Below are 55444 nucleotides of genomic sequence, written 5' to 3' on the forward strand. Positions count from 1 at the left end.
CACCTCCCCCTCCAAGAGGGGGAGAGTAGCAAGGCTTATTTCTTCTTGCCCCAGAAATGGGTGTTGAGCCATTTCGGCCTTGGCTTATGCAGCGGGTCTTCCTTCGGCACCGGCGGCACAATGACCGAAGAGGCGTGCGGATTAGAGGCGAATCTGGCCTCGGCCCGCGCCTTCAGGGCCTCGCCGAAAGCGGCAAAGCCCGTGCGGATATGCTCGCGGTAGGCCTTGCCTTCACGCTCCGACAGGAAGCCCGTGAACAGGGCTCCGATCGAGAAGCTGCTGCCGTATTCCGACAGGGCATCGAACTCGAAATAACGGATCAGGCTGCCGGCATAGAAGGGCTTCGGCACGGTGATATGGATATGCGACAGGGGCGTCCAGTCGGCGATGATGCCATCGGTTTCCCAGGTGCCGAGACCCTCGAAATATTCTTCCAGATGCACCGGAGCGCCGAAATGCAGTTCGCCTTCGGCCTTTTTGTGGATGGGGCTCCATTCCGGCCAGGCATTGATATCGGCGATGACCTCATAAACATCGTCAATCGGCGCGGCAATGCCGACGCGTTTTTCAATCTTGAGCGCCATTATGCCTTGCCTTTCAGTTTCCAGGTCGCGCCCTGCGGGCCGTCCATGACCTCGACATTGAGCGCATTGAGCGCATCGCGGATGCGGTCCGATTCCGGCCAGTTCTTCGCGGCGCGGGCGGCGGCGCGCTCAGCCAGCAGAGCCTCGACCTGAGCGGTCAGATCGTCGGAGGCCCCCTGCTTGAACCAGACTTCGGGGTCTTGCTGGAGGATGCCAAGGACGTTAGCCAAAGCCATAAAAGATGTCTTCACTCGCGCAGGATCGTTACGCTCCACCATACTGTCGAGTGCAGGAGCAATCTCATAAAGTCGAGCAACGGCTCCGGGAGTATTTAAGTCATCAAGCAATGGTCCGAAGATCACATCGTCTGGCCAGACTTCCTGAAGCGGAATGTCTTTAGCACGCAACAGTATGCCGTAAAGGCGGTCCAATGATTTTCGACTTTGCTCCAGCAACTCCGGCGTCCAATTGAGTGGCGAACGATAATGTCCGCTCAGCAAGGCCCAGCGGATCACTTCGCCCGGATAGTCCTTGATAAGGTCATGGACCAGCACGACATTGCCCAGTGACTTCGACATCTTCTCGCCGGAGAAATCGAGGAAGCCATTGTGCATCCAGTATTTCGCATAGGCGGCAGGATCGGAATGACCATGCGCGGCGCAGGATTGCGCTATCTCATTGGTATGGTGCGGGAAGATCAAATCCTGGCCGCCACCATGAATATCGATTGGCAGGCCAAGCTTCGCCTCGCTCATGGCCGAGCATTCGATATGCCAGCCCGGACGCCCTGGCAAACCTTTGGGCCCCGGCCACTCCGGCTCGCCCGGCTTTGACGGTTTCCACAGCACGAAATCGGCGGCATTGTCCTTGTTTTCGGCCACCTCAACCCGCGCACCGGCGATCATGTCATCCAAAGACCGCTTGGCCAGCTTGCCATAGCGGCCTGAGCCACCATCATAATCCGCCACTCGGAACAGGACTTCACCGTCGTCAGTGACATAGGCTGCACCCCGCGCAATCAGGTCTTCTATCATCGCCACCATGTCGGGCATGTGCTCTGTGGCGCGCGGCTGATAGGTCGGCGGCAGGGCATTCAGCGCCGCCATATCGGCATTATAGATATCGGCGAATTTGTTGGTGATGACGGAGATGTCAACGCCTTCGTCGATCGCCTTCTTGTTGATCTTGTCGTCCACGTCGGTGATGTTGCGAGCGTAAACGACCTTGTCCTCGCCATAGAGATGGCGCAGCAGACGGAACAGCACATCGAACACCACGACTGGCCGCGCATTGCCGATATGGGCATAGTTATAAACGGTCGGCCCACAGACATACATCGTCACGCGATCGGGATTTGTCGGTTCAAACGGCACCTTCTGGCCGCTCAGCGTGTCGTGTATGTACAGTGTCATAGGCGCTTTTTGGAGATTTTCGGTTGTAATCAAAGGGCTCCCTCCCATATAGACACCGGCGAACCTTTGCACCACGGAAAATCTCGGCCGGAATGATCCAATTTCGGCCTATGTGTAGTATAAGGGACTGTCTGCTGCGTGTTTCGGCTGCTGCCATCGTCTGGTGAAAGCGTCAAGCATAAGGCCAAATGAGGGATGTCACGCGTCATTCCGGAACCGTCGTTCCGGCGCCACTCGGCCCTCGGGGAACTGTATTTATAATGGATAGCCTTGATCCTGTGTCGAACCTGACCTCCGCTGAAAACAGCCTGCTCAACACCTCCAAGCCCAAGAGCGTCGTCACCTTCACCAACCGCCCGTCGCGCGAGGAAGCCATGAAGGCCGTGAAGACCCTGCTCGCCTGGGCGGGTGATGATCCCGAACGTGAGGGCCTGATCGATACGCCCAAGCGCGTGGTCGATGCCTATGAGGAATGGTTCCAGGGCTATCAGGCCGATCCGAAAAAGGAGCTGTCGCGCACCTTCGAGGACGTTCAGGGCTATGACGATATGGTCATGCTGCGCGAGATCGATGTCGAATCGCACTGCGAACACCATATGGCGCCCTTCCTTGGCAAGGCGTGGGTCGCCTATATGCCGACCTCCAAGGTGGTCGGCATCTCCAAGATCGCCCGCGTCGTCGAAATCTTCGCCAAGCGCCTGCAAACCCAGGAAACCATGACCAAGCAGGTGGCCGACGCCATCGAGGACTCGCTGGCCCCGCTCGGTGTGGCGGTGATGATCGATGCCGAGCACCAGTGCATGAGCACCCGCGGCGTCCACCACAAGAACGTCACCACGGTCACCACCCGCTTTACCGGCGTGTTCAAGACCGACATTGCGCTTCAGGAACGCTTTATGCGCCTGACGCATAAGTAAGACTCCCACCTTTCCGAAAAAGCGGCCCTGCTCCGGCAGGGCCGCTTTTTTATTGCCTGACCTTCAGCCTGCGTATTTTTCATATACCTTGCTTTACAAAATATAATGTAAGGCATAAATTATGGTCACGCAATGTGAAAAGGAGAGGCAATCATGGCTATCAAAATCGGAGCCAGCGGCAGCAGCCGCTACACCATCACGCAGAATGCCGACATCAATGTCACGCCGTTCGTGGATGTCATGCTGGTGCTGCTGATCATCTTCATGGTGTCGATTCCGGCCGCCACCGTCTCGATCAAGCTGGACCTGCCACCGGCCCAACCGCAGCCAGGCCCGAAGCGCCCCGATCCGGTTTTCATTTCGGTCATGGGACCGGACGATATCTATATCGGCGCGCAAAAAACCAGCATGACCAACCTGATCAGCGATGTGGCGACCGCCCTGCGTATTTCAGATCCGGACACGCCTTTGAGTGAGCAGCGCGTCCTGGTGCGCGGCGACAAGGACATTGCCTATGCCGACTTCGTACAGGTGATCAACCAGTTGCAGCAGAACGGTTACCTCAATATCGGCCTGATCAACGAAGACATCGAATAGCGCCTCCCATGATTTGGGATAACGCCGGCCGCTTCCTGATTTCCGGCGTTTTGGCTTCTACAGAGGCGCCGGACATGAAATATTCTTAATGATGGGTCGGTTTGAGTGCCTTTCAGGCTTTACTTTTATCCGGGAGTTGTCCTAAATCGCTTCCGACCGGCAAAAGGCGGCGCACTCGATGCGCGGTCGCTGAGCCGATGGCATAATGTTCTTCCCCTGCGGGCTGTTCGCCTGCGGTGGCACAAAGGGAGTTAGACTATGGGCGCAAAGCTCGGCGGCGGCGGCGGTAGCCGGTATACCATCGCACAGAATTCGGACATCAACGTCACGCCTTTCGTCGACGTCATGCTCGTCCTGCTCATCATCTTCATGGTGTCCATCCCGGCCGCCACGGTGTCGATCAAGCTCGACCTGCCGCCCGCGAAGGCACCCCCCACGAGTGAAAAGCGCCCTGACCCGGTGTTCATCTCGATCATGGGCCCCGATGACATCTATATCGGGCCACAAAAGACCAGCATGGACCGCCTGATCGGCGACGTGGCGGCCGCGCTGCGCGTCACCGACCCGAATACCCCGCTCAGCGAACAGCGCGTTCTGGTCCGCGGCGACAAGGACATCACCTATGCCGACTTCGTCAAGGTGATCAACGAACTGCAACAAAATGGCTATCTCAAGATCGGCCTGATCAACGAAGACATCGAATAGTCTTCGGATTGTTTGCTACAGTTATAAAAACACCGGAGACCACTGGTTTCCGGTGTTTTTGTTTTATACTTCCCCAGTTTACCGGGGAGGGGGACCGTCCGGCGCAGCCTTCAGGCGAAGGCGGATGGTGGTGGGGTTTCTTACTTTTTGACGGCCACAAGTATCCATGACCAACACGCCTGACGACATTGATGACGACGATCTCTCCCCCGATGATGAGGCCGGTGACAGCCAGATCCTGACCGCGGATATTGAAGCCGGCGAATCGGGCGAACGGCTGGATCGCGTCCTGGCGGGTCACTTCACCGACCTTTCCCGCGCCCGCCTGCAGGCCCTGATCGCCGAAGGCCGCCTGAGCATCGACGGCAAGGTGATCGCCGACGGCAAGCACAAGGCGCGCGCCGGCACCTATGTGCTCAGCATCCCCGCCCCCGTCGCCGCGAAGCCTGAGCCACAGGACATCCCGCTCGATATCCTGTTCGAGGACGAACACCTGATCGTGGTCAACAAGCCCGTCGGCATGGCGGCGCATCCGGCGCCCGGCACGCGCGACGGCACCCTGGTCAATGCCCTGCTCTACCATTGCGGCGACACTCTCTCCGGCATTGGTGGCGTGCTGCGGCCCGGCATTGTTCACAGGCTCGACAAGGACACGTCCGGCATTCTGGTCGCCGCCAAATCAGACGTGGCCCACCGCGCCTTGAGCGAACTCTTCTCGCGCCATGATATCGACCGGGAATACAAGGCGATCGTCCGCGGCGCCCCGCGCTATATGTCCGGCACGGTAACCACGCGGATCGGCCGTTCGCACCATGACCGCAAGAAAATGGCCGTGCTGCGCGCCGGCGGCCGCGAAGCCATCACCCATTACCAGCTTGAAGAGGTCTACGGCGACACCAAACCGCTGGCCGCTCTCTTGACCTGCCGGCTGGAAACCGGCCGCACCCACCAGATCCGTGTCCATATGGCCCATCTCGGCTGCCCCTGCCTCGGCGATCCGGTCTATGGTTCCGGTGCGCCGGCCAAGGAGGTCCAGGCCATTTTGAAAGAACTGGATTTCACCCGCCAGGCCCTTCACGCCGGCCTTCTGGGCTTTATCCACCCGATCACTGGCCAGAAGTTGAAATTCAAAGCCCCTCTGCCCGATGACATGCAGGAACTCGCCGACGCTCTGGCGGATATGTATTAGCCATACCGCAACGCACTCACCTAAGTGTGATCATGTAACACCGCCTGGTGTGATACCTTTCTGCAACAAATTCGCAGCTTGATGCCATTTTTTTGCGATTTCGCAGTTTATGGGTCTTTTTTTCGCCGAAAGGCTTCCTAAATCTAGGCGCAGTTGTCGGGCAGGATATCCCCTTCGTCTGTGCTCCCCCTCACTGACAAGGCGCGGGTCTCATGTCCGACACACTTCCTTTTTCTGACCGCTCGTCAGAATCCCGACCAGAAACAGAAAATTCTACAGAAAGCGACGCGCCGATGAGTTCTCTTGCCCTGACCTCCTCCTCTTCGAACCTCGCCACCCGCGACGGTGCCAGCCTGCCGGCCCTGACGCCGGACGGCGGCCTCAATCGCTATCTGTCGGAAATTCGCAAGTTCCCCATGCTGGCCAAGGATGAAGAGTTCATGCTGGCCAAACGCTGGACCGAGCATCAGGATCCCAAGGCCGCCCACAAGCTGGTCACCTCGCACCTGCGCCTCGTCGCCAAGATCGCCATGGGCTATCGCGGTTATGGCCTGCCCGTGGGCGAAGTCATTTCCGAAGGCAATGTCGGCCTGATGCAGGCGGTCAAGAAGTTCGACCCCGATCGTGGCTTCCGCCTGGCCACCTATGCCATGTGGTGGATCAAGGCGTCGATTCAGGAATACGTCCTGCGCTCCTGGTCGCTGGTCAAGATGGGCACCACCGCCGCGCAGAAGAAACTGTTCTTCAACCTGCGCAAGGTGAAGTCGGAAATTTCCGCCCTGGAAGACGGCGACCTGCGCCACGAACATGTCGAGCAGATCGCCACCAAGCTCGGCGTTTCCGAGGCCGATGTCGTCAGCATGAACCGCCGCATGTCCTCGGCCGATTCGTCGCTGAACGCGCCCCTGCGCGCTGCCGAAGGCGAGTCGGAATGGCAGGACTGGCTGGTCGATGACACCCAGCAATCGCAGGAAACCGTCCTGGCTGACAATGAGGAATATGGCCAGCGCATGGACCTACTTCAGGCCGCCATGGGCGAACTGAACGACCGTGAAAAGGAAATCCTGACCGAGCGCCGCCTTAAGGATTCACCCACGACTCTGGAAGACCTCGCCGAGCGCTTTGGCGTCTCGCGCGAACGTGTCCGCCAGATCGAGGTGCGCGCCTTTGAGAAGCTGCAAAAGGCCATGATCGCCGCCTCGCAGGCAGCGACACCGGTTCCGGCCTGAGGACTGTAACGCCAGGCTGTATACAGCCTGGCAAGGGCAAGCGCCCGCCGCGCATTTTTGCGCGTAAAGCCCCTGCGGCGATTGAGCTTAAAGCAAGATAATGCCCGCGGCCATTTATGACCGCGGGCGTTATGCCGCGTTTTCTTTTTTGGCGTCGTCGATGCGGAAGAGCTTGGCCAGGGCAGCGACCGGCGCCTTGAGCATCTCACCCGTCATTTCATTGGACTTGTAGGCGGTGAAGATTTCCGTCACGGCGGCTTTAAACTTCGGATCGGTGATCGCCTTGCACGCCGGCACCAGGACTTCAAGCTGGGCTGTAATGGCCCTTCTCGCCTGCTTGCGGTCATTATCAAACTGATCGGCGGCAGCGCGTAGGATGCGCACGCTCTGCTCCAGACGCTTCATGCCGTCCGACATGTTTTCCGGAGGTCGTGTCGTCGCGCCGCCAAAGCCGGAATTGAACCGCCGGCGGTCCGGCCCGACATACATCACCGCCTCGATCCATGGCCGCGACTTGGTGACGACGTGGTCCAGGCGTTGCAACAGGTCACCTGAAGCAAACGGCTTCTTCATGATCTCATCGCTGCCGCAATCACGTGCCTGCTTCAGGGTTTCCGGCAGGTCGTTCGGCGCCATCATGATCACCGGGATCTTGCGGCATTTCATGTCCGAACGGCGCAGACCGGTGACAAAGGACGCGCCTTCGATATTTGGTCCCTTGAGATCGCAGAAAATGACCTGCGGATCGAAATCCTGGCAGATCAGGGTGGCGCTGCGGTCGTCCGTTTCAACCTGGACCTTTTCGGCCCCCAGCACGCGCAGCATATCCATCAGGATGCGGGCATAGGCCGGATTGCCTTCCAGCACCAATACCCGCTTCAGATGCGGTTTCAGTTTGGCTTCCAGTTTGGGATCGAGCGAAAACACGAGGACACTCTGCTGATATTGTGCCGCAATCCTATGCCCGATTAGTAAAAATAGATTTTATGGCGCTGCAAAATTCAGGCGAATTTAAAAAAGCAACGCGCGTTGTCTAGTCCTGGAACGGATCACGCATGAGGATGGTGTCTTCTCGCACTTTTTCTGTTTCCGGAAGCCACCAACCTGCCGTCAGTCCTGGAATGGATCGCGCATGAGAATGGTGTCTTCTCGCTCAGGACTGGTCGACAGCAGGGCCACCGGCGCGCCGATCAGTTCCTCGATGCGGCGGACATATTTCACCGCATTGCCCGGCAAATCCTTCCACGAGCGGGCGCCTTGCGTGCTTTCGCTCCAGCCTTCGATCTCTTCATAAACAGGCTCAATGCCCTGCTGGTCCTTGAAACCGGCCGGCAGATAGTCGAGCACCTTGTCGCCGACCCTGTAGCCGACGCAGACCTTGATGGTCTCAATGCCGTCGAGGATATCGAGCTTGGTGAGCGCAATGCCGTCGATGCCGTTGATGGCGATCGACTGGCGCGCCAGCACCGCATCCAGCCAGCCGACACGGCGGGCGCGGCCAGTGACGGTGCCAAATTCATGGCCGCGCGTGGCAATGCCCTGGCCGATCTCATCGAACAACTCGGTCGGGAACGGGCCGGAACCGACGCGGGTGGTATAGGCTTTCAGGATGCCCAGCACATAGCCGACGCTCTTAGGCCCCATGCCGGAACCGGCAGCGGCCTGGCCGGCCACCGTATTGGACGAGGTGACGAACGGATAGGTGCCGTGGTCGATATCGAGCAGGGCGCCTTGTGCCCCTTCAAACAGGATGCGCTTGCCTTCCGTCTTGGCCTTATCGAGCACATACCAGGCCGGCTTGACGTGTGACAGCAGGCGCGGCGCGATGGCTTTCAGCTTTTCGGTCAGGGCGGCAACATCGACCGGCGCGAGCCCCAGACCGGCGCGCAGCGGATTGTGATGCGCCAGCAGCCGGTCGATCTTGGCGTCCAGGGCGTCAAAATCGGCCAGGTCGGCGACGCGGATAGCCCGGCGGCCCACCTTGTCTTCGTAGGCCGGGCCTATGCCGCGGCCCGTAGTGCCGATCTTTCCGGTGCCGGCAGCGGCTTCGCGCGCCAGGTCGAGTTCGGAATGGATCGGCAGGATCAGACAGGCATTGTCGGCGATCACCAGCAGGTCAGGCGTGATGCTCAAGCCTTGCGCCTCGACACGGGCGATTTCATCGAACAGCGCCCACGGATCGATGACCACGCCATTACCGACGATCGAGAGCTTGCCCTGGACTACGCCGGAGGGCAGCAGGGAGAGCTTGTAAACCTTGCCATCAACCACCAGCGTATGGCCCGCATTATGCCCGCCCTGGAAACGAACGACGACATCGGCGCGATTTGAGAGCCAGTCGACAAGCTTGCCCTTGCCCTCGTCGCCCCACTGAGCGCCAATTACGGTTACGTTTGCCAAGATGATTGCTCCGGTCACAGATAAAAGCCACGCATCTGAGCGTGCGCGGAAAAGCCGGTGGCACCCTATAGAGGATGAATCGGGGCTTGTAACCCATTATTTTAGCTCAAATGCCGCCATCCTTATTTAAGAAAAAATGGGCTCGCGCAAACATGCGCGGCGGGCGCTTGCCCTTGCCTCAGGCCAAAAGGCCTTCGGAAATTGAGGATTACGCCACTTCCAATACGGTCAGCGCCTCGGCATAGGCCCATTCCAGCCACGGCAGCAGGGAATCGATATCATCCGCCTCGACCGTGCAGCCGCACCAGATGCGCAGGCCTGGCGGGGCGGCACGATAGCCGTTGATATCAAAGGCTACGCCCTCGATCTCCAGCAGTGACGCCATTTTTGCTGCCAGCTTTGCCTGCACCTCGGCCGGCTGCGATTGCACCGCCGGATCGACAAACTTCAGGCACACCGAGGTGGTCGAACGCGTCTCCGGCACTTCGGCGACGAAATCGATCCACGAAGTGGCCCCTACCCATTCGCGCAAGACATTGAAATTGTGGTTGCAGCGATTGATCAGCCCTTCCAGCCCGCCTTCCAGCGAGGCCCAGCGCAGGGCATCGAGATAGTCCTCGATCACCAGGAAGGAATAGGTGTTGATGGCATCGCCGCCAATAATCTTCATGTCAGCGGCACCCTTGGCCTTCAGGCGCAGCACCTTGGGGATCGGGCGGCCCGACTCCCAGGTGTTCAGGCGGTCGATGGCCTTCGGCGACAGCACCAGCACGCCGAAACCCGCCTCACCGCCCAGAGCCTTCTGGAAGGAGAAGGTGGCGACATCGAGTTTTTCCCACGGCAGTTCCATGCAGAAGGCCGCTGATGTGGCATCGCACAGCACGAGTCCTTCATGGCCATCGAGAAAATCCGAATTGGGCACGCGCACGCCGGACGTGGTGCCGTTCCAGGGGAACACCAGATCGGCCTGCGGATCGATCTTCGACAGGTCCGGCAACTGGCCATAGGGCGCGCTCAGGACTTCGCAATCAAGCTTTAGGTGGCTCACCGCATCATCGGCCCACAATTGGCCAAAGCTTTCAAAGGCCAGAAGCTGTACCTTGCGCTGCCCCAGCAGGTTCCACATGGCGGCCTCAAAAGCTCCGGTATCGGAAGCCGGCATGACCAGCACCTGATAGTCCGTCGGAATTTGCAGGATCGAGCGCGTCAGGTCGATGGCCTGGTTAAGCCGCCCCACCGTAACCTTGGACCGGTTCGAGCGCCCCACCGGCGCGCCCGCAAGCGCCTGAACGCTCCAGCCAGGGCGCTTGCTTGTCGGGCCCGACGAAAACCACGGACGCTCAGGGGCGCGAGCAGGTTTGTTGGCGGAAAAAGTCGACATGCGGACCCCACTATACGGTACATTTTCCTTCGCTCTTTGCGCTTTCGGGCCTGTCAGGGCAAGCCTTTTTTCAGTCGGGGCGGCTATCCTCCCTTAACAATCCGCGTGATCGAACAAAATCGCATTTTTCCGCCTCGCGCATTAGGCTCTTTGTAGCGCCTGAAACTTATCCTCCTGATTTCGTGGATAATTTTCTTTCGCCATGAACCGAATATGAACCGCGCCGTTCAGGTCAGGCTCAGGGGTCACGTGTTTATATGGGTCCATCGCTGATGGAACAGCGAAAACACAATACGGAGAAAGACGATGAAAAAGACCCTGATCACCCTGGCTGCCGCTGCCGCCGCCCTGACCACCCTCACCGCGCCTGCCATTGCCAGCGCCCGCCCGGCACATGTCGTGGTTGTCACCGATCATCGCGGCCCTGGCTGGAACCACCGCGACGACCGCGCCTCGGCCCAGTTGAGCAACCGCATTGCTCGACTGGATGCCCGTATCGACCAGGGCCGCCGGACCGGCCAGATCAGCTACCGCGAAGGCCGCCGCCTCAATAACGAACTGAACCTGATTTCCTCGCAAAAGCGCAGCTATGAGCGTTCCGGCCGCGGCCTGAGCCTCAACGAAATCAGCCTCTTGGATAATCGCCTCGATCGCCTGCAAGGTCAGATCCGTTACGAGAAACACGATTTCGACAATCGTCGCGGCTAAACAGCCCATCACGTCTCTTATCCCTCAGGGCGCAGACCTATGGTTCTGCGCCCTTTGGCTGTCTGAACTTAAGATATTGGGTAAATTAATTATTTTTTATTTCGAGCCTCAATTGCCCACCCTGCCGAATATATCAAACCCGACATATTACCGCCTGCTCCAGCCCTTATAAATTCACGCTTCAAACGCCAGTGTCACCAATTTCGGCCAAAACCGTACCGTTACATGAATACCGGCTGAAGCGGCTTGTTCAGGCAGGCCTCAGTTTCACAGACGTAGATTGAGGTCATCGCTGGAGAGCAGCGAGAAACTCAAAAAGGAACATGACCATGAAAACAGCATTCACATCCGCCAAAGCCATGATCGCCCTGATGTTCATGAGCGCCGGCCTGGCCACGATGAGCCTGCCCGCCCAGGCGGCACCGCAAAACCATGCCCCGGCAGGGGCTGCCCACGCACAATATGGCGTCGACGCTGGCCGTAAGATCGAAGCCCGCATTCAAGACCTGAAGGGCCGTCTCGCCGACGGCAGGCGCTCCGGCCGCATCAGCCGCGCGGAAAACAGCCGCCTCACCACCTCGCTGAACAGCATCATTTCGTTGAAGCGTCAGTATGAACGGTCAGGCCGTGGCCTGAGCCAGCCGGAGATCAATACCCTGAACACCAAGCTCGACATTTTGTCAGGCAAGGTCCGCGTTCAAGGCCACGACAACAACAGGCGCTAAGCGCTCAGAGGCCTCGCAGCCTCCTCGCAAAAGCTCGGGCGGCCCTTGGCCTTGCCAAAACGCCTTGCGTTTGGGAACTCAGAGCAGCCAGTTATGGCGCAGCGGCCCGTGGCCTTCCCCCAGGCCGGGCGCCATCAGGATCGCCCCGCCAACATAATCCCTCGCCAGCCCGACCGTTTCCTCAAGCGGCCGGGCTTCGCGTGTCAGGGCCGCACAAGCGCTGGCCAGGGTGCAGCCCGTGCCATGCGTATGGCGGGTATCGATGCGCTCCGAGGTGAAGCGATGCTCGCCCTTGCGGGTGATCAGCAGATCGACCACATCCGGCGTCTCGATATGGCCGCCCTTGAGCAACACGTTTTTGGCCCCCATGGCCAGCAGGGCTTCGCCCGCCTTGCGCATATCGTCCTCGGTCTCGACCTTAAGACCGGTCAGCGCCGCGGCTTCAGGTGCATTGGGCGTGAGCAGGTCAGCCAACGGCAGCATCAGCGCCTTCATGGCGTCTACCGCATGATGGTTCATTAGGGCATGACCGCCTTTAGCCACCATCACCGGATCGATGACGGTGAAGACTTTTGCGCCTTCGATTACCAATGACACCGCCTCCATGACGGCAATATCAGCCAGCATTCCGGTCTTGATGGCGTCGGCGCCGATATCATCGAGGCAGGCCATTGCCTGGGCCGTGATAATCGATGGCGGCACGGCCATGACATCGGAAACACCCAGCGTATTCTGCACGGTCAGGGCCGTGATCGCCGTCATGGCATAACCGCCAAGGCAGGTCACCGTCTTGATATCGGCCTGGATGCCGGCGCCGCCCGATGAATCGGAGCCGGCAATGATTAAAACGCGCTGCATACTTGTCCTTAACGGCCGAATAGGCTCATAGATGGCTCAGAACCTCACATAGGAGGGGTGGATGCCCCTGACAACCTCGTTTTACAAAAGCGCCATTCCGCGCGGCACCTATCGCCATTACAAGAACAAGCTCTATCGCGTCTTCGGCACCGTTACCCATTCGGAAACTGAGGAAGACCTGGTCCTTTATGCTCCGATGGGACAGACCGGCGGCGAGGCCCGCCTGTGGGTTCGGCCGCTATCCATGTTCACCGAGACCGTCATTACAGAGACAGGCAATGTACCGCGCTTTGCCTTTGTCGAAGCCTTTCCTGATTTTACGGAAGGCGACAATTGAGCGAGTCAGATCGTTGGATAGAACTGGAACCGGAGGCCTTTGCCGATAATGGTCATCCGATCCTGCGCGCCATGCGCGGGACGCTGATCCTTGTCCGCCTGAACCAGATCGACGCCAATGACGAAATGACCAGTTATGAGATATTGGCCGGGCAACTGATCCGCGCCAATCGCTCGGAAGGTTTTGTGCTGTCGCTGGTCGGCAAGAAATCCGGTCAGGAACTGTTCCTGCCGCTGGTGCCGGCGGCATTCAACCTGCAACCGCCGGGGCAATATATGCTGAGCTGCGGCTCGGTCATCGAAAACCCGGTTTTCCTCGGTGCCTTCGATATCTACAGGCCCTCATGATCGACAAGATGCTCCACGATCCGTTTCTGCTGATCTGCGGCGCGCTGTTTATCGCCATCGCGCTGCTGATGCTGGTGCAGAAACTGCGCAACCGGTCCTAAACCTCGTCCTGGCGGATACCATCCCAGGGTTCGCGTTTGACGACATATTGCAGCGGCCAGACGTTTTCACGCGAGCGCCCGCAACGGGGGCAGTCGGTTTCGTGCGGCTCGAAGACACCATAGAAGAAGTTGCCGCGGTCGGCGCCCTTGGTATCGACATGCTTGCCGCAGCGCGGGCACAGGAAGAAGAACTGCGAGATGGCAATGCCCAGAAAGGCGAACGAAAAGGCCAGCGGCGCAGTACCGCCCAACGCACCGATCAGGCAGATCGGCAGAAGGATCAGATAGATGATGGCGCGCGTGCGATAATTCAATTCGAGCACTTTCCGAAAAGTGTCACGCACTTTTCGGATTAAAAAGTGCGTCAACAAGAATGTCCTTGGAGCGCGCTCCATACCCGCATGGCCTGCCTCATGGCAAGCACATCATGGACTCGCACCATTTTAGCGCCATTGGCAATGGCGTGCAAATGCACCGCCAGGGTGCCACCGATGCGATCCTGGGCAGCCGAGGCCACGCCTCCTTCCCGCTCTTCCAAAGCCGCGATAAAGCGCTTGCGCGAGGCCGCCATCAGCAGCGGAAAGCCATGCGAGGCCAGCCGGTCGGTGGCGCGGATCAGGGCCAGGTTGTGATCGAGCGTCTTGCCGAAACCAATGCCGGGATCGAGCCAGATACGATCAGGCGCCACGCCGGCCCGTATGGCGGCCTCGGCGCGTTGCAGCAGCCAGGTTTCCACCTCCGCCACCACATCGTCATAGTGCGGCGCGGACTGCATGGTGCGCGGCTCGCCCTGCATGTGCATCAGGATAATATCGCCCCCCAGGTCGGCGGCCACGTCGAGGCTTTCCGGCGTGTGCGAAAGCGCCGTGACATCGTTCCAAACGGTAGCGCCCGCCTGAAAGGCCGCACGGGCCACGTAAGGCTTAAGTGTATCGATGCTAATGACGCCCGGCCATTCGGCGGCAATGGCAGAGATGGCCGGCACGACACGGGCGATTTCCGCCTCGGCGCTGACGGGTTCCGCGCCAGGCCGGGTCGATTCCCCGCCGATATCGAGCACATCGGCGCCCTCATTGATCAGCCGCCGCGCCTGTTCGAGCGGGTCATAAGCCCCGCCATCGGAAAAGCTGTCGGGCGTCACATTGATAATGCCCATTATCAGCGGGGCGTTAATGGCGCGGCTGAGCAGGGTCATTTCAGACCGGCGTCCCGGCTTGCCAACAAGGACAGGCCGGTCAGGTCGAGATGGCCTTCGCCGCCTTCGACCAGGCGCCCCAATCGCGCCCGCAGCAGGTCATTGAGCGGCATGGAAACACCCAGATTGTCCGCCGCCTCGCCCGCCAGACGCATATCCTTGGCGGCCAGTACGGCGGCGAAACCCGCGGGTTCAAATTTTTCCGAGACGATCAGCGCGCCATAGTTCTTGTAGATTGGTGCGCCGAACAGGGTCGAGGTCAGGAAATCGAGCAGGTCGGCCTTTTCGACCCCGCCCTTGGCCACCAGCGCCATGGCTTCGCTTAAGGCTTCGGTGACATTGACGATCAGAAAGTTGCCGGCCAGCTTGACTAGGTTGGCGGCGGAAGGCTTGTCACCGAAGACCTGCACCTTCTGGCCAATGACCTCCAGCAGCGGCATGGCCTTGGCGATAGCCGCATCGCTGCCTGCGGCGGCAATAAATAACTTGCCTTCGGCGGCCACGGGCGGGCGACCAAACACCGGCGCCGAAACGAAGTGCTGCGCCTTGGCGGCATGGGCCTCGGTCAGTTTATCGGCCAGCGCCACGCTGATCGTGCTGAGGGATATATGGACACCACCGGCAGGCAAGCTGGCCAATATAGCTTCCGAAACGCCTTCAACCGCCGCGTCATCGGCCAGCATGCTGAAGACGGCCTCGCCCCGGCTGGCCTCGGCCGGTGTGGCGGCACGAATGGCGCCGTCGGCGACCAGCGGATCAGCCTTTTCCGGCGACCGGTTCCACACCGAAACCTCATGCCCCGCCCGGACCAGATTAGGCGCAATCGCCGCCCCCATATTGCCCAAACCGATAAACCCGACTTTCATGGCGTAACTCCCAGGCTAGAGAAAATTGGACCTTACTTCTCCTCCCTTGTGAGCCTCTTGGCGAAGCGGGGGAGGTGTCAGCGCCCAGTTCTTCGGGCGAAGCCCGCAGGGCTGGTGTCGCTGACGGAGGGGGCCAAGGCGTTTGTTATGTGATGGTTGCTCGAATACGATTGAGAAGCTTCTCTTTTAGATCAGCCACATCTTTCCAGACGATGTGATTATACTGACGAGTGTCGAAATGGACATGGCTGATAATATCCTCGTGACATGTCCAAATGACCGGTAGCCCTAGCCCTTGCGCAAAGCCAGCTTCATAATAGACGCCACCACGCGCAATAGCTTCTGAGCCATCCTTTGAAAAACCACAGGTAAAGTCCGCGATTACAAATTTGGACCGGCGAATTTCGGCGATGATCTCATCATCGATTTTATTATTGTGCTCGACCTTGCGGATGATACGCGGTTCGTAACCGGCTTCTCGGATAGCAGGTTCGATGGCATTTTCGTAACTAGCATCCAAGCTTGGATCGAACCACATGGCCACAAAGGCTTGGTTAGAATTAGAGTTAACCTCGGTTAACGCATCAATCCGCATATAACCTGATGCTGATATTGTATCATATTGAGGCGCTACGTTTGGAAAAATAGAATACTCATATATATAACCATATTCGGAAATAATATTTCGCAATCCTATAAAATCGCTCCAATTAAGGCTTTCAGTCCAAGCATATATTTCATCAGAAACTAAGCCTTTATTGGACTGACCGTCTTGGCTTTTCTTAAATTCGTATATAGCATTTCCTGGCCGAATTTTTTTGTAAAAACAAAAAAGTAAAAATCGGTCAATTCTCTGATTTGTGGTTAAAGCATGAGAATTTTTTATTTTTTCAATAACGTCATAGTCAATTACAGGCCAAACAACGCCACTCAATCGCTCATTTACAAGCCATGTTGTTAATTTTAATTTTTCTTCATAGGATAAATTACTAATTTCATTCCGCAGTCTCCATATAATTTCATAATTTCCGCCAGAGCGGGGCGAAATAAATGATATGTTATCTGAACCGCCGGCTCTGCCTTGATCAATTAGGTCAGTCCCCCAGATAGCGCATTTACCTTCCGTCATCGCTTAGCCCTTCTCTTCTGTTCGCCCCCTCCGGCCAGACTACGCTGGCCACCTCCCCCGCGTCGCCAAGAGGCTCGCAAGGGAGGAGAAAGGGTTTATGCCACCTTACCGATCCGCTTGATTTCCCAGTGCAGGTCTATGCCGAGCTTGGTCATGACATCGGCGCGGACCGCCTCGCCGAGACCTTCCAGTTCGGCCGCCGTGGCGTCGCCGGTATTGATCATGAAATTAGAATGCAGTTCCGAGAACTTGGCCGCACCGAAGAGTTTGCCGCGCCAGCCGGCTTCATCAACGCATTGCCAGGCGCTCTTGCCCTCCGGGTTCTTGAAGGTCGAGCCACCGGTCTTTTCGCGGATCGGCTGGGTCTGTTCGCGGCGGGCGGTGATGGCCTCCATGCGCTCGGTAACGGCGGCGGCATCGTCGGGCGTGCCCTGGAAAAGAGCCCCTGTGTAGATCACACCTTCCGGTTCCGAATGGCGATAGCGGAAGCCCATGTCGGCATTGGAAATCGTAATGCGTTCACCGGCGCGGGTGATGGCATAGGCTTCGACCAGCACGTCCTTGGTTTCCGAACCATAGCAGCCGGCATTCATGGTCAGGGCCCCGCCGATCGTGCCCGGCACGCCGCGATAGAATTCCAAACCAGCAATGCCATTCTGCGCCGCCACCTTGGCGACATTGGCATCTAGCGCCGCCGCCCCGGCTTCAATACGGGCATCGCCGCGCGGCGTCACATCGGCGAAATTGCGACCGAGACGGATGACGACGCCGTCAATGCCGCCATCGCGCACCAACAGGTTCGAGCCGACGCCGATGGTCAGGACGGGAATGCCGGGATCGAGCGCTTTCAGGAATTCGCTGAGATCAGCGGCATCTTCCGGCAGAAAGATGACATCGGCCGGCCCGCCGACGCGGAACCAGGTAAACGGCGCCAGGGCGGCGTTGAACATCAACTTGCCTCGAACATTAGGTAGGTCAGATTTCCAGCTCATTCACCGAACCTTTTTTTCTTCTCATTTATAAGATGCGCGTTACGCTGCTTTTGTCGTTCGGCCCATTGAGGATTGATCTGACCTAAGAGATCCTCCTGAGCCTCGTTCATTTTGATTTCGAAATCAAATAAATGGCCAGGGGGTGGCATTTGCGGTGCGGAAAGAATGTCATCGGGTCCGATAGTGCGTGTGGATATTCGCTGCCCCGCTAAATTCAAAGTCAACTGGTCAAATGCAGCTTCCAGAATAGGCTCAGCTTTTTTGCTGATCAAAAGCGTGTCTGTCAGGTCTTTTTCGCTATAGGTCAGAACGTATTTTTTCCCATCCGAGGTAAGGCCGATATGCAGGCCACCACGATTAGGCGCATTACAACTCGGCATCATAGCGGGAGGTACTGATATTATCTCCGCATATTGACGCATTTGATCGCAAAGCGCCTCTAATCCGATCATACTTTAAGGGCCTCTAACTGGCCCGGCAGGGCGTAGGCCCATTGGGTGATATCGCCGGCGCCAAGACAGACCACCAGATCACCCGGCTTGGCCTCAGCCGCCACCAGCCCGGCCAGATGCGCCGAGGTATCAAGCGCCACGGCATGGCGATGGCCGAAGCGGTGCAGCCCCTCGACCAGATGCGCTTTGTCAACGCCCTCGATCGGCTGTTCGCCGGCCGAATAAACATCGGCCACGATCACCATGTCCGCATCATGGAAGCAGGAGGAGAACTCGTTCATCAGGTCACGCAGGCGGGTATAGCGGTGCGGCTGAACCACGGCGATGACCCGACCTGTGGTGACCTGACGCGCAGCCTTGAGCACCGCGGCAATCTCGACCGGATGGTGACCGTAATCATCGATCACGCGGATGCCATCGACCACGCCCGTAGTCGTAAAGCGGCGCTTGACCCCGCCAAAGCCGGCCAAACCTTTACGGATATCATCCTCGCCTATACCCAGTTCGCGGGCAATGGCGATGGCGGCGGTGGCGTTGGAAACGTTGTGGTTGCCGGTCATGGGCAGTTTCAGTTTTTCCCACGTAAAGGCTTCCGCACCGGTCGGCTGGAAAATGACGTCGAAACACGCACCTTCCGGGCCGAATTCAATATTGGCGCAGCGCACCTCGGCCTGCGGACTGACACCATAGGGGATCAGGCGGCGGTTATCGATGCGGGCGGCCAGGGCCTGCACTTCCGGATGATCGATGCAGACGGCGGCGAAGCCATAAAAAGGGATATTCTCGATGAAGTCGCAGAAGCCCTTTTTCACGGCGTCAAAATCGCCCCAGTGATCCAAGTGCTCGGCGTCGATATTGGTGACAATGGCCAGGGTCGATTTCAGGCGCAGGAATGAGCCATCAGACTCGTCGGCCTCGACCACGATCCAGTCGCCATCGCCCACCTTGGCATTGGTGCCGTAATTATTGATGATGCCGCCATTGACCACGGTCGGATCTAAGCCGCCGGCATCGAGCAGGGCCGCCACCATCGAGGTCGTGGTCGTCTTGCCGTGGGTGCCGCCGACCGCGATGGAGAATTGCAGGCGCATCAGCTCGGCCAGCATTTCGGCGCGGCGCACCAGCGGGATGCGGCGGCGGCGCGCCTCGACCATCTCCGGGTTATCCTGTTTCACCGCCGTCGAATAGACCAGGGCGCAGACGCCTTCAGACACGTGCGCCGCCTCGTGGCCGATGAAGATCTGCGCACCGAGCTTTTCCAGACGCTCGGTATTTGCGGAAGCCTTAGCGTCCGAGCCCTGCACCTTGTAGCCGATCTTGATCATGATCTCAGCGATACCGCTCATACCAATGCCGCCGATGCCGACAAAATGGACGGGGCCGAGATCGAAAGGCGTCGGGCGCCTGGAATGGAGGGTCATGGGCGTTATTCGCAGACAGAATTGAGGTGGGATTCGGCTTTAGACCATCCGCAACGGGCTGTCACGAAGCTTTATCAGCCTTTGACGTAATGCGCATTTGCGGGCATAATCCCGTGCTCAAACAAGGTGCGCACATGGGCAAGATGTCGGTATCGCTGGATGAACAATCCTGGTCGTGGCTTGAAGAACAAGCCGGAGATGCGGAGACCTATGTCAATGCGCTGATCCATCAGGATCAGCGGCGCAAGGGCGCCGAAGCGGAACTGCGCGACATGCTTGAGAACGCGCGAAATAGTGGGGTTGCGAACCGCACACCCCAACAGATCATGGCAGATGTCCAGACGGAACTGAAACTCAGTGGCCGGTTATAAGCTGACGGCCGATGCCGAACGGGACTTCGAGAATATCTATCGCTATTCGATCGACACTTTCGGACCGCTTCAAGCCAATAACTACGCTGTTGATTTGATTGATGCATTCGAAATGCTGGCCACGAACCCTTTCGCCGGCCGGGACATTAAAACAATTGTTTCCGACGCTCGCTGTTTCGTTCATGCGTCCCACAGCATTTATTATTGGCTGCAGGATGAAACCGTGATGATTTTCCGCATCCTGCATCAGTCGCAAGACCCAATGCGGCATCTTTAATTCGACTTCCGCTTCAGCATCCCCTGGAACGGCTTTTCGCCCTTTCCCTGCGTCACGTCTTCGCCCGTATAGAGCCGGCGGATCAGGGTATAGATGATCACCGTCAGCGGCATGGCGAACAGCACGCCCATTGGGCCTAGCAGGCCGGCGAAGCCAATCACCGCGAACAGGGTCACGATCACCGGGATGGAAGCGATGCTGCGCTGGACCATCGGCGTAATGAAATTACTCTCCAGTTGCGATACGCCGACATATATGACCAGCGCCCAGATGAAGGTCTGCCAGCCGGAGACCGCCGCCAGCAGCAGCCCGGGCGCGGCCGAAATCACAGGCCCCACAATCGGCACGAACTGCGCCAGACCGGACACAAGTCCCAGCGCCAGGGCCGAGGGCACGCCCAGTACGGACAGGCCAATGCCGGTGAGCGTCCCCACAAGCACCATGGAAATGAACTGGCCAACGAACCACAGACGCAGGGCATGGCCCGCCACATTCATAGCGTCGCGCACCTTTTCCTTGTGCTGATCGGCAATCAGGAAAACCACGCCATCGCGGTACTTGCCGGGGTTGATGGCCAGGATGATGCCGGCAATGGTCGCCACCAGCAGATTGGCCAGGGCGCCAAAAACATTACCGGCTATGCCGGGCAGCTTCGAGGCCACGCCCCCCGCCTGCTGCCCCAGGCTCTGCATCTGTTTCTGCACCTCGTCATTCAGCCCCAGTGACACCAGCCGCTTTTGCAGGGCGGCCCAGGCTGCCGGCAATTGTTCGGTCAGGTTATGCGTCTGTGACACAAGCTCATAGCCGAACAGGGTGAAGGTCACGGTGATGAAGGCCAGCACCAGCACCAGAACGGTTAGTACAGCAAATGTGTCGTTCAGCGGCGTGTATTTGATCAGCGGCTCCGCCAGGGCGCGCAGGACGGTGGCGATGACGATGGCGCCAAAGATCAGCAGCCAAAGGCCCAGCAGCTTGAAAACCAGCAGGGCGGCCGCGATGGCAAGGATGACGAACAGCACCCTTTGCATGAAACCGGCGCCGAGTGCCTTTTCCATCACGTCCTATCCTTTGATTCGTTTCACGGTACGCTCGACAAGATCGGCCAGCAATCTGGCCGCATCGGGGCGTGCCACTGATTTCGCCGCACTGGCGCGCATGGGCAAAAGCACAGCCCCTTCGATTAGGGCACGGATCTCGCTGCACAGCTTTTCCGCCGTCACATCATCTTCGCGGATGACCACGGCGGCCTTGGCAGCCTTCAGCACCTCGGCATTATAGGTCTGGTGATCGTCGGCGGCAATCTTGAGCGGAATGAGGATGGAGGGCTTGCCGGCCACCGCCAGTTCACAGACGGTGGAGGCCCCGGCCCGGCCGATGACGATATGCGCCCGCCCCAGGCGTTCGGCCATGTCGGTAAAGAACGGCGCCACCTCGGCGTCGATCTCGGCGTCCCGGTAGATTTTCGTCGCCATGTCGATCTGGTCGGCGCGGGTCTGCTGCTCGACATGCAGGTTTATCCGCAGAGAAACCGGCAGCAGGGCCAGGGCCTGCGGCACGGTTTCGGACAGGATCTTCGCGCCTTGTGATCCGCCCGTCACCAGGATGTGGATGGTCGGATCAATAGGCGGATAGGGCTCGTCATACAGCGCGCGGATATCCGGCCGCACCGGATTGCCAACCACCTGCACCCGCCCTTCCATCTCGGCCGGCGCCATGCGCAGCACGGGAAAGGCGCAGGCCACGGCATCCACCTGCTTCACCAGTTGACGGTTTGACCGACCGAGCACCGAATTCTGCTCGTGGATGAGCGTGATGTCCTTACGCCCCAGGGCCGCCATCAGGGCGGGATAGGACGGATAGCCGCCAAATCCGATCACCGCCCAGGGCTTCAGGCGTTTGAAAGCCTTGCGCGCCTGCATGATGCCCAGGCCGATCTTGATGGCGGCGCGCGCCATGCCGATCGGATCGCTTTTTTTGAAGGTGGCCGCTTCGAGGGAGAGACGTTCTATAGCCGGGAAATTGGCCGCAAAGGCGGCGCCGCGCTTATCCGAGGCCAGGACCACATCCCAGCCCCGTTCATTCAGTTCGCGGGCCAGGGCCTCGGCGGGAAACATATGCCCGCCGGTGCCACCTGCCGCCACAACGGCCAAAGGCTTGTCGGAAAAGGAAGACGCTTTGCGTCTCGGTTTGGCTTTTTTAGCGGTGGCCATCTAGTCCCCGGAACCGGCGTACTCAAATCTGGAAATCACCATAGCGGGTTCTGAATAAAAAACTAAATCGTTTCTGGCCTGTATTTACCATTTTGTCGGATCGTCCTGCGGTATTTCTTCCTGACGCCGGCGTGTTAACGCTAAAATGAAGCCGAGCGTCAGCCCCATGGCCAGCATGGAGGAGCCACCGTAGGAAATGAACGGCAGGGTCATGCCCTTGGGGGGAATCAGACCGAGATTGACCGACACATTGATCAGCACCTGCATACCCAGCATGATGTAAAGCCCGGAGGTGGCAATCTGGCGGAAAGGATCCTGCATCGCCATGGCCTTGAGCAGGCCGCGGATAATGATGAAGGCGAAGATGCCGATAATGATCAGGATCAGCCACAGGCCATATTCTTCCGCCACCACCGAATAAATGAAATCGGTATGCAGATCTGGGATCAGGCGCTTCATCGTGCCTTCATTGAGCCCCACGCCGAACAGGCCGCCATTGGCGATGGCCGCCTTGGCGCGGGCCACCTGGAAGCCGGAATCGGCGTCCGGCGAAATGAAGCCCATGATGCGGTTGCGAAAGTGCGGCTGGATGAAGAACAACCCCACCAGGCCCGTGCCGGCCGCGCCCAGCATCCCGATGATCCAGCGAAACGGCACGCCCGAAATGAAGAAACAGGCTCCGAACGCGATGGTGATCAGGATCGACTGCCCGACATCAGGCTGGATCAGCAGCAGGCCGATGGCCAGGGCATAGAGACAGAAGGCGACGGTCACGCCCGGCACGCCCTTGCCTTTCTGGCCTTCGCAGAACATCCAGGCGATCAGCACGATCAGGGCCGGCTTGAGGAATTCCGACGGCTGGAGCGCCACAGGCCCCAGTTCGAGCCAGCGCCGCCCGCCCTTGGCCGCGTGACCGATCAGCGGCAGCATGGCCATGATCGAGATGGCGCCGCCATAGGCCAGCACACTCACGCGCTTTACCCCTTTCAGCGACAGCATGGACACCATGATCATCACCACCGCCGTCAGCAGGGCGAAGACGAAATGGCGCTTGGTGTAGTAGAAGGTGTCGTAATGGCTGGTATGCGGCGCCGCCACAGGCGACGACGAAAACGAGAAGAAGAAGCCCAGCACCAGCAGGATCAGCGCCAGGGTCAGGGTCACGCGATCGAGCGTCCACCACCAGATGGCGGTGGGCGAACGGTCGGTGCGCGTGAACGGATGGGCGTAAGCGTGAGCCATGAACGAACCTTAGGCGGTCAACTTGACTGGGAACTGAAACCGCAGGATTCACCAAAGTGTAGTTAATATCCACTTAAGCTTCGGCGCGATTTGTAAGAGATTATTTAATCAATGGACAACCCCCGCTTGTTTTTCAGCCCTTTTAGTTACATAGTCTTTTTAGATTATAAAGGGGGGGGGGATACTCATGCCAAAGCGATTGATCATTGGCTTGCTGCTCAGTCTGGTGAGCGTCGGAACGCAGGTTCATGCCGCGCCCTTGGCGCCTCACGCCCAGGAAGCTGCCGTCATTCAAGCCTGCCTCGACTGGTTGAAGCCGCTTGATATCGAAGCTCCCCTAAGCACAGAGCGCGTTGAAGGCGGCTTGTGCCTGAACGGCCATATTCAGGCAAACGACGACAAACCTGTGCTTGCACAACTTGACGCGTTCGACAAGGCGGCGCCACTGGTTGTGGTCGTCCGCTCCAGCGGTGGGGAGGTCAATGCCGCCATGGCCATCGGCGAAAGTCTACTTGATCGGCCCACCACTGTCATCGCCGAACAATTATGTGCATCGAGTTGCGCCAACTTCCTGATCACCGCAGGCCATCGTCGAATTGTCCGGCCCGATGCCCTGCTGCTTTATCATGGCGCCACAACGCTTGATCAACTTGATCAGTTGCTTCCACAGCTACAGGCATCTGCAGTCCAGGACGACACCCTGAATGTCGCAGATACCTTTCTCAACACCTACAATTACACCGTCGAATCCATTAGCCGCCAAGATGCTTTCCTGACAAAAGCCGGTATCAGCCCAACTCTTTTTCGCTGGATGGACCTGATCAATCATATGACACCGTCCGAGGCTGATAGCCATTGCCCGCCCGATAGTGCCGTCATTCAGTATCCGGCGAGCGTTTTGGCACGTTTCGGCCTGACTTTTGATGAATATGACCCGCCAAATATCCAGAATGACATAGACGTGCTGGAGCATAAACTCGGCAAGAAAGCTCCCATCTGTTACTGGCGGGATTAGACCTTCTCGCCGGTAACACCGAGCTTGATCTCGCTGACAGCATCGCGGAAGGCATCGCCGCGGGCCTCGAAATCGGTAAACTGGTCGAACGAAGCGCAGGCCGGCGAGAACAGCACGATCTCTTCCCGCCCCGTCTTTTCCGCCTCGGCATAGGCTTGCGCCACGGCGGTGAACAGCAGGCGCGATTGTGTGCAGGGCGCCGCCTTGCCTATGGTCACCTCAAACAGTTCCGCCGCTTCGCCGATCAGATAGGCGTGTTTGATGCGGGGGAACAGGTCGCGCAGGTCTTCGATCCCGCCCGCCTTGGCCACGCCGCCGGCGATCCAGTAGAATTTATCGAAAGACGACATGGCCTGACGCGCCGCATCGGCATTGGTCGCCTTGGAATCGTTGATAAAACGGACATGACCAATACGGCCGATTTCCTGCATCCGATGCGCGAGACCTGGGAAGGTCCGCATCCCCGTGACAATCTCGTCCATCTCCAGCCCCAGGGCCTTGCACGCCGAATAGGCGGCGGCCGCGTTCTGCCAGTTGTGACGGCCGGTCAGGGTACGAACGGCCTTGAGATCGATCACTTGGCGGGCGCGAACATTTGTGCCGTCATAGAGCACGCCATTCAGCGCATAAACGCCCTGGCCGAGCGTGCGGCGCGCCGAGATCGACACCAGTTTCACCGGCGAATTGACGCGCATGTCGCTGATAATGGCGGAGGTATAGTCGTCGTCGGCGCCGATCACTGCCGTCTGCTTCGAGCCCTGTGCCATGAAGATCCGGCGCTTGGCCTTGATATAGCCTTCCATGCCGCCGTGACGGTCGAGGTGATCGGGCGTGATATTCATCAGCACCGACACATCCGGCGAAAAGCTCAGGGTCAGGTCAAGCTGATAGGACGATGTTTCAATGACATAGATGGCGCCTGCGTGCATATCCGGTAGATCGAGAATGCCGACACCGATATTGCCGCCGACATGGACATCCTTGCCGGCGCTTTTCAGGATATGGCCGATCAGGGCGGTGGTGGTCGACTTGCCGTTGGTGCCGGTGATTGCCACGGTGCGCGGGCGCTTGTGCGCCGGCAAACAGGCGAGCGTGCGGGCAAACAGTTCGATATCGCCCATCACCGGCACATGGGCCGCATGGGCCATCTCCACCGTCCAGTGCGGCGCGGGGTGCGTCAGCGGCACGCCGGGAGACAGCACCAGCGCGGCGAACTGCGACCAGTCGGCATTTTTCAGGTTTTCGACCGTGAAACCTTCCTTGGTGGCCGGCAGCAGGTTCGACGGCTTGTCATCCCACAGGATGGGCAGGGCGCCGCCCGCCTTCAGCGCACGCGCCGCCGAAAGCCCCGACCGCCCCAGTCCGAAGATGGCGACCTGCTTGCCCTCAAAGCCTTTTACCGGGATCATAGCACTTACCTTAGCTTGAGAGTCGCCAGGCCAACCATGGCCAGCATGGCCGCCACAATCCAGAAGCGGATCACGACGGTCGATTCCGCCCAGCCGAGCTTCTCGAAATGGTGGTGGATCGGCGCCATCAGGAAGACGCGCTTCTTGGTCAGCTTGAAATAGCCGACCTGGATCATGACCGACAAAGCCTCCATGACAAACAGGCCGCCAATGATGGCCAGCACGATCTCGTGCTTCAGGGCCACGGCCACGGCACCCAAACCGCCGCCCAAAGCCAGCGAACCGGTATCGCCCATGAAGATCTTGGCCGGCGGGGCGTTATACCACAGGAAGCCCATGCCGCCGCCGATGATGGCGGCCAGCAGCACGGCCACCTCGCCGGCGCCCGGTACGAAATGGATAATCAGATATTCGGCGAACTTGGCGTTACCAACGAGATAGGCAATCAGGGTAAAGGCGCCCGCCGCGATCATGACCGGAACGATGGCGAGGCCATCCAGCCCGTCGGTCAGGTTGACGGCGTTCGACGCCCCGACGATCACCACGGCGCCAAAGACGACGTAAAAATAGCCGAGATTGAAGATGAAGTTCTTGAACACCGGCACGACCAGAGATGTGGCCAGTTGCGGGGCATCAGCCGGCTGCGGCGAATAATACATCAGCACCAGCACGGCAGCGACGGCAATGGCGATCTGCGCCACCAGCTTCTGGATCGAGGTCAGCCCCGCCGAGGTCTGTTTGGTCACTTTCGCATAGTCATCGATAAAGCCCAGCAGGCCATAGGCCATGGTCACGCCGAAGACGACCCAGGCGGCGGCCGAGTGCGGATCGACCCACAGGACGGTGGCCACGGCAATCCCCGCCAGGATCATCAGCCCGCCCATGGTGGGCGTGCCTTTTTTCGTCAGCAGGTGGGTCGAAGGACCATCCTCGCGGATCGGCTGCCCCTTGCCCTGGCGGGCGCGCATCCAGCGGATGAACCGGCTTCCCATGGCGACAGCGACGATCATGGCGGTGATCATGGCCAGGAAGATGCGCACCGTCTGATATTTCATCAGATTGATCAGCGGCCAGTGCTGGTGCAGGCTGGTGACGTGCTCGTAAAGCAGGTAGAACATAGATGACCTTTATTCGTCGAGAGCCAGGAGAGTCTTGGCGATCAGTCCGGCTTTCGAACCGTTCGAGCCCTTTACCATAACCACATCCCCCCCTTGCAAGTCCTCAATCAGGCGAGGCGCCAGTTCGGCGGCGGTTTCGGCCCAGGCGCCGCGCAAGGCTTGCGGTAAGGCGTTCCACAGGTTTTTCATCAAAGGTCCGGCCAGATATACCCTGTCGATATCCTGCGCCTCGATCACCGGCGCCAGTGCGGCATGGAGCGCCGCCTCTTCGGGCCCCAGTTCCAGCATGTCGGTCAGGACGACAATTTTTCGTGACCCGGCGGGTTTTGGCTGTGTTCCCAGCGACTCCAGGGTGGCGCGCATGGATACCGGATTGGCGTTGTAGCTTTCGTCGATCAGGGTAATCTCGCCGCCTTTGAAAGGCTTGCGTGTCACCTTGCCCCGCCCATCAAGTGCGGCAAAGCTTTCCAGCGCCAGCAACGACGTATCAAGATCGATATCAAGCGCCTCCAGCATCAGCAGGGTGGCCAGGGCATTGATCGCCTGGTGCCGGCCGGTATGGGCCAGGCTGAAAATGATGTCGCGGCCATGGAAGCGCGCAGCTACCGAAGCCCGGTCGCCATTGACGCGATGCTCGATCAGTTGCGCATCGACGCCGTTATGCTCGCCGAAGGCGGCGATCAGGGCACCGGCGCCGCGCGCCTGCTGGCAGAGGAAATCGAACCATTGGTTATCGGCATTGAGGATGGCGAGCCCACCGGGCAGCAGGCCATCGAAAATTTCGGCTTTTGCCCGCGCCACACCGGCATCGCCATCGGGGAAGTTCTCGGTATGGGCGCCGCCGACCGTGGTGATGATCACCGCATGGGGCGCCACGAATTCCGACAGGGGCGTGATTTCGTCGGCGTGATTCATGCCGATCTCGAAGACGGCCCGCTCGGTATCCGCCGGCATCCTGGCAAGCGTAAGCGGCACGCCGATATGGTTGTTGAAACTCTTGATGGCGGAATGGGCTCGCCCTGCCAGGCTTAAGCCCTGCATGACCATCTGCGTCACGCTGGTCTTGCCGACGCTGCCGGTCACCGCACCGCGTTTGGCCTTCACGGCCCGATCGCGGGCAAAGACCGCCATGTCTTCCAGAGCCTTCTGCACATCCGGCACCAGCAGGCACGGCCCGCCCTCGATTGGCCGACGCGTCACAGCAATCGCCGCGCCGGACTGGAACGCCTGAGGCACGAAATCATGCCCGTCACGCGCGCCTTTCAACGCCAGGAAGACATCGCCCGGCTGGAGCGCGCGGCTGTCGAAATTGACGCCCGTGGCCGTGCGTGAAGCCCCCTCGCCTATGCCGGTCAGTGTCCCGCCGGTGGCCTTGGCCAGTTCATCAAAGGTCCAGAGGGGGGTATCAGCCATAGGTCACACGCGCAGCAAAGGAAAACGCCATTGAACCCGACTCAGGGATTTAGGCACGCGCGTGTTTATTAACGTATAAATTCTCCTCCCTACGTTGTGGGGTGGTGGCGGGTAGCGCGGGCGGGGCGCCCCTCCGTCAGCGCTGCGCGCTGCCACCTCCCCAGCTTCGCTAGGGAGGAGTTTTAGTACACTGGGCAACTCATCCAGCGATAGGCCCTTGCCCAGCTAACGCCCATCGAGCGGACAATGACGAAGCCCTTCGATTCCGGCGGCCCATCGTTTACCTGCGTACAATTATTCATGTAAACACCGGACGGATCGAACGTGTCGAGGCGGCGGGCGGACAGGCTCCTGTCCTTGTTGAGCGTCACCTCGGCAACATCATAGCTGATATAGCTGCCGGAATAGAGGTGATCATCGACACGGGCGCGCTCATTCAAAACCACAACGATGGCGTTGTTCCGGCCGATATGGCGCAGGTAATCGCCCGCACGGTCGAAACATTCAGCCGCCTGATCACCCTGGTTTTTGTCACTTTTGTCGCGCGGACGGCCTTTTCTCCAGTCATGCCCGCAATCGACGATAAAATAATCATCGCCATAGGCTTCCCAGATTTCGGTCGGCACCGGCGCCAGGGGGGCGCCGCAGCGGTTCAGCGCCTTTTCGGTAATATAGAGGCCATCGGGCCGGCCGGTCACCCACCAGCCGATCGCCTCCACCGGCGCGCAGCCATCGACGGATGTCATAAACGACTTGTCGATCCAGCGGCTGTCGGCCTTGAACTTGTTGCTGCCCTTGCGCTTGAGCACCCACTGGTCGGTCTCGGCCTTGGTCAGCACATCCCCGGCCTGGACGGCATGACGCGCGGCCACAAGATCGAGCTCCTTCTCATCCGGATTGTTCTGCATCCAGGTGATGGCCGGCTGCGCGCACCAGGTGGTCTTGACACTATATTGCGGATCGCAGGTGCCTGGCGTCGCCAGGTAGCGCATGGAACCTTCGACGCGCTGGTTTTCCGTGACGTGCCACACGCCATTATTGCCCGGCGTCAGGGGCGGCCCCTCCGGCGTATAGGGGCCTGTCGGCTGGCGCGGCCCGCCGCCGCAGACCACAGTCTGGTGCTCGACCGCCACATCGCCGGTCTTGCGGTGTTCGATGGCATAGCCCACCGGTTCGCCCGCCAGCGAAAAGCAATCGCGCGGCACGGCAACGCCGGAGGTTTCAAACGGCAGCGCCTCGGCATGAAGCCCCTCGGCGACCGGAAACAGATCATAGAGCCTGAAATCACGGCCATAAACGCCGGATACCCAATCGCCCTGCCCTGGCTTGAGAACGGTAAGCACGCGGGTCGGCCCCAGACTGGCGTCTTTCAGGGTCACCTTGTCGAAACACGGCCCATCCGCCAGGGGCTGGAATTTCGCCGGACAGCCGGCGCGCGGCGCGGCTACGGCGATTTCATCACCCAGCACCTCATGCACCGTGCCGAACTGCGCCTCATGCACCAATACCGGCGGCGTGCTCTGCGCCTGTCCCGTCAACGGCATAAACGCGGCCGTTATGGCCAGCCCGATCAATCCTGTAAGGTGTTTCATCAATCCGCCCCTGAAATGCCCATCTCTTGATAGCGCCATATGCCGGCCCGGATCAAGCCTGGCATAACGACGTTTCAGAGGGAGATTGCATCGCGGAGAATGAACGGCCGCTGAACAGCCGCCTATGCCTTCAGGGCCTCGCGCACCACGCTGGCATCATCGAACGGCAGGACGGTGCCCGCCACGATCTGGCCCTGCTCATGGCCCTTGCCGGCCACCACCAGCACATCGCCGGTTTTCAGCCCCGCCACGGCCTCGAAGATCGCCGCCCTGCGGTCGCCGATTTCGATGGCGCTTTTGCCCATGCCGACCAGAACCTCGGCACGGATGGCGGCCGGGTCTTCCGAACGCGGGTTATCGTCGGTGACGATGGCGCGATCAGCCAGTTTCTGGGCTATCGCCCCCATTTTCGGCCGCTTGCCGCGATCGCGGTCACCGCCGCAGCCAAACACGCAGACCAGCTTGCCCTTGGTATGCGGGCGCAGGGCGTGCAGCACGGTTTCCAGACCATCAGGCGTATGGGCGTAATCGACATAGACCTCGGCGCCGTTGTCCTTGGTGCCGGCGCGTTCCAGACGGCCACGCGCCCCTTTCAGCTTCGACAGGGCATCGATCACCCGGCCGGCATCCTCTCCGGCGGCAATCGCCAGCCCGGCGGCGACCAGAGCGTTCGATGCCTGGAACAGGCCGGCCAGGGGCAGCTTGGTCTCATATGTTTTGCCGTGATGTTCGAGATAGAGAATCTGGCCGTCGACGGTCAGGTCACGGCCGGTCAGGCACAGGTGCGACGACCGCTCGCCGACGCTCATCACATTCAGGCCCGACATGATCGACATGGCGGCAAAGGCATTATAGGCGTCGGAATCGGCATTCAGCACCGCCGTCTTGCCGCGCGGCAGGAGTTGCTCGAACAGGCGCAGCTTGGCCGTCCGGTAGGCGTCCATGGTGGCGTGGTAATCGAGGTGATCCTGGGTCAGGTTGGTGAAACCAGCGGCCGAAAGCGACACACCGTCGAGCCGGCGCTGGTCGATGCCGTGCGAGGAGGCTTCAAGCGCCAGGTGGGTGACGCCACCCTGAGCCAGTTCGGCCAGGTGGCGGGCCATGTCGGCGGCATCCGGCGTGGTCAGGCCGGGGCCGGTTATGGCGGTTTCCGTACCGTCCGGGCTTTGCGTGACGACGCCGAGCGTGCCCATGCTGGCGGACTTATGCCCGAGACTGGCGAAAATCTGCCGGCAGAAGGTGGCTACGCTCGTCTTGCCATTGGTGCCGGTAATGGCGACGCAGGTCTTCGGCTGGGCACCGTAAAACGCCTTGGCGGCCAGGGCATAGGCCCGGCGAACATCGGACACATTGACCACCACGGAGCCTTCGGCGCCAAAAGTCTCTGAAGATGTGCCTTCGGGCGCCAGGATAGCGGCCGCGCCCTGTTTGATCGCCTGCGGAATGAACTGACGGCCATCGGCGGCGCTGCCCGGCAGAGCGCAGAACAGCACGCCCTCGCCCACCTTGCGGCTGTCGGCGGTCACGCCGGTCACGACCGGATCCTGGTCGAGATCGCGCCGCAGAATGTCCGAGAGCCGCCATTTACCGGAATTCTGGGCTGTCATCAGTGGTCTCCGGTTACATCTTCGGCGGCAACGGGCGCCTTGTCCCATCCCGGTCCGGTGAACTTGTCTTCCTTGCGCGCCACGCCGACAAAGGGCGCAATGCGTTCGATCACATGGCCCGCCACGGGCGCCGCCACCGGGCCGCCCATGCGTGAGCCGCCGCTTTCAGGCGCACCTTGCGGCGAGTCGAAGGTGACCAGAACACTATATCTGTCTCCATCCACAGGTCCGTCGACCGGGAAGACCGCCAGGAAGGAGGACACGTCCTCATTGGTGTAACGGCCATTGCCCGGCTTCTGCGCCGTACCGGTCTTGCCGCCGACGCGCAGGCCGGGGGCATTGGCGCGGGTGCCGGTGCCCTTGAGCACGTTCTGCCGCATCAGTTCCAGCATGGTGCGAGAGGTCGCGGCCGAGAAGACCTGAGTGCCCGGCAGCGGTGAATGGCCGTCATATTTCTTTATCGTCAGCGGACGCAGATAACCGCCATTAAGCGTGGCGTTGGCGGCCTCGATAAAGGAGAGCGGCGTGATGGCCATACCCTGCCCGAAGGCCGAAGAGGCCAGCGAGCTGTCGGACCAGCGGCCGGGCAGCAGGGGCGAGGCTGGCTCGGTCAGTTCGATATCAGCGGAGCGGAACAGCCCCAGCGCTTCGTAATAGCGCGTCATGGCCGTGGCCCCGACATCGAGCGCCACCCGCGAGGTGCCGATATTGGACGACTTGATGAAGACGTCGGTCAGGCTCAGCAGTTCGCTGGAGGCATGTTCGTCATGGATCAGGCGGTTGCCGAGCTTCAGCGGCTGGCGGCCGTCATAGACGGAAGCCAGCGAGGTCGTGCCGGTATCGAGGCCCACCGAGATCGAGATGACCTTGAAAATGGAGCCCAGTTCATAGCGATCGACGGCGGCATGGTTGCGGCGTTCGGCATCGCTGAAGGCGCCTGGCCGGTTGAGATCGAAATCGGGCCAGCTTGCCAGGGCCAGAACCTCGCCGGTACGCACATTGGTGACGATGCCGATGGCGCTCTGTGCCCGCTGGGCCACGGCCATGGCGCGCATTTCATTTTCCAGTGTGCCCTGGATGCGCAGGTCCATGGCCAGAGTCACCGGTTGATCCGTCGCGGCATTGGCGGCGATCTGGTCCTGCAGGGCCTTTTCGGCACCGGACATGCCCTCGCCGCCGCGCTGGGTCATGCCGATATAGGCCGAACCCGTATTGGCCAGCGGGTAATCACGCACGCGCACGGCCTCGAAACTGATGCCCGGCAGGCCATAGTTGAGGATTTCATCGCGCTTGGCCGCCTTGATATTATTGGTCAGCAGCAGCCGGCGGTTCATCTTGAACGGCTTGTCGATCTGGTCGCGCGGCAGGTCCGGGAAGATTTGCAGCAGGGCGCGGCGCACCAGGCTGCGGTCATCGCCGGTCATGTCATTGGGATCGACGAACAGGCTGTAATCATTGACGTCCGTGGCGAGCAACTGCCCGTTGCGGTCAACAAGCTGCGCCCTGGCATTAGGCTCGCCGGTTAGGGCAGCAATCTGCCCACGCCCCTGCAGAGAACCCCGCGTGGCAAAACCCGCCAGGCAGACATAGGCAACGGTCATGCCGACCAGGATGCAGAAGATGCGCATCCGCGCGCTCGACGCCTTGACGCCGGAGGCATTGGCGCGCTCGAAGGCGTGCTCGACTTTCCACACCCGATCAGCGACCCACTGGAAGCCGGACTGGGTGGATTCGATGATCGAGATACCCATCAGCGCCCTCCTGTCCGGCCACTGGCCGAAGCGGCGACTTGCGGCGCCTTGCGGGCCGGGGTTACCGTGATCAGATCATCACCCTGCCCTGCCGCCGGCGCCGGTGGGGGCGCGGGCACAGCGAGCGCCACGGCCGGCGCCTGTGACACCGGACGCGAGCCGGTGCGGGAAATTTCCGCCAGGGATTCCAGCCGCGCCTCATGGTTGGGATCGGTTGGCTTCATGCCCAGGTACTGGACCGCCAGTTGTTCCAGCCGGCCGGGGCGCTCCAGTTGCGCCACCTGAATTTTGAGGCCGTCGACGGCCGTCTGTTCGGCGGCAATCTGGCGGTCGAGATCGTTCATGCGGCGGATGTCCTCGCCTTCCTTGGCCTTGCTGAGGCACACCCAGAAGATCAGGCCGAACATCAACACGCCGCCGACCAGTTCGATCAGGCGGATACCGCGGACGCGTTGTTCAAACAGTCGCATCAAACCGTTCATGATCGGACCTTTTGACGAAGAGGCATCTGGACAAGAGGTGTGGAGGTGCGGCGGACGGCGCGCAGCTTGGCCGAACGCGCACGCGGATTGGCGGCGATTTCAGCCTTCGATGCCTGCACGGCCTTGGGCGTCACCAGCGTATAGATTGGTTGGCGCGCCTCAATTTTTTGCGGCGCGTAACGCGACCCGGAAGAGACCTTGCCGGCGCGCTCATTGAAGAAAGTCTTGACGATGCGGTCTTCCAGCGAATGGAAAGTCACCACGGCCAATATGCCGTCTGTCTTCAGCAGGGTTTCAGCCACGTCGAGCGCGCGTTCCAGTTCGCCCAGTTCGTCATTGACGGCGATGCGCAGGGCCTGGAAGGTGCGTGTGGCCGGATGGACCGGCGCGCCGCGGCGCCCGCCCAGGGCGCGCTCGACCACCTCGGCCAGGTCAAGCGTGCGCTCGAACTTCTGCGCTTCGCGGCGCTTGACGATGGCGGCAGCGATGCCGCGCGACTTGTGCTCTTCGCCATAGAGCCAAATGATGTGGGCAATCTCGTCCTTGTCGTCCTCATTAACGATATCGGCGGCGCTGCGGCCATCAACGCTCATGCGCATATCAAGCGGGCCATCACGCATGAAGGAGAAGCCGCGCTCGGCTTCGTCAAGCTGCATGGAGGAGACGCCGATATCAAGCACGATGGCGTCACACGCCCCATGCCCCAGTTCGGCCAGCCCTTCCTTCATCTCGGAAAAACAGCGGTTAACCCACTGGAAACGATCCGGATAATCGGCCTTCAGGGTCTCGACATAGGGCCTGACGCGGGCATCGCGATCGAAGGCAATAACATGCGCGCCACGCTCCAGGATGGCGCGCGAATAGCCGCCGGCGCCGAATGTGCCATCGACCACCAGCTTGCCGGAAACATCCCCCAGCGCGGCCAGCACTTCGGGCAACATGACGGAGGCATGAACCTGCTGACTCATATCAGCGCCTCGCGCTTGGCAAAGGCCGCCTCGACCAGCCGATCCTGTTCGGCAGCATAATCGGCATAGGCTTGCGGCGCCCAGATCTGGAAGCTTTCGCCCAGACCGGCAACAACCACGTCTCCGCCCAGGCCGAATTGTTCGCACAGCTTTTCCGGCAGGGTGATGCGACCCGCCGTATCGAAGCTCAGGCGGTGCATCGAGGCATAAAAACGGCGCTGCATGGCGGTGCGGGTCGGGGACATGGGCGGATACTCGTTGATCACGTCGCGGTACATGGCAAAAAACGCGGCCCCGCCGCATTCGAGACACGCGGCGTTGATCGCGGCAAAACAATACACCCCTTCAAACGGCTCGACGCCCTCATGAGGCGCCAGTGCGGCGGCGCGGAAATCCTGCGGGACCAGAAGGCGCCGCTTGGAATCCAGTTGCTTCTCATGGGTCGAGAGAAACACGCACCCGCCTCAGACCGTTTTAGCCTGCTCCCTGTCCGCCGAAACCCCTGGCCAGCCCTCCCGGCCGGGTCGCTTCGGGACGAATATAGGGTTAACATGGGATTAAGTGGGATGCAATGACTCTGAATGACACCAGATGAGGATTCAGAGCATAAAAACGCCCAATAGTGGATAAGTATAGAACAAAATGAAAACATTTATACTTACGCCTGTACGCTACGGAGATACTGGAATCATAAATGCGACCGATCATCCCCTAAGGACGAGCGGCCGCATTGCAACACCGTGAGTTGTAGGCAATTATACTTAACAGATATTTAAAACGCCGTTACGCAAAGGCGGATAAAAGGGCCAGATGACCTGTAAGCCGGGTTCTGTTCAGGGATTGCTCCCCTTGGCGATCATTCCTCTTGGCCGGCCATTGCTGGACGGCTCACGCAACCTACCCGAACGGTCCGGGGCGGTAATGCCCTGCCTTTGTTGCCAAAAGCGCGCCGTTCCTATTTGGTCTTGCTCCGGACGAGGCTTGCCATGCCATTCCCGTTACCGGGAACGCGGTGCGCTCTTACCGCACCCTTTCACCCTTACCTCAGCAGGCTGAGGCGGTCTGCTCTCTGTGGCGCTGTCTCTGGGGTCACCCCCGGCGGGTGTTACCCGCCGTCCTATTACCGTGGAGCCCGGACTTTCCTCAGGCGTCCCGAAGGACGTCCCGCGATCACCCGGTCATCTGGCCCGCCCGCCTTCTAGTTCAGTTCTTCGGTTCGATCAATGGCGCAATGACGAGCACTAGCCAGCCGAGCATAGCGATCCCGCCGCCAACCGGCGCCAGGCCGGGCAATATCACGCCAGTCGCCACATGGATAATAATCTCAAAGGCGAACAGGCCGCTGCCGGTCAGCATCAGGGCCATGGGCAGGGCGCGCCGCCAGCCGGAGATCAGCGATGTCGACAGAATGGCGATCACCGCGGCCGCATGGAACAGCAGGAATTGCCCGCCAATCGCCAGATTGCCCGTCTGCGGGGGATGCGAACCGGCCGCCAGCATGATGACACCCGCCAGCCCCCAAAGGGCGGCTATGGCCAGAATGATGCGTTGACCGGTCATCTAAACCTCCATCAGGGTGATATGGCGCAGCAGAGCCATCAGAGTCACGCGCAGCTTTGCGTCGGCCCGGCCCTGCAAATCCGTGCCAATCTGCTCTGGCAACCAGTGCCGCTGGAAGGCGGTGACGACGGTCGCCGTCTCGTCGTCATATGGCCCGCCGGCCAGGAGATTATAGCCCAGTTTGCCGAGCGCCGATTGCAACGAAAAGACGCCCAGGCCGTTGTCGTCTTTGCCCAGCGGCGGCCCCATGGCGGTTAGTCCAGTAGAAGGATTGGCTGGCGGCAAATCCGGCATCACCCACAGGCCATGACCATGCGCCGCCAACTCGGCCCAAGGAAAGCGCTCGCCGGGATCCTCTTTCCGCGCCGGCGCCACATCGGAATGGCCCAAGATGCGATGATCCGCAATTTCCCAGCGCTCCCGTATGCCATCGAGCAGGCCAATCAGCGCATCGATCTGCGCAGGCGGAAAGTCACGATAGCCAAACTCATGGCCGGGATTGACGATCTCGATCCCGATCGAACAGCCATTGATATCGGTCTCGCCCTTCCAGAAGCTGACACCGGCGTGCCAGGCGCGGCGCTCTTCAGGCACCAGTCGGAAAATCCGCCCATCCTCTTCGATCATGTAATGCGCGGAGACCCTGGCGTGCGGATCGCACATACGCTCAAGCGCGGCTTCACCGCTTTTCATGCCGGTATAGTGCAGGACCACCATGTCAGGCGGCGATTTGCGTTCGTTGAAATTGGGGGATGGTGTTTCAATCATATGCTGGTCTTTAACGGCAATCCCGCATCTGGCCAAATAAAAACGCCGCCATCGTGGGACAGCGGCGTTTTTGAAATCTCATGCGTAACGGTCTTAGTAGACCGTCCAGGTCGAACCGGTTTTGCGCGCCTCATAAACGCCCTTGCCGTCATCCGCCTTGATGCTGATCTTGGCGTGTCTGCGCGTCAGGAAAGCGGTCAGCCCCATGACACCGATAACCGCAGCACCGACCACCGCCACCGAAGCGGCAAACAGGGCCAGCAGAGCCAGTCCGGCCACAACCGCGAGCCCCGCCAGCGTCATCACCACGTTGGTGACAATACGGGCGATCAGGTTCTTGCGGCGGACATCTCCCCACGGCTTATAGCCGCGGTCGAAACGGACGAAGGCAGCATCACGCTTGGTCATGAAGGCAAACTCCAAACACTGAGACAATACGCGTCTCTTACAAGGGAAGATTGGCACGAATAAGTCCCGCGTCAACCTCCAGAAACGTTTCATGACGAAATTATTAAGGCTTTCTTAGCATTTCGGGCGCGTTTCCCACCGCCCTTGAGCATAAAAATCCCGCAAATATCGCCAGTTAAGCGAACTTAAGCCAGCAGCGCCCGCTCCTTCACAATCTGGTCATAGGCCGAATTGATCAGGGCGGTCTTCTGCGTGTACAGGGTCTCGAAATCGATCGGCAGGCCGCGCGCGCGAATGCGATCAGGGTGAAAATCGTTGAGTCGGGCGCGCCTGGCCACGCGGATATCGTCGTCCGAGGCATCGGGTTGCAGGCCCAGAATATAATAGGGATCATCCTCGCCCAGCGGCACGTAACCGGCGCGGATGCGGCGATAGGCCGGCGCCTTGATACCGAAAAGTTCGGCCACGGTCTCCAGATAGGTTTCTTCCTGATGGCTGAGGTGACCATCGGAAACGGCAATATGAAACAGCCCCTCCAGCACGTCTTCCAGGATCTGCGGGCAATTGCTGTAACGCTTGGCCAGCCGGCGGGCATAGGATTCAAAACCAAGGCTCGTCTGGCGCGCCAGATCGTAGAGGCGCATGACATCGCGCATCGCCTTTTCGTCGGGCTGGAAGACATGCAGGAAGGCGGTCTGCTCGACATCGTGCGCCAGACCATCGGCCATGGCGAGCTTGGCGCCCAGCGCCGTCACCGCCGTGGCGAACGCCGGATCGGCACCCGGCGGCCCCTTTGGACATTCGGTGCATTCGGCGGCATCGAACTTACGCACCGCCAACTGAGCCAGGTTTTTCCAGAACGACATCATTACCCACTGATTATGGAGAGCGATCTTAGCTTAAATACGGCGCAAGATGTGCTTAAGTTTCTGTAAGACTCGCAAAAAAACATACCTAATGGCGATTTTATGCCTTACTTGCTGTATAGATTAGCCGTCTGGCCAAAGCCATGTGCGCTTTTGCCGCAATATAATCAGGGTTCAAACCAACCCTAGCCGCTGTCCGGAGCCGAATTTGCGCCTGCTGAGATCGTCTGTCCTCTCCCTGTCCGTTTGCGCCTTCGCCTTTACGGCAGCCCTGCCGGCGGATGCTGCCGTTAAGAAGCGCCCGGCTGCTGCGCGCACTGCGGTAAAAAAGACAGCCGCCAAACCGGTTATCCCCGCCGCAACCGATCCCGCAATCACCGGCCGCAATACCGACGGCAGTTTGCACGCGCCCAACCTCGATGACGCGCCCAAGGATGACTTCCTGCGCGTGGCCTGGTGCCATGGCGTGCTCTCCGGTAATATGGAAGTGGCCGAACTGGTCGATTCCGTCATGCCGGTTGATGACCAGATCCAGATGATCGGCATGTCCTACCTGCGTGCCTATGAGGCGGCGCTCACCCTCTCCGGCAAGGGCAAGGACGAGGCGGCCCACAAAAAGGCCGAAGAGGTCCGTGACTTCGGCTACAATGAATGGGCGGCCACCCGCGCCGCCCCCACAAAAGAAGCCGCCATGGCCTACGCCAACTGGCAGTTACCAGGCGATTGCGAGCACGCCGCCGTGCGCCTGTCCGGTCACCCCAACCTGTTTGCCGAAATGGCGACTGAGGATGAACTGGACGCCATTGCCCTGGCGCTCAATTCCGGCGGCCCGCATGATTACAACGAAAAGCCGAAGCCGGTCCTGACCGCTTCCACGGCCCCGGTCGATGGCGATGGCCCGCTGGCCACCAACACCCTGGCCCGCCGCGCCACGGCGTCGCGCGCCCTGCCCGCCGTGCCGAAAACCGACACCCCGACCACGGACGCTGAAACGACCTATTCGACGCAGCAGCCGCCCGATCCGAACCATGTCGAAAAGCGTAGCTGGTCGGAAGGGCTCGGCTATCGCCTGGGCTGGACCAATACACCTAAAAAGAAGATCAACTGACGTAAATTCTTCGGTGGCGTTGTGTTACGGACTCCCTTTTCCGTTGCTGCGACTCTGCGGGACGCTTATCATCTGAAAGCTGATTCTACACGTCTCCTCCCCGAAGACTCAGGTGCATCTTGGAAGTGTTCCCATCCTTGCCGTCAGAGACGGCGATCGCCCTTGTCGGCGACATGAATACGCGTGGTTATGGCGTCGCCGAAAACTGCATTTCGCCTGAAGCCTTGGCGAGCCTTCGCCGTCACGTCCAGGACAGCGTCAGCCAGACCGGCGGTGAATATATCGCTTTTGGCGGCCCCGACGCCTTGCGCGGCACCTTCCTGCAGGAAATGGCCCGCTCCGCCAATTTCCAGGCCCTTTGCCGCGACCTTTACCGTATCGGCACACAGAAATCCGCGCCGCCGGTTTCCTTCTATCAACTCCTGCGCTGTCTGGCGGGCAAAACAGGCCAGCAAAATGCCTGGTTCTTCCATTACGATTCCTATGTTCTGACCGTATTGGTGCCCATCCTGATCCCGACAGAGGGGCAACCCGGCGACCTGATCCTGTTTCCCAATACGCGCCCGATACGCAAAACCTATCTTGGCAATCTCATTGACAAGATTCTGCTCGATAACGCTCTGACACAGTTTCTTTTGCGCAAGGGTGTGCAAACGGGCCGCGTAAAGCCTGAAAAGATTCGCATGACGCCCGGAAACGTCTATTTTTTCTGGGGTTGCCGCTCGGTTCACACCAATGAACCCTGTGATCCTGACAAGATCAGGGCCACCGCCCTTTTCCATTACGTCGATCCCCACGCCCATAGCTGGCTGCGCAAAACCCTTCTCAGACTGCGCAACCGGCAGCCCCTGATGACACCCGTTGAAGCGGGCATAAAAATACCGCAGCCCGCCTGATCAGAAGCGGTTTCAGGGCACGTAGTTAAGGATCGGCGACAACCAACGCTCGGCTTCATCGACCGCCCAGCCCTTGCGGCGGGCATAGTCCGTCACCTGGTCCTTCTCGATCTTGCCGACGCCGAAATAATGCGCTTTCGGATGGGCGAAATACAGGCCCGAAACCGAGGCCGGCGGGGTCATGGCCAGGCTCTCTGTCAATTCCATGCCGGTGCGGGCGCGGGCATCGAGCAGATCGAACAGGGTCCACTTCTCGGTGTGATCCGGCTGGGCCGGATAGCCCGGCGCCGGACGGATACCTTTATATTTCTCGGCGATCAGATCCTCGACCGACAGCTTTTCATCCGCGGCATAGCCCCACAGCTCGCGGCGAACGCGGGCATGGAGTGCTTCGGCGAAGGCCTCGGCCAGACGGTCAGCCAGTGCCGTCGAAAGGATGGCGTTATAGTCGTCGCCTTTCGCCTTGAAGGCGCGGGCGATCTCCATTTCGCCATGGCCGGCGGTGACGGCAAAGCCGCCGATCCAGTCTGGCGTACCTTTCGGGGCAATAAAATCAGACAGAGCTGTATTCGACTGCCCCTCGCGGGTCTTTTTCATCTGCTGACGCAGGGTCTGGAAGCGCGCGATGACCTTCAAGCGTGTCTCGTCTTCGTAAACCTCGATATCGTCGTCTTCTGTGGCATTGGCCGGCCAGAAACCGATCGTGCCGCGCGCCTCGAACCACTTCTCTTCAAGGATTTTCGCCAGCATTTCGCGGGCGTCCTTGTAGAGGCTGGTCGCCGCCTCGCCGACGATCTCATCTTCCAGTATGGCCGGGAACTTGCCGGCCAGTTCCCAGGTGGCGAAGAAGGGCGTCCAGTCGATATGGTCGGCCAGGTCATGCAGATCGTAAGGGCTGAAGGTCTTCAGGCCAAGAAAGGATGGCGCCACGGGCGGCTCGGCGGCAAAGTCGATCCTGAATTTATTGGCGCGCGCCTCTGCCAGCGATGACCGCGGCTGCGAATTGCCCTTGCCATAGGCCAGGCGCACCTTCTCGTAGTCTGCCTTAGCCTCAGCCTTGAAGGTTTCTTTTTCATCACCCAGCAGGTTCGACACCACCCCCACCGCGCGCGAGGCGTCAAGCACATAGACGACCTGATTATTTGAATAGCCCGGCTCAATCTTGACCGCTGTGTGCGTCTTGGAAGTGGTCGCGCCACCAATCAGCAGCGGGATATCGAAGCCCTGGCGTTGCATTTCGCGCGCCACGAAGACCATTTCATCCAGCGACGGTGTGATCAGGCCGCTGAGGCCGATCATATCGACATTATGCGCCTTCGCCTCAGCCAGGATGCGGTCGGCCGGCACCATGACGCCGAGATCGATGACCTCGTAATTATTACATTGCAGCACGACGCCGACGATATTCTTGCCGATATCGTGGACGTCGCCCTTGACGGTGGCCATCAGCACCTTGCCAGCCGCCTTGTGCGTGCCACCCTCTTTCTCGGCCTCCATAAAGGGCATCAGGTATGCCACGGACTGCTTCATCACGCGGGCGGATTTCACCACCTGAGGCAGGAACATCTTGCCAGCGCCGAACAGGTCGCCTACCACGTTCATGCCGGCCATCAGCGGCCCTTCAATGACGTGCAACGGCCGGGCAGCCGCCTTGCGGGCCTCTTCCGTATCAGCATCGATGAATTCGGTAATACCGTGGACCAGGGCGTGCTTCAGGCGCTCCTCGACCGTACCCTCGCGCCAGGCCAGGTTGGCGACCTGCACCTGCCCCTTTTCGCCCTTATACTTCGGGGCGAGATCAACAAGGTATTCGGTATTGCTGACATTGTGGCGCTGCGGCCGGTTGAGGATGACATCCTCGACCGCCTGGCGCAGTTCGGGGTCGATATCGTCATAGACCGGCAGGTCGCCGGCATTGACGATCCCCATATCCATGCCCGCCTGGATGGCATGGTAGAGAAAGACGCTGTGGATCGCCCGGCGCACCGGCTCATTGCCACGGAACGAGAACGACACGTTCGACACGCCGCCCGACACCCGCGCATAAGGCAGGGTCTGCTTTATGGCACGCGTGCCTTCGATGAAATCGACAGCGTAGTTGTTGTGCTCGTCGATGCCGGTGGCGACGGCGAAGATATTCGGATCGAAGATGACGTCTTCCGGCGGGAAACCAACCTCATCGACCAACACATGATACGCACGCGTACAGATTTCGATCTTGCGCTCGGCGGTATCGGCCTGGCCGGCCTCATCAAAGGCCATGACCACGACGGCGGCGCCATAGCGCATACAGGCGCGGGCATGGGCCTTGAAGGTCTCGACGCCCTCCTTCATCGAGATCGAATTGACGATCGCCTTGCCTTGGACGCATTTCAGTCCGGCCTCGATCACCTCCCACTTGGACGAGTCGATCATCACCGGCACGCGGGCGATATCGGGCTCGGCGGCCATCAGGTTCAGGAAGGTGCGCATGGCGACTTCGGAATCGAGCAGCCCTTCATCCATATTGACATCGATGATCTGGGCGCCCGCCTCGACCTGCTGGCGCGCCACGGCCAGGGCTTCTGTATAGTTGCCCTCGACGATCAGCTTCTTGAACTTGGCGGAACCGGTAACATTGGTGCGTTCACCGATATTGATAAAGGTAGGAGTCATAGAGCCTTCTCGATGGCGGCGATGGTCTCCGCCCATTCACTGTAGGAACCGCTATCGAGATAGAGTTCCCTGATTTCGGAATCGCCGGTGCTGATGCGTTTGATGGCGGATCTGGCCAGGGCCGGCAGGTCTTCGGGCATGGTGCCCAAGTCTTCAATGATCATGTGATAGTCCTGGGCCGAGATATCGCTCTTGCCAAGCGCCACCGTCAACAGGGCAGCGGCGGCGTAGGCCCGCGCCCCTTCCGCCAGTTCGACATAGTCCTCATGAACAAAGACCGCCTTGAACACATCGCGCAGCACACCCCATGATGGCGACGCCTCCATCTCCATCATGAAGTCGGCGGCGTCATCATTATCGAACGGACCGCTGGACCAGACGCCCATCCGTTTAATGCCTCCCAGTCTCAATATATGTTGCTAATGCCACCAGTCCTTTTAACCAGGTTTGAAACTCATCGCTGTCCTGCCAAAGTTCAAAAAGATGCGAATTTCCAGTTTCCAGACGTTTCAATGAACGAATGGCCAAAGTGGACAAATCCTGCGGCATGACGCCCATGTTGGCGACAACATTTACGATTTCATCGTCGGCATCGTCGAATGACGCGCCCAATGCGCTTGCAACAAGCGCAGCGGCAGTCCAGCCATGAACAGCTTCTTCAAATTCAATATAATCGCTCGTCATGGCAACGACAGTTAGCTTTTCGCGGATGGTTGCCCAATCCGGCGCATCTTCGACAAGTTCCATGCCGGTATCGTCGTCAAAAGGTCCAATACCCCAAGCACCCATTATTTGCTCACTTTCCTGATTGCCAGTTCGATTTGCCCATGGAGGAAATCGATAAAATCGATCCCCTGCGCCTTGAGCGATTTCGGATAAAGCGACGCCTTGGTCAGGCCCGGCAGGGTATTGGTTTCGAGATAGATCGGTCCCTTGTCCGAAATGATGAAGTCCGAACGCGAATACCCCCGGCACGACATCGCCTTGTGCGCCTTGACCGCCAGGCGTTGCAGTTCGGCATTGATGGCAGGGTCGAAACGCGCCGGGCAGATTTCCTGCGTTGTCGACTTCAAATACTTGCCGGCATAGTCGAAGGCGCCATCGCCCGGCACGATCTCGACCGGCGGCAGGGCGATGACCGAACCGTCCGCCTGTTCGAGCACGCCGCAGGTGGCTTCCGGTCCGGTAATAAAGGGCTCGATCAGATAGGCCATAGACGCAGATTCCCGGCGCACGGCGGCGATATCCTGTGAGGAATTGACATAGATCAGTCCGTAGGAAGACCCCTCCGATGCCGGCTTGGCGATCAGGCGGCCATAATGGGCCAGCGCCTCGTCGGCCTCATCCAGCGTCACGCTGGAAGGCGAATGTACACCGGCCAGACCAGCGAACAGCTTGGCGGCTGTTTTATCAAACGCCAGGTGCGAGGCCGCTGAGCCGGAGCCGGTAAAGGGCACGCCACGTGCCTCGGCCAATACCTGGAACTGGCCGTTTTCCGCCGTGCCCCCATGCAGGCCCAGCACCAGCACGCAATCCTCTGCGGCAGCGGCGTCCAGCGCTTCAGCCACCGTGCCGAGCGTGGCGCCATCGGCCTTGAAGGGCACCTCGAACGGCTTTTCGTGACCCTGCAAGCGTTCCTGCGAGGTGATATGCACCGTACCGTCCAAATCCCAGAACCACAGGCCGGCCTCCGGCAAGGCCGTCGTCAATGCCTGCGCACTGGCGACGGAGACAAGGCGCTCGCGGCTGGTGCCGCCGAAAAGGATGGTAGTGCGCATAGATCAGGTCTCAAAAAACAATATCAGTGCTTTACGGCTTGGAGAAGGTCAATGCCGCTAAAGGCCCAGCGATGCAACACCCTTTAGCATGCCAGGCATCAGGACCGAAGCAGGGAAAGAACCGCCTTGGCGCCGGCTTCCGAAGACGCAGGATTTTGACCGGTGACCAGAAGGCCATCGGTCACCACATGAACACCCCAGTCAGCGCCTTTTTCGTAAAGCCCGCCCCTGGCCGTCAGTTCGTCCTCCACTAGGAAAGGCACCACATCGGTCAGGCCGACCGCGGCTTCTTCGCTGTTGGCAAATCCCGTCACGCGCTTGCCCTTGACCAGATAATCATCGCCCGCTTTGACATGACGCAGCACGCCAGGGGCATGACAGACAGCGCCGACAGGCTTTCCGGCCGCGGCAAAAGCTTCGATCAGGGCGATGGAAGCCTTGTCCTCCGCCAGATCCCACAGCGGGCCGTGACCACCGGGATAGAAGACAGCGTCAAAGTCGGCCGCCTTGACCTCAGAGAGTTTGGTGGTGTGCGCCAGCACAGCCTGTGCCGCGCTGTCGGCCTTGAAACGTTCGGTCGCTTCGGTCTGACCGGACGGTTCATCGCTTTTCGGATCAAGCGGCGGCTGCCCGCCCTTGGGTGACGCGACCGTGATCTCTGCGCCGGCATCAAGGAAGGTATAGTAGGGCGCTACATATTCTTCGAGCCAGAAACCGGTCTTTTTGCCGGTGTCGCCCAATTGATCGTGCGAAGTCAGAACTATAAGTATTTTCATGAAAAATGTCCTTTAAGCCCCCAGCCTCTTCCTTAGATGGTGCTGATGCTCAGTGACGCAACTAACTTAATTCGAAAGGCTCAAGGCCCGCCAGCCGCAGGGCCTTGGGGCGTTCGGGAATCTGGCGCGGCGAGATGCCGCTGACTTCATCAGCCACATGCTTTATGTGATCCGGCGTGGTGCCGCAACAGCCTCCCAGAATATTGACGATGCCATCCTTGGCCCATTCGTGCAGTTCGTGCGCGGTTTCGTGCGGCTGCTCGTCATATTGCCCCATGGCGTTGGGCAAACCGGCATTGGGATAGGCGGCCACCAGGCAATCGGCCACGCGCGAAAGCTCGGCAATGTGCGGACGCATCAGGTCTGCACCCAGCGCACAGTTGAACCCAACGGCGAACGGTTTGGCGTGGCGCACGCTGTTCCAGAAGGCTTCAGCGGTCTGGCCCGAAAGCGTGCGGCCGGAACGGTCGGTAATCGTGCCCGAAATCCAGATCGGCAGGGCTTCCTGGCCCTCGTCTTCCAAATCGAGAATGGCCTTGATCGCCGCCTTACAGTTCAAGGTGTCGGTGATGGTTTCGATCAGGTAGAGATCGACCCCGCCTTCATAAAGCGCCGCCACTTGCTCGCGGTAAGCCTGATAGACCTGATCGAAAGTGACCAACCGCGCGCCGGGATCGTTCACATCCGACGACATGGAAAGCATCTTGTTGAGCGGCCCGATGGAACCGGCCACAAAGCGCGGCTTATGCGGCTCTTTTGCCGTCCATTCATCGGCAACCTTGCGGGCGATCTTCGCGCCCTCGCGGTTGATATCGATGACCGACTGCAAATCGAGGTGATAATCGTCCTGCGCGATGGTGGTGGCCGAAAAGGTGTTGGTCTCGGAGATATCAGCGCCCGCCGCATAATACTGGTTATGCAGGTCGGCGATAATGTCCGGACGGGTCAGGCACAGGATATCATTATTGCCCTTCATCTGGCCTTTATGCCCCTTGAAGCGCTCGCCAAGAAAATCGGCTTCGTCCAGCCCGCGGCGCTGGATCATTACGCCCCAGGAGCCATCAAGGATCAGGATGCGTTCCTTCGCGGCGGCTTTCAACGCTGCGATACGGTCTGTGCGGGTCATGGGTGTTTTCCTTTATGCGCGTCCTGCTGGCGCTTCAGTTCGGCCTCGAAGTCGGCCTCGGACTTCATCACCAGCTTTGGCAGGGCCTGCGGATCGACGAAAGCATCGGTCTTGCCGTGCAATTGCGCCTGATACCTGGCTTCGATATCCGCCAGCTCGGGATGGTTCGTCAGCAGAATGTCGGCCTTGAGGGCCTTGAGCCGTTTGAAGCTCAGGCGGTAGTCCGCCACAATATCGGGATAGGCGGGGTTATTGACAAGGACATTGCCCGCCGTCGTCGTGGAACCATAGAAGATGACACGGCGAACGAAGCCGTTGTCATTGACATCGGTGGTCCAGGTCGTGTCGCCGCGCGTGTGACCAGGCGTCATATGCGCCGTCAGGGTGATGCCGCCCAAGGTGAGCGTGCCGCCCTCGCCTATGCCGCGATCGACACGGACGGGTGCAAAAGCGCCGCCGCCATAAATATTATCACCCACATGGACGCCATGTTCAAGCCCGTAGCGATCGCCTTCGCTGGCCACAAATACCGCGCCCGTGTCGCGCTTGAGCCTGGCCACCCCGCCGACATGATCCCAGTGGGCGTGGGTTTCGACCATGTATTTGATATCACGCAGTTTGAAGCCGAGCGCCGCGATATTGGCCTCCACCACCGCCGCGCCTTTTTCGGTGGCACCATCTATAAGTATGTGCCCCTGGGGCGTCGTGATCAGATAGACGCCAATCCCTTCCGTGCCGACCGCATAGACATTGCCGGCCACCTTATAGGGCGCGTGCGGGGCGCTCCATTCCGCCTCGCCCGCCTGGGCGGCGACCGGCCACAGCAGGGCGAGAAGCGCAAGAACCTTACGCATGAGCCGGTTGGGCCTTCAACCCCAAGATACGCCCGATGGCGAACACCAGGTCGGCGCGGTTCAGCGTATAAAAGTGGAAGTTTTCGACGCCTTCGCGTTCCAGCCCCAGGCACAGTTCGACCGCCACGGCCGAGGCCAGCAGTTTGCGCGTTTCGGCATCGTCATCCAGTCCGTCGAACAGTTCGCCCAGCCAGTCGGGGATGGCCGCTTCGCACGCGGCGGCCATGCGGCGCAGGCCCTTGAAATTGGTCACCGGCATGATGCCCGGCGTCAGGTCGATGCGGATTCCGGCATCGGCCACGGCATCGCGGAAGCGCAGGAAGGTGGCCGGCTCGAAGAAGAACTGGCTGATACCGCGCGTCGCTCCGGCATCGACCTTCTGGCGCAGGACGTCGAGATCGAAGGCCAGCGACGGCGATTGCGGATGCTTCTCCGGATACACTCCCACACTGACCTCGAAATCGCCGATCCGCTTGATGGCGGCCGTCAGTTCGGTAGCGTTCTGGTAGCCGTCATTGCGGGGCTTGTAATCTCCAAACCCTGAAGGCGGATCGCCACGCAAGGCCACGATATGGCGCACACCCGCGTCCCAATAGGCACGGATCACCTCATCGACCTCCTCGCGCGAGGCATCAACGCAGGTTAAATGCGCCGCCGGCTTCAGGTGCGTTTCATCGAGAATGCGCTTGACCGTGCGGTGGGTGCGTTCGCGGGTCGATCCGCCGGCGCCATAGGTGACCGAGACAAATTCCGGATTGAGCGGCGCCAGGCGGCGGATCGATTCCCACAGGGTCGTTTCCATCTCTTCCGTCTTGGGCGGGAAGAATTCAAACGACACTTTCAAATTCTGCCCGCCAGCGGCGAGCGAACGCGCAATGGGAGCGAGATCGGATTTCAGATTGGGATTCAGCGAGGGGCTCATATCGGGAAATTCTCAATGTGTGCCTGTTCAGGCAAATTCAGTCAGGCAAATTCAGGGGTCAGCTCTTGATGGCGAGCCAGATCTTGACGGTCAGGCCAGCCTCTTTCGGCGGCAACGACCGGGTCACATCCAGCTTGAGACCGGCGGTTTCGAACCAGTGGTCCATGTCCTCGTCCAGCATACCCAGCCGTCGGTGCTGGTACTGCTCGCGCATGATTTCGAGATCGTGGTGCGCGAAGTCGGCGATCAGCAGACGCCCGCCGGGTTTCAACAACCGCGCGGCTTCGGCGATGGCGCGCCCCGGATCGGCCAGAAAGTGCAGAACCTGATGAACCACCACGAAATCGGCCGAAGCCGCCGGCAGTCGTGTTTCGTAGATATCGCCATGGCGGAAATCGATGGTTTCCAGCCCGGCATCATGCGAGCGCGCCCGCGCCACATTGAGCATGTGCTGCGACAGGTCCAGGCCGATGGCCGTCTTCGCCCCGCCGCCCAGCAGTGTCAGCATACGCCCGGAGCCGGTGCCGAGATCAACCAGGTGGTCATAAGGCTGGCGGGCGGCCAGATGCAGTATCTCAGCCTCGACATCCGCCTCGGCTATATAGTGGCTGCGGATTTCATCCCATTTCGGCGCGATGGTCTCGAAATACCCTTCCGCCGATTTGCGCCGGTGACTGCGCACGCCTTCAAGCTGTTGCAGGTCTTCGCCATAGGCATCGTCCAGCGACGCCAGAATGACATCGACCAGCGGACGGATGGACGGCGCTGACGACAGGCGGTAAAACACCCAGGCGCCGTCCGGGAACCGTTCGATCAGCCCGGCTTCGCTCATCAGCTTGAGATGGCGCGAGATGCGCGGCTGGCTCTGGTCGAGGATCGACACCAGTTCCATCACAGACAGCTCTTCGCGCGCCAGCAGACGCAGCAGACGCAGGCGCGTCGGCTCGCCCGCAGCCTTCAGGGCTTCAAGGAGCGTATTAAACCGGATTTTGGATGCGTAATCATCAGCCATATAATCATATAAAGATATCTTTATATGATACGCAAGTGTTTTTTCAAGCCGGCGAATGGCCTATAGTCGCTGCGTCAGCATAGCGCATGGCAATCGGGGCCACCATACCCCATTATAAGACCCTGAAACAGACGAGGTTATATTATGAGAGATGGCGTTGGTATCGGCAAGGCCCTGCTGCGCGGCCTGCAGCGAAAATGCCCTTGCTGCGGCAAGGCGTCCGCCTTTCGCGGCTACCTGAAGGTGGTCGATGCCTGCCCCGTTTGCCAGACCCCGCTCAGCCTCTACCCGACCGATGACGGCCCGGCCTATATCACCATGATACTGATTGGCCATCTGGTGATTGCACCGGCCTTCATGTTCGGCTTTTTCTATGCCTATCCGGTGCAGGTTCTGGTGCCGGTGCTGGTCGGCTCTATCGGCCTGCTGACCCTTCTGGCCCTGCCCTTCATCAAGGGCGCCTTCTTAGGGCTGATGTGGTATCTGGGCCTCAAGCAGGCGCGATAATACCTTGACAAGACTTCCCCTTAGGCGCGAAATAGTCGTCCATATTCCGCAATAAAAGGGAGTTGCGTCATGGCTCACAAGTTCGAAATCCGCAAGAACAAAGCCGGCGAATTCGTTGCCTACTTCACCTATAATGGGGAGAGCATCTGGTGGACCGAAGGCTACAGCTCCAAGGCGTCCGCCAAGAACGCGATCGAGTCAGTCCTGAAAAACGGCCCTAATGCCGAAATCGACGACCAGACGGATTAACTGACGGAAAACGCGGCCTCACAGACAGGCCGCGCTCAGCTTACATCATGCCGAGTGCATCCTGGATCAGGGCAATCGAGCCCTGAGCTTCCTCGGTGCATTCCATGGACAGACGATCAATCTCTTCCTGCGCGAAACGGCGCATCAGCAGAGCTGCCTGCGGCGACAGCGCCATCAGGGTACGGGTCGAGGCGCGCGCCAGAGCAAGGGCGGCATCCACGTCAACCAGATTCGCCGTGTCGCGGGCGACAGCGAGGGCATAAAGACGCGAAGCCACATCCGGGGAGGAATTTGACATCATTTTCTTTTTGGACATAGGTGAACACAAACTCAAACCGGGCCGGAACAGAGGATGCAGACACACACACGACACATCCGGGCCGTACACAACGCATACGCTTAATTGCTCCCGATATAGCGAAAAATTGTGACAAAAACCAGCCTTGCAGCCGGTTACCGCTTTCCGTCGCGGCACTGTCATCCTTTTGTAATACATCGAATAATTGCATTACATGCGAGAGAAATTCCAATTACACGCCAGTAATAACGAATTTATTTCAAGATAGCGGTAACATTAGTGGAAAAATTCTACACTATGAGAAGTTTTCCCGCCTGAGCCATGACATCCCGCGACAAAAAGGGCGAAAATGCGTCACAATTTTGCCTGAAAATCCCCTAAAAACCGAATCCCTGGCCATAATCCGCGCCCGACTGCGCAAATTCCGCCAGAACCGTCTCCCACAGGCCACAATCGGTGAACACCTGCGCGCATTGCAAAATACTGCAAATGGCTCAGACTTCCCCGACAACAAAAGACCGCCATGCCTTGCGGACATGGCGGTCTTTGCAACAGGCAGGCAAAATAAGCTTAGCCGATCTTCTGGGCCAGGCGTTCCTGACCATCACGGATCAGTTGCGCCGCCGCTTCCGGCTCGACCCAGCCGATGACATTGGTCATCTTGTTCTTTTCGAGATCCTTGTAGTGCGCGAAAAAGTGTGTGATCTGGTCGATCAGGATGGACGGCATCTGGCGATAGCTCTGCACATTGGTGTAGTAGGGGTGCAGCTTGTCGACCGGCACCGCCAGGATCTTCTCGTCGCGGCCAGCCTCGTCTTCCATGATCAATGCGCCGATCGGGCGCACGCGGATGACCACGCCCGGATAGACCGGCGTCGGGCCGACCACCATAACGTCGCACGGATCGCCGTCATCGGCCAGGGTGTGCGGGATGAAACCGTAATTGCCCGGATAATACATCGAGGTGTACAGGAAGCGATCGACGAACAGGGCGCCGGAATCCTTGTCCATCTCGTACTTCACCGGCATACCGCCCTGCGGGATTTCGATGACCGCGTGGACGTCCCACGGCGCGTTCGGACCAACGGAGATTTTATCAATATTCATTGCGTGACTTTGATTTGGAGCCAAAAAGGTGCGCTTTCATAAGCGTTGCCCCCTGTTCGCACAAGCGAAGAAAGGTAAATTCACCAATCTTTCTGACGAATCACATGACGAAGTCCGGCAAAGACACTTATAAAGTGTCGTCAAAAGCCACATCTTCGCTTTACAGGCATTCCAATGTCCATCCTGAATACCCTGGTGCGCGCCGCGCAGGACAGCCCGCTCGATATAGCCGGCCTTGTCATCTTCATGTTCTGCTGGCTGGGCTATGAACCTTTCCTGCGACGGATATCCAAAAGCCGCGGCCTAATCACCAAGGATCTGAGCGTGGTGCGTCGGGCCTGGATGAGGGAAATGACCGTGCGCGAGGTCAAGCTTTACGATTCCAACCTGATGGCCCACGCGGTCAATTCGGCCACGAATTTTTCATCCGCCAACCTCCTGCTGATCGCGGCGGTCGCCGGTGTCCTGTTCGGCGGGCACCTGCCGCTGAAGTCGCTGACCACCCTCGGCCTCGATGTCTCCTCTACCCAGCTTTTCCAGATCAAGATGGCCCTGGTGCTCATCTGCCTGTCGCGGGGCCTGCTCGATTTCATATGGGCCCTGCGCCAGATGAATTACTGCGCCGCCGCCATGGGCTCCCTGCCGGAAAATATGGATGTCGATACGGCCGCCAAGTTCACCAATGCCATTACCAATGTGCTCGAACCGGCGATGACCAGCTTCTCGCAGGGCGTGCGGGCCTATTACTTTTCTCTGGCCGCCACCGCCTGGCTGTGGGGACCGATCTATCTCGCCCTCGCCAGCATAGGCGCCGTCGCCCTGCTCGGCTGGCGGCAGTCGCGCTCGCAATCGGCGCGGGGGCTGCGGCAATTGCGTGAACTGCTGGAAGAGCATCCCTACCCAACCCCGCCGCGCCCCATCGCCGCGGAACTCCAGACCAAGGACAAAAATACCGCGCCGCACAATGCACAAGGCGGCTACTAACGCAGTATCTCACGCGCAAACCCCGGCGCCCGCTCGAACTGTAACGATATGTGATCATATTATGTTACATTTCGACTTGTATTATTTCGCACCGCAAACTAAATTTAACTCGTTCGGCGCCTTCCTGGCGCTGATGCCCTTCCTGGGCGTTTCCTCCCTGTAAACTTGGCCGCGCCGTAGAGCGCGGCCTTTTTTTGCTGCAAACAGAAACTCGACATCATCACAAACCCATTACCCTAAAGGCGTTTGAGGGTGTCTGTCAGTGTCTGGAAAACCGTCCGCAAACGGATGGCGCCTGGGTGGAGTTCGAGCCGGTCTTCATCCATATAGATGGCGCGGTTGATCTCGACTTGCAGGGCTTCGATTCCCGCCGCCGATCGGCCGTAGGTTTCGACAATATAGCCGCCGGCGAAGGGCCTGTTGAGCCCGACACGCAGTCCCGCCCCTTCCAGGACGCCCCGGACGCGCCGGACCAGATTTTCGGAACAGGTTTCGCCGTGGCGGTTTCCCAGCACGATATCCGGCTTTGGTTCGCCGTTGCGAAATTGATTAAGCGCGGCGCTCGGCATGGAATGCCAGTCGATGAGTATGGCCGGTCCGGTTCGGCGCGCTTCGGCCAGCAATCCTTTCAGCGCCTCGTGATAAGGCCGGTGGATCAGATCGAGCCGGCGATTAACCTCTTCCATATCGAGCGGCTGGCGATAAATGTCCTCTTCCGCGCTCAGACGGCGGGCGATAACGCCGAAACCGGCCTTGACGCGCGCGCTGAAGGCAAGCGCCGCCTTGGGCAGTTCGCCGCGGATCAGCCGGGCATCGAGTTCCAGCGCATTGCGGTTGACATCGCAGAAGGCGCGCGCATACCGGCTGGCCAGGCCATAAACGCCAAGGTCTGGCGTGATCCCCACCAGGTCATCGACAAAGGCATCTTCGCTGACGCGCAGCCCCTGCGGCGTTTGCCGGGCCTCGGCGATGAAGCTCTGCGGATAATAGCGCCCGCTGTGCGGCAGGCTGTAGACCAACCGGCTGGCCTCATTCGGCCTGACCACGATCGGTCCATGATCGGGACTGTGTACAAGATGCCAGGGTGTCGTGAGGAGATCGCTCATATTAGCACTTTAGTAGGACATTCCTGCCACGTCTTCACCCCTAATTTACATTCCACCTGCAAACATGGTGACTTCTGCGCCAAGGCGCATATGATAAGGGCGCCTTGGGGGTTTTTACATGACCGATCCGATGAAGAAAATTCTCCTTGCCGAAGATGAGGATTCCGTCCGCAGCTTCCTGTCGCGCGCCCTGCAGCGTGCCGGCTATGAGGTGGTGAGCTGCCCTGACGGCGATACCGCCATCCTGGCTCTTGACCAGGGCCCTTATGATCTTTTGCTGACCGACATCGTCATGCCCGGCGCCGATGGCATCGAGGTGGCCAAGCGCGCCGCCCAGTTGCAGCCTGATCTCAAGATCATGTTCATTACCGGCTTCGCGGCCGTGGCACTTAATGCCCAGAAAGCCTCCCCAAACGCCAAGGTGCTGGAAAAGCCCGTGCATCTCAGGGAAATCGTAACGGAAGTCGAAAGGCTTATTGCCGCTTAAATGCGGTTTTTCACTTTTCCCCGAAAAAAGGGATTTCGGCGCTTGCTAAGCGGCAAGGGCTTGGCTATACACCCGGTCTCTTCGGGAATGGGCGCTTAGCTCAGCGGGAGAGCACTACCTTGACATGGTAGGGGTCACAGGTTCAATCCCTGTAGCGCCCACCATTCCCGAAACGAAAAAGCGCCGGACCCGCCAAGGGCCGGCGCTTTTTGTTTTACCATTTCGTGTCTTCAAGCCTTACCTTCCAGTAGGCCGAAGCGGAACAAAATACCGGCCACCGCCGCGCCGATCAGTGGCGCCACAATAAACAGCCACAATTGCGAAAGCGCCTGACCACCAACGAACAGTGCTGGCCCCAAGCTGCGCGCCGGATTAACCGACACACCGGTGATACGAATACCGACGATATGAATGACCGTAAGTGTCAGGCCGATGGCCAGTCCGGCAAAACCGACCGGCGCCAGCTTGTGGGTCGAGCCCAGGATGACGACCAGGAAGATAAAGGTCGCCACCACCTCAAATGTAAAGGCCGCGCCGACGCCATAACCGCCCTGATACCCCTCGCCCCAGCCGTTTTGCCCGAGGCCGCTGACGGCGACATCATAGCCACCCAGCCTGCCGGAGAGGATGGCGTATAGTACCGCCGCGCCAAGAATGGCGCCGACGCATTGTGAAATCACATAGACCAACAGATCTTTGACGGTCATGCGCCCGGCGATGAAAGCACCCAGCGACACCGCCGGATTGACATGACAGCCGGACACCGGCCCGATGCCATAGGCCATGGCAACGATGGCCAGGCCAAAGGCGAAGGCGATCCCCAGCGGCAACATGCCCGCCTGGTCACCGGCGAAGACCGCCGAACCGCAACCGAAGAATACCAGTACGAATGTGCCGATCAGTTCGGCGAATGCCTTTTTCATGAGGAAGCTCCCTGCATCGGCGGATGACGCACGACAGGGGCGAGTTCAACCTGC

Annotated in this window: 60 protein-coding genes, 1 tRNA gene and 1 other RNA gene; 19 read left to right on the forward strand and 43 right to left on the reverse strand. The window is 59.6% G+C overall.

All coding sequences use genetic code 11. The annotated features are described in order from the left end of the window. Positions 1–35: 35 nt before the first annotated feature. Positions 36–584, reverse strand: coding sequence for an SRPBCC domain-containing protein (locus ACTHND_RS01265; protein ID WP_440175454.1), 549 nt, complete (start codon positions 582–584; stop codon positions 36–38). After that, entirely contained in the window at positions 584–1996 is a 1413-nt protein-coding gene (gene cysS / locus ACTHND_RS01270) for a cysteine--tRNA ligase (protein WP_440175455.1), read from the reverse strand. Before cysS ends, ACTHND_RS01265 begins: the two co-directional genes overlap by 1 nt. 260 nt (positions 1997–2256) lie before the next feature. On the opposite strand from cysS, the gene folE reads away from it, so the two are divergent. The 5 genes from folE (at position 2257) to rpoH (ending at position 6633) form a co-directional block, all read left to right on the forward strand. Continuing rightward, positions 2257–2913 carry a GTP cyclohydrolase I FolE gene (gene folE / locus ACTHND_RS01275; protein WP_440175456.1) on the forward strand — a complete coding sequence of 219 codons (657 nt, stop codon included), beginning with the start codon at positions 2257–2259 and terminating at the stop codon, positions 2911–2913. 153 nt (positions 2914–3066) lie between these two features. Next, positions 3067–3510: a biopolymer transporter ExbD gene (locus ACTHND_RS01280; RefSeq protein ID WP_440175457.1), complete on the forward strand. Its 444-nt coding sequence runs from the start codon at positions 3067–3069 to the stop codon at positions 3508–3510. A gap of 258 nt (positions 3511–3768) precedes the next feature. Continuing rightward, on the forward strand, positions 3769–4215 hold the full coding sequence (locus ACTHND_RS01285; RefSeq protein ID WP_440175458.1) for a biopolymer transporter ExbD: 447 nt from the start codon (positions 3769–3771) through the stop codon (positions 4213–4215). A 166-nt stretch (positions 4216–4381) separates the two neighbouring features. Continuing rightward, positions 4382–5404, forward strand: coding sequence for an RluA family pseudouridine synthase (locus ACTHND_RS01290; RefSeq protein ID WP_440175459.1), 1023 nt, complete (start codon positions 4382–4384; stop codon positions 5402–5404). A 293-nt stretch (positions 5405–5697) separates the two neighbouring features. Then, the gene (rpoH, locus tag ACTHND_RS01295) at positions 5698–6633 is read left to right on the forward strand and encodes an RNA polymerase sigma factor RpoH (RefSeq protein ID WP_440175460.1); all 936 of its coding nucleotides are present in this window, start codon (positions 5698–5700) and stop codon (positions 6631–6633) included. Positions 6634–6762: 129 nt separating this feature from the next. Here the strand turns inward: rpoH and ACTHND_RS01300 are convergent, their stop codons facing one another. The 3 genes from ACTHND_RS01300 to ACTHND_RS01310 form a co-directional block, all read right to left on the reverse strand. Then, positions 6763–7560, reverse strand: coding sequence for a response regulator (locus tag ACTHND_RS01300; protein ID WP_440175461.1), 798 nt, complete (start codon positions 7558–7560; stop codon positions 6763–6765). Positions 7561–7743: 183 nt separating this feature from the next. After that, positions 7744–9033, reverse strand: a complete 1290-nt coding sequence (locus ACTHND_RS01305) for an adenylosuccinate synthase (RefSeq protein ID WP_440175462.1) — start codon at positions 9031–9033, stop codon at positions 7744–7746. A gap of 208 nt (positions 9034–9241) precedes the next feature. After that, positions 9242–10414: a phosphoserine transaminase gene (locus ACTHND_RS01310; protein WP_440175463.1), complete on the reverse strand. Its 1173-nt coding sequence runs from the start codon at positions 10412–10414 to the stop codon at positions 9242–9244. A 306-nt stretch (positions 10415–10720) separates the two neighbouring features. On the opposite strand from ACTHND_RS01310, the gene ACTHND_RS01315 reads away from it, so the two are divergent. Together ACTHND_RS01315 and ACTHND_RS01320 are read left to right on the forward strand one after the other, a co-directional pair. After that, complete coding sequence (locus ACTHND_RS01315) at positions 10721–11122, forward strand: hypothetical protein (RefSeq protein ID WP_440175464.1); 402 nt, start codon at positions 10721–10723, stop codon at positions 11120–11122. Between the two features lie 329 nt (positions 11123–11451). Next, positions 11452–11847, forward strand: a complete 396-nt coding sequence (locus ACTHND_RS01320; RefSeq protein ID WP_440175465.1) for a hypothetical protein — start codon at positions 11452–11454, stop codon at positions 11845–11847. A gap of 78 nt (positions 11848–11925) precedes the next feature. Here the strand turns inward: ACTHND_RS01320 and thiD are convergent, their stop codons facing one another. Next, positions 11926–12705, reverse strand: coding sequence for a bifunctional hydroxymethylpyrimidine kinase/phosphomethylpyrimidine kinase (gene thiD / locus ACTHND_RS01325; RefSeq protein WP_440175466.1), 780 nt, complete (start codon positions 12703–12705; stop codon positions 11926–11928). Positions 12706–12766: 61 nt separating this feature from the next. Between thiD and ACTHND_RS01330 the strand changes: the two genes are divergently transcribed. Continuing rightward, positions 12767–13042, forward strand: coding sequence for a DUF1653 domain-containing protein (locus ACTHND_RS01330; protein WP_440175467.1), 276 nt, complete (start codon positions 12767–12769; stop codon positions 13040–13042). After that, positions 13039–13389 (forward strand): hypothetical protein, encoded by a 351-nt coding sequence (locus ACTHND_RS01335; protein WP_440175468.1) that lies wholly within the window; start codon positions 13039–13041, stop codon positions 13387–13389. The genes ACTHND_RS01330 and ACTHND_RS01335 overlap by 4 nt, the downstream gene beginning before the upstream one ends. A gap of 97 nt (positions 13390–13486) precedes the next feature. On the opposite strand, the gene ACTHND_RS01340 is transcribed toward ACTHND_RS01335, so the two are convergent. From ACTHND_RS01340 to murC, 7 genes are all read right to left on the reverse strand, one after another. Then, complete coding sequence (locus tag ACTHND_RS01340; protein WP_440175469.1) at positions 13487–13804, reverse strand: hypothetical protein; 318 nt, start codon at positions 13802–13804, stop codon at positions 13487–13489. A 50-nt stretch (positions 13805–13854) separates the two neighbouring features. Beyond that, on the reverse strand, positions 13855–14685 hold the full coding sequence (folP, locus tag ACTHND_RS01345; protein ID WP_440175470.1) for a dihydropteroate synthase: 831 nt from the start codon (positions 14683–14685) through the stop codon (positions 13855–13857). Continuing rightward, positions 14682–15551: an NAD(P)-dependent oxidoreductase gene (locus tag ACTHND_RS01350; protein WP_440175471.1), complete on the reverse strand. Its 870-nt coding sequence runs from the start codon at positions 15549–15551 to the stop codon at positions 14682–14684. The genes folP and ACTHND_RS01350 overlap by 4 nt, the downstream gene beginning before the upstream one ends. Positions 15552–15696: 145 nt before the next feature. Continuing rightward, a complete protein-coding gene (locus tag ACTHND_RS01355; protein ID WP_440175472.1) occupies positions 15697–16680 on the reverse strand; it encodes a hypothetical protein in 984 nt (327 codons plus the stop codon). 95 nt (positions 16681–16775) lie between these two features. Next, positions 16776–17672: a UDP-N-acetylmuramate dehydrogenase gene (murB, locus tag ACTHND_RS01360; protein ID WP_440175473.1), complete on the reverse strand. Its 897-nt coding sequence runs from the start codon at positions 17670–17672 to the stop codon at positions 16776–16778. Next, positions 17669–18124, reverse strand: a complete 456-nt coding sequence (locus ACTHND_RS01365) for a hypothetical protein (protein ID WP_440175474.1) — start codon at positions 18122–18124, stop codon at positions 17669–17671. Before ACTHND_RS01365 ends, murB begins: the two co-directional genes overlap by 4 nt. Further along, positions 18121–19545, reverse strand: coding sequence for a UDP-N-acetylmuramate--L-alanine ligase (murC, locus tag ACTHND_RS01370; RefSeq protein ID WP_440175475.1), 1425 nt, complete (start codon positions 19543–19545; stop codon positions 18121–18123). Before murC ends, ACTHND_RS01365 begins: the two co-directional genes overlap by 4 nt. Before the next feature lie 134 nt (positions 19546–19679). On the opposite strand from murC, the gene ACTHND_RS01375 reads away from it, so the two are divergent. Both ACTHND_RS01375 and ACTHND_RS01380 read left to right on the forward strand, forming a co-directional pair. Beyond that, positions 19680–19916 (forward strand): hypothetical protein, encoded by a 237-nt coding sequence (locus tag ACTHND_RS01375; RefSeq protein WP_440175476.1) that lies wholly within the window; start codon positions 19680–19682, stop codon positions 19914–19916. Beyond that, complete coding sequence (locus tag ACTHND_RS01380) at positions 19903–20193, forward strand: type II toxin-antitoxin system RelE/ParE family toxin (protein ID WP_440175477.1); 291 nt, start codon at positions 19903–19905, stop codon at positions 20191–20193. Before ACTHND_RS01375 ends, ACTHND_RS01380 begins: the two co-directional genes overlap by 14 nt. Here the strand turns inward: ACTHND_RS01380 and ACTHND_RS01385 are convergent. The 3 genes from ACTHND_RS01385 to ACTHND_RS01395 all read right to left on the reverse strand — a co-directional run bounded on the left by ACTHND_RS01385 (position 20190) and on the right by ACTHND_RS01395 (position 23645). Beyond that, positions 20190–21248 (reverse strand): AI-2E family transporter, encoded by a 1059-nt coding sequence (locus tag ACTHND_RS01385; RefSeq protein ID WP_440175478.1) that lies wholly within the window; start codon positions 21246–21248, stop codon positions 20190–20192. The genes ACTHND_RS01380 and ACTHND_RS01385 overlap by 4 nt on opposite strands. Before the next feature lie 6 nt (positions 21249–21254). Beyond that, a complete protein-coding gene (gene murG / locus ACTHND_RS01390; RefSeq protein ID WP_440175479.1) occupies positions 21255–22403 on the reverse strand; it encodes an undecaprenyldiphospho-muramoylpentapeptide beta-N-acetylglucosaminyltransferase in 1149 nt (382 codons plus the stop codon). 84 nt (positions 22404–22487) lie between these two features. Continuing rightward, the gene (locus ACTHND_RS01395) at positions 22488–23645 is read right to left on the reverse strand and encodes an FtsW/RodA/SpoVE family cell cycle protein (RefSeq protein ID WP_440175480.1); all 1158 of its coding nucleotides are present in this window, start codon (positions 23643–23645) and stop codon (positions 22488–22490) included. Positions 23646–23832: 187 nt separating this feature from the next. Here ACTHND_RS01395 and ACTHND_RS01400 point away from each other — a divergent pair, with 187 nt between their 5' ends. Next, complete coding sequence (locus ACTHND_RS01400) at positions 23833–24660, forward strand: ATP-dependent Clp protease proteolytic subunit (protein WP_440175481.1); 828 nt, start codon at positions 23833–23835, stop codon at positions 24658–24660. Here ACTHND_RS01400 and murD read toward each other — a convergent pair. From murD to ACTHND_RS01470, 14 genes are all read right to left on the reverse strand, one after another. Next, positions 24657–26069 carry a UDP-N-acetylmuramoyl-L-alanine--D-glutamate ligase gene (gene murD / locus ACTHND_RS01405; protein WP_440175482.1) on the reverse strand — a complete coding sequence of 471 codons (1413 nt, stop codon included), beginning with the start codon at positions 26067–26069 and terminating at the stop codon, positions 24657–24659. The two genes, ACTHND_RS01400 and murD, sit on opposite strands and share 4 nt — an antisense overlap. Before the next feature lie 5 nt (positions 26070–26074). Then, the gene (gene mraY, locus ACTHND_RS01410; RefSeq protein ID WP_440175483.1) at positions 26075–27187 is read right to left on the reverse strand and encodes a phospho-N-acetylmuramoyl-pentapeptide-transferase; all 1113 of its coding nucleotides are present in this window, start codon (positions 27185–27187) and stop codon (positions 26075–26077) included. Between the two features lie 9 nt (positions 27188–27196). Beyond that, positions 27197–28600, reverse strand: a complete 1404-nt coding sequence (locus ACTHND_RS01415; protein WP_440175484.1) for a UDP-N-acetylmuramoyl-tripeptide--D-alanyl-D-alanine ligase — start codon at positions 28598–28600, stop codon at positions 27197–27199. A gap of 182 nt (positions 28601–28782) precedes the next feature. After that, positions 28783–30192: a hypothetical protein gene (locus ACTHND_RS01420; protein ID WP_440175485.1), complete on the reverse strand. Its 1410-nt coding sequence runs from the start codon at positions 30190–30192 to the stop codon at positions 28783–28785. 122 nt (positions 30193–30314) lie between these two features. Then, a complete protein-coding gene (locus tag ACTHND_RS01425) occupies positions 30315–31799 on the reverse strand; it encodes a UDP-N-acetylmuramoyl-L-alanyl-D-glutamate--2,6-diaminopimelate ligase (protein ID WP_440175486.1) in 1485 nt (494 codons plus the stop codon). Then, complete coding sequence (locus ACTHND_RS01430) at positions 31799–33550, reverse strand: peptidoglycan D,D-transpeptidase FtsI family protein (RefSeq protein ID WP_440175487.1); 1752 nt, start codon at positions 33548–33550, stop codon at positions 31799–31801. The genes ACTHND_RS01425 and ACTHND_RS01430 overlap by 1 nt, the downstream gene beginning before the upstream one ends. Continuing rightward, the gene (gene ftsL, locus ACTHND_RS01435) at positions 33550–34032 is read right to left on the reverse strand and encodes a cell division protein FtsL (protein ID WP_440175488.1); all 483 of its coding nucleotides are present in this window, start codon (positions 34030–34032) and stop codon (positions 33550–33552) included. Before ftsL ends, ACTHND_RS01430 begins: the two co-directional genes overlap by 1 nt. Then, a complete protein-coding gene (gene rsmH, locus ACTHND_RS01440; RefSeq protein WP_440175489.1) occupies positions 34029–35000 on the reverse strand; it encodes a 16S rRNA (cytosine(1402)-N(4))-methyltransferase RsmH in 972 nt (323 codons plus the stop codon). Before rsmH ends, ftsL begins: the two co-directional genes overlap by 4 nt. Beyond that, positions 34997–35455, reverse strand: coding sequence for a division/cell wall cluster transcriptional repressor MraZ (locus tag ACTHND_RS01445; protein ID WP_440175490.1), 459 nt, complete (start codon positions 35453–35455; stop codon positions 34997–34999). The genes rsmH and ACTHND_RS01445 overlap by 4 nt, the downstream gene beginning before the upstream one ends. A 347-nt stretch (positions 35456–35802) precedes the next feature. Then, positions 35803–36186: RNase P RNA component class A (gene rnpB, locus ACTHND_RS01450), an RNA gene on the reverse strand. A gap of 17 nt (positions 36187–36203) precedes the next feature. Continuing rightward, positions 36204–36560 (reverse strand): hypothetical protein, encoded by a 357-nt coding sequence (locus tag ACTHND_RS01455; RefSeq protein WP_440175491.1) that lies wholly within the window; start codon positions 36558–36560, stop codon positions 36204–36206. Then, positions 36561–37328 (reverse strand): N-acetylmuramoyl-L-alanine amidase, encoded by a 768-nt coding sequence (locus ACTHND_RS01460; protein WP_440175492.1) that lies wholly within the window; start codon positions 37326–37328, stop codon positions 36561–36563. A gap of 93 nt (positions 37329–37421) precedes the next feature. Continuing rightward, positions 37422–37736, reverse strand: a complete 315-nt coding sequence (locus tag ACTHND_RS01465) for a hypothetical protein (protein ID WP_440175493.1) — start codon at positions 37734–37736, stop codon at positions 37422–37424. A 185-nt stretch (positions 37737–37921) separates the two neighbouring features. Further along, positions 37922–38602: a TerB family tellurite resistance protein gene (locus tag ACTHND_RS01470; protein ID WP_440175494.1), complete on the reverse strand. Its 681-nt coding sequence runs from the start codon at positions 38600–38602 to the stop codon at positions 37922–37924. Between the two features lie 208 nt (positions 38603–38810). Between ACTHND_RS01470 and ACTHND_RS01475 the strand changes: the two genes are divergently transcribed. Together ACTHND_RS01475 and ACTHND_RS01480 are read left to right on the forward strand one after the other, a co-directional pair. Continuing rightward, a complete protein-coding gene (locus ACTHND_RS01475) occupies positions 38811–39710 on the forward strand; it encodes a hypothetical protein (RefSeq protein WP_440175495.1) in 900 nt (299 codons plus the stop codon). Between the two features lie 125 nt (positions 39711–39835). Beyond that, positions 39836–40606 carry a hypothetical protein gene (locus ACTHND_RS01480; protein ID WP_440175496.1) on the forward strand — a complete coding sequence of 257 codons (771 nt, stop codon included), beginning with the start codon at positions 39836–39838 and terminating at the stop codon, positions 40604–40606. 12 nt (positions 40607–40618) lie between these two features. Here ACTHND_RS01480 and metH read toward each other — a convergent pair whose 3' ends face one another. From metH to ACTHND_RS01525, 9 genes are all read right to left on the reverse strand, one after another. Then, complete coding sequence (gene metH / locus ACTHND_RS01485; RefSeq protein ID WP_440175497.1) at positions 40619–43261, reverse strand: methionine synthase; 2643 nt, start codon at positions 43259–43261, stop codon at positions 40619–40621. After that, on the reverse strand, positions 43258–43647 hold the full coding sequence (locus ACTHND_RS01490) for a DUF4259 domain-containing protein (RefSeq protein WP_440175498.1): 390 nt from the start codon (positions 43645–43647) through the stop codon (positions 43258–43260). Before ACTHND_RS01490 ends, metH begins: the two co-directional genes overlap by 4 nt. Before the next feature lie 4 nt (positions 43648–43651). Beyond that, on the reverse strand, positions 43652–44050 hold the full coding sequence (locus ACTHND_RS01495; protein ID WP_440175499.1) for a DUF4259 domain-containing protein: 399 nt from the start codon (positions 44048–44050) through the stop codon (positions 43652–43654). Then, a complete protein-coding gene (locus ACTHND_RS01500) occupies positions 44050–45039 on the reverse strand; it encodes a D-alanine--D-alanine ligase family protein (RefSeq protein WP_440175500.1) in 990 nt (329 codons plus the stop codon). Before ACTHND_RS01500 ends, ACTHND_RS01495 begins: the two co-directional genes overlap by 1 nt. A gap of 98 nt (positions 45040–45137) precedes the next feature. Next, positions 45138–45815, reverse strand: a complete 678-nt coding sequence (locus ACTHND_RS01505; RefSeq protein ID WP_440175501.1) for a type 1 glutamine amidotransferase domain-containing protein — start codon at positions 45813–45815, stop codon at positions 45138–45140. 61 nt (positions 45816–45876) lie between these two features. Then, positions 45877–46941 carry a homocysteine S-methyltransferase family protein gene (locus ACTHND_RS01510; protein WP_440175502.1) on the reverse strand — a complete coding sequence of 355 codons (1065 nt, stop codon included), beginning with the start codon at positions 46939–46941 and terminating at the stop codon, positions 45877–45879. After that, on the reverse strand, positions 46938–47795 hold the full coding sequence (gene bla / locus ACTHND_RS01515; RefSeq protein ID WP_440175503.1) for a subclass B3 metallo-beta-lactamase: 858 nt from the start codon (positions 47793–47795) through the stop codon (positions 46938–46940). Before bla ends, ACTHND_RS01510 begins: the two co-directional genes overlap by 4 nt. Then, entirely contained in the window at positions 47788–48717 is a 930-nt protein-coding gene (gene metF / locus ACTHND_RS01520) for a methylenetetrahydrofolate reductase [NAD(P)H] (protein ID WP_440175504.1), read from the reverse strand. The genes bla and metF overlap by 8 nt, the downstream gene beginning before the upstream one ends. Before the next feature lie 58 nt (positions 48718–48775). After that, positions 48776–49729, reverse strand: coding sequence for an ArsR/SmtB family transcription factor (locus tag ACTHND_RS01525; RefSeq protein ID WP_440175505.1), 954 nt, complete (start codon positions 49727–49729; stop codon positions 48776–48778). A gap of 144 nt (positions 49730–49873) precedes the next feature. Between ACTHND_RS01525 and ACTHND_RS01530 the strand changes: the two genes are divergently transcribed. Both ACTHND_RS01530 and ACTHND_RS01535 read left to right on the forward strand, forming a co-directional pair. Next, positions 49874–50236: a DUF983 domain-containing protein gene (locus ACTHND_RS01530; RefSeq protein WP_440175506.1), complete on the forward strand. Its 363-nt coding sequence runs from the start codon at positions 49874–49876 to the stop codon at positions 50234–50236. Between the two features lie 69 nt (positions 50237–50305). Beyond that, on the forward strand, positions 50306–50485 hold the full coding sequence (locus ACTHND_RS01535) for a YegP family protein (RefSeq protein ID WP_440175507.1): 180 nt from the start codon (positions 50306–50308) through the stop codon (positions 50483–50485). 40 nt (positions 50486–50525) lie between these two features. Here the strand turns inward: ACTHND_RS01535 and ACTHND_RS01540 are convergent, their stop codons facing one another. Together ACTHND_RS01540 and ppa are read right to left on the reverse strand one after the other, a co-directional pair. Then, positions 50526–50783 carry a hypothetical protein gene (locus tag ACTHND_RS01540; protein WP_440175508.1) on the reverse strand — a complete coding sequence of 86 codons (258 nt, stop codon included), beginning with the start codon at positions 50781–50783 and terminating at the stop codon, positions 50526–50528. Positions 50784–51353: 570 nt separating this feature from the next. Further along, positions 51354–51890: an inorganic diphosphatase gene (ppa, locus tag ACTHND_RS01545; protein WP_090645493.1), complete on the reverse strand. Its 537-nt coding sequence runs from the start codon at positions 51888–51890 to the stop codon at positions 51354–51356. A 174-nt stretch (positions 51891–52064) separates the two neighbouring features. On the opposite strand from ppa, the gene ACTHND_RS01550 reads away from it, so the two are divergent. Continuing rightward, positions 52065–52874, forward strand: coding sequence for a DUF599 domain-containing protein (locus ACTHND_RS01550; RefSeq protein WP_440175509.1), 810 nt, complete (start codon positions 52065–52067; stop codon positions 52872–52874). A 236-nt stretch (positions 52875–53110) separates the two neighbouring features. On the opposite strand, the gene ACTHND_RS01555 is transcribed toward ACTHND_RS01550, so the two are convergent. After that, complete coding sequence (locus ACTHND_RS01555; RefSeq protein WP_440175510.1) at positions 53111–53980, reverse strand: N-formylglutamate amidohydrolase; 870 nt, start codon at positions 53978–53980, stop codon at positions 53111–53113. 130 nt (positions 53981–54110) lie between these two features. Between ACTHND_RS01555 and ACTHND_RS01560 the strand changes: the two genes are divergently transcribed. Both ACTHND_RS01560 and ACTHND_RS01565 read left to right on the forward strand, forming a co-directional pair. Beyond that, a complete protein-coding gene (locus ACTHND_RS01560; RefSeq protein ID WP_090646188.1) occupies positions 54111–54467 on the forward strand; it encodes a response regulator in 357 nt (118 codons plus the stop codon). A gap of 89 nt (positions 54468–54556) precedes the next feature. Then, a tRNA-Val gene (locus ACTHND_RS01565) sits at positions 54557–54631 on the forward strand. A 66-nt stretch (positions 54632–54697) separates the two neighbouring features. On the opposite strand, the gene aqpZ is transcribed toward ACTHND_RS01565, so the two are convergent. Beyond that, positions 54698–55390, reverse strand: a complete 693-nt coding sequence (aqpZ, locus tag ACTHND_RS01570; RefSeq protein WP_440175511.1) for an aquaporin Z — start codon at positions 55388–55390, stop codon at positions 54698–54700. Positions 55391–55444: the final 54 nt, after the last annotated feature.

The organism is Asticcacaulis sp. (genome assembly GCF_051954415.1).
Taxonomy (GTDB): Bacteria; Pseudomonadota; Alphaproteobacteria; order Caulobacterales; family Caulobacteraceae; genus Asticcacaulis.

Coding starts and splice junctions, on each gene's coding strand:
- ACTHND_RS01265 (WP_440175454.1), bottom strand. CDS start 584: ATGGCGCTCAAGATTGAAAAACGCGTCGGCATTGCCGCGCCGATTGAC.
- cysS (WP_440175455.1), bottom strand. CDS start 1,996: ATGACACTGTACATACACGACACGCTGAGCGGCCAGAAGGTGCCGTTT.
- folE (WP_440175456.1), top strand. CDS start 2,257: ATGGATAGCCTTGATCCTGTGTCGAACCTGACCTCCGCTGAAAACAGC.
- ACTHND_RS01280 (WP_440175457.1), top strand. CDS start 3,067: ATGGCTATCAAAATCGGAGCCAGCGGCAGCAGCCGCTACACCATCACG.
- ACTHND_RS01285 (WP_440175458.1), top strand. CDS start 3,769: ATGGGCGCAAAGCTCGGCGGCGGCGGCGGTAGCCGGTATACCATCGCA.
- ACTHND_RS01290 (WP_440175459.1), top strand. CDS start 4,382: ATGACCAACACGCCTGACGACATTGATGACGACGATCTCTCCCCCGAT.
- rpoH (WP_440175460.1), top strand. CDS start 5,698: ATGAGTTCTCTTGCCCTGACCTCCTCCTCTTCGAACCTCGCCACCCGC.
- ACTHND_RS01310 (WP_440175463.1), bottom strand. CDS start 10,414: ATGTCGACTTTTTCCGCCAACAAACCTGCTCGCGCCCCTGAGCGTCCG.
- ACTHND_RS01315 (WP_440175464.1), top strand. CDS start 10,721: ATGAAAAAGACCCTGATCACCCTGGCTGCCGCTGCCGCCGCCCTGACC.
- ACTHND_RS01320 (WP_440175465.1), top strand. CDS start 11,452: ATGAAAACAGCATTCACATCCGCCAAAGCCATGATCGCCCTGATGTTC.
- thiD (WP_440175466.1), bottom strand. CDS start 12,705: ATGCAGCGCGTTTTAATCATTGCCGGCTCCGATTCATCGGGCGGCGCC.
- ACTHND_RS01330 (WP_440175467.1), top strand. CDS start 12,767: ATGCCCCTGACAACCTCGTTTTACAAAAGCGCCATTCCGCGCGGCACC.
- folP (WP_440175470.1), bottom strand. CDS start 14,685: ATGACCCTGCTCAGCCGCGCCATTAACGCCCCGCTGATAATGGGCATT.
- ACTHND_RS01350 (WP_440175471.1), bottom strand. CDS start 15,551: ATGAAAGTCGGGTTTATCGGTTTGGGCAATATGGGGGCGGCGATTGCG.
- ACTHND_RS01355 (WP_440175472.1), bottom strand. CDS start 16,680: ATGACGGAAGGTAAATGCGCTATCTGGGGGACTGACCTAATTGATCAA.
- murB (WP_440175473.1), bottom strand. CDS start 17,672: ATGAGCTGGAAATCTGACCTACCTAATGTTCGAGGCAAGTTGATGTTC.
- ACTHND_RS01365 (WP_440175474.1), bottom strand. CDS start 18,124: ATGATCGGATTAGAGGCGCTTTGCGATCAAATGCGTCAATATGCGGAG.
- murC (WP_440175475.1), bottom strand. CDS start 19,545: ATGACCCTCCATTCCAGGCGCCCGACGCCTTTCGATCTCGGCCCCGTC.
- ACTHND_RS01375 (WP_440175476.1), top strand. CDS start 19,680: ATGGGCAAGATGTCGGTATCGCTGGATGAACAATCCTGGTCGTGGCTT.
- ACTHND_RS01385 (WP_440175478.1), bottom strand. CDS start 21,248: ATGGAAAAGGCACTCGGCGCCGGTTTCATGCAAAGGGTGCTGTTCGTC.
- murG (WP_440175479.1), bottom strand. CDS start 22,403: ATGGCCACCGCTAAAAAAGCCAAACCGAGACGCAAAGCGTCTTCCTTT.
- ACTHND_RS01395 (WP_440175480.1), bottom strand. CDS start 23,645: ATGGCTCACGCTTACGCCCATCCGTTCACGCGCACCGACCGTTCGCCC.
- ACTHND_RS01400 (WP_440175481.1), top strand. CDS start 23,833: ATGCCAAAGCGATTGATCATTGGCTTGCTGCTCAGTCTGGTGAGCGTC.
- murD (WP_440175482.1), bottom strand. CDS start 26,069: ATGATCCCGGTAAAAGGCTTTGAGGGCAAGCAGGTCGCCATCTTCGGA.
- mraY (WP_440175483.1), bottom strand. CDS start 27,187: ATGTTCTACCTGCTTTACGAGCACGTCACCAGCCTGCACCAGCACTGG.
- ACTHND_RS01415 (WP_440175484.1), bottom strand. CDS start 28,600: ATGGCTGATACCCCCCTCTGGACCTTTGATGAACTGGCCAAGGCCACC.
- ACTHND_RS01420 (WP_440175485.1), bottom strand. CDS start 30,192: ATGAAACACCTTACAGGATTGATCGGGCTGGCCATAACGGCCGCGTTT.
- ACTHND_RS01425 (WP_440175486.1), bottom strand. CDS start 31,799: ATGACAGCCCAGAATTCCGGTAAATGGCGGCTCTCGGACATTCTGCGG.
- ACTHND_RS01430 (WP_440175487.1), bottom strand. CDS start 33,550: ATGGGTATCTCGATCATCGAATCCACCCAGTCCGGCTTCCAGTGGGTC.
- ftsL (WP_440175488.1), bottom strand. CDS start 34,032: ATGAACGGTTTGATGCGACTGTTTGAACAACGCGTCCGCGGTATCCGC.
- rsmH (WP_440175489.1), bottom strand. CDS start 35,000: ATGAGTCAGCAGGTTCATGCCTCCGTCATGTTGCCCGAAGTGCTGGCC.
- ACTHND_RS01455 (WP_440175491.1), bottom strand. CDS start 36,560: ATGACCGGTCAACGCATCATTCTGGCCATAGCCGCCCTTTGGGGGCTG.
- ACTHND_RS01460 (WP_440175492.1), bottom strand. CDS start 37,328: ATGATTGAAACACCATCCCCCAATTTCAACGAACGCAAATCGCCGCCT.
- ACTHND_RS01465 (WP_440175493.1), bottom strand. CDS start 37,736: ATGACCAAGCGTGATGCTGCCTTCGTCCGTTTCGACCGCGGCTATAAG.
- ACTHND_RS01470 (WP_440175494.1), bottom strand. CDS start 38,602: ATGTCGTTCTGGAAAAACCTGGCTCAGTTGGCGGTGCGTAAGTTCGAT.
- metH (WP_440175497.1), bottom strand. CDS start 43,261: ATGACTCCTACCTTTATCAATATCGGTGAACGCACCAATGTTACCGGT.
- ACTHND_RS01490 (WP_440175498.1), bottom strand. CDS start 43,647: ATGGGCGTCTGGTCCAGCGGTCCGTTCGATAATGATGACGCCGCCGAC.
- ACTHND_RS01495 (WP_440175499.1), bottom strand. CDS start 44,050: ATGGGTGCTTGGGGTATTGGACCTTTTGACGACGATACCGGCATGGAA.
- ACTHND_RS01500 (WP_440175500.1), bottom strand. CDS start 45,039: ATGCGCACTACCATCCTTTTCGGCGGCACCAGCCGCGAGCGCCTTGTC.
- ACTHND_RS01505 (WP_440175501.1), bottom strand. CDS start 45,815: ATGAAAATACTTATAGTTCTGACTTCGCACGATCAATTGGGCGACACC.
- ACTHND_RS01510 (WP_440175502.1), bottom strand. CDS start 46,941: ATGACCCGCACAGACCGTATCGCAGCGTTGAAAGCCGCCGCGAAGGAA.
- bla (WP_440175503.1), bottom strand. CDS start 47,795: ATGCGTAAGGTTCTTGCGCTTCTCGCCCTGCTGTGGCCGGTCGCCGCC.
- metF (WP_440175504.1), bottom strand. CDS start 48,717: ATGAGCCCCTCGCTGAATCCCAATCTGAAATCCGATCTCGCTCCCATT.
- ACTHND_RS01525 (WP_440175505.1), bottom strand. CDS start 49,729: ATGGCTGATGATTACGCATCCAAAATCCGGTTTAATACGCTCCTTGAA.
- ACTHND_RS01530 (WP_440175506.1), top strand. CDS start 49,874: ATGAGAGATGGCGTTGGTATCGGCAAGGCCCTGCTGCGCGGCCTGCAG.
- ACTHND_RS01535 (WP_440175507.1), top strand. CDS start 50,306: ATGGCTCACAAGTTCGAAATCCGCAAGAACAAAGCCGGCGAATTCGTT.
- ACTHND_RS01540 (WP_440175508.1), bottom strand. CDS start 50,783: ATGTCAAATTCCTCCCCGGATGTGGCTTCGCGTCTTTATGCCCTCGCT.
- ppa (WP_090645493.1), bottom strand. CDS start 51,890: ATGAATATTGATAAAATCTCCGTTGGTCCGAACGCGCCGTGGGACGTC.
- ACTHND_RS01550 (WP_440175509.1), top strand. CDS start 52,065: ATGTCCATCCTGAATACCCTGGTGCGCGCCGCGCAGGACAGCCCGCTC.
- ACTHND_RS01555 (WP_440175510.1), bottom strand. CDS start 53,980: ATGAGCGATCTCCTCACGACACCCTGGCATCTTGTACACAGTCCCGAT.
- ACTHND_RS01560 (WP_090646188.1), top strand. CDS start 54,111: ATGAAGAAAATTCTCCTTGCCGAAGATGAGGATTCCGTCCGCAGCTTC.
- aqpZ (WP_440175511.1), bottom strand. CDS start 55,390: ATGAAAAAGGCATTCGCCGAACTGATCGGCACATTCGTACTGGTATTC.